Origin of the sequence: Joostella atrarenae (assembly GCF_021764745.1) — a bacterium.
GTDB lineage: Bacteria > Bacteroidota > Bacteroidia > Flavobacteriales > Flavobacteriaceae > Galbibacter > Galbibacter atrarenae.
In genome coordinates this window covers 57,672-115,342 of the sequence record NZ_JAETXX010000010.1, presented here as the reverse complement: position 1 = coordinate 115,342, position 57,671 = coordinate 57,672, and the positions used below count along the sequence as shown (strand labels likewise).

At 33.2% G+C, this 57,671-nt stretch carries 54 protein-coding genes (1 of these 54 only partly in view); 33 read left to right on the top strand and 21 right to left on the bottom strand.

All coding sequences use genetic code 11. The features are described from left to right. The 3 genes from JM658_RS13785 to JM658_RS13775 form a co-directional block, all read right to left on the bottom strand. Window positions 1-376: the start of a SusC/RagA family TonB-linked outer membrane protein gene (locus tag JM658_RS13785; RefSeq protein ID WP_236959860.1), read on the bottom strand. Its footprint begins 2,897 nt before the window's first position; the window shows 376 of its 3,273 coding nt (coding positions 1-376); the start codon lies at window positions 374-376; its stop codon lies beyond the left edge, outside the window. A gap of 277 nt (window positions 377-653) precedes the next feature. After that, window positions 654-2,051, bottom strand: coding sequence for a RagB/SusD family nutrient uptake outer membrane protein (locus tag JM658_RS13780; RefSeq protein WP_236959859.1), 1,398 nt, complete (start codon window positions 2,049-2,051; stop codon window positions 654-656). A 3-nt stretch (window positions 2,052-2,054) separates the two neighbouring features. Next, a complete protein-coding gene (locus JM658_RS13775; protein WP_236959858.1) occupies window positions 2,055-5,108 on the bottom strand; it encodes a SusC/RagA family TonB-linked outer membrane protein in 3,054 nt (1,017 codons plus the stop codon). A 276-nt stretch (window positions 5,109-5,384) separates the two neighbouring features. On the opposite strand from JM658_RS13775, the gene JM658_RS13770 reads away from it, so the two are divergent. Beyond that, window positions 5,385-7,832: a ribonuclease HII gene (locus tag JM658_RS13770; protein ID WP_236959857.1), complete on the top strand. Its 2,448-nt coding sequence runs from the start codon at window positions 5,385-5,387 to the stop codon at window positions 7,830-7,832. Between the two features lie 81 nt (window positions 7,833-7,913). Here the strand turns inward: JM658_RS13770 and lipB are convergent, their stop codons facing one another. From lipB to JM658_RS13745, 5 genes are all read right to left on the bottom strand, one after another. Next, on the bottom strand, window positions 7,914-8,621 hold the full coding sequence (gene lipB, locus JM658_RS13765; RefSeq protein WP_236959856.1) for a lipoyl(octanoyl) transferase LipB: 708 nt from the start codon (window positions 8,619-8,621) through the stop codon (window positions 7,914-7,916). Window positions 8,622-8,624: 3 nt separating this feature from the next. Further along, entirely contained in the window at window positions 8,625-9,392 is a 768-nt protein-coding gene (locus JM658_RS13760; protein ID WP_236959855.1) for a hypothetical protein, read from the bottom strand. A gap of 86 nt (window positions 9,393-9,478) precedes the next feature. Further along, complete coding sequence (locus JM658_RS13755; RefSeq protein WP_236959854.1) at window positions 9,479-9,637, bottom strand: YqaE/Pmp3 family membrane protein; 159 nt, start codon at window positions 9,635-9,637, stop codon at window positions 9,479-9,481. Between the two features lie 265 nt (window positions 9,638-9,902). Beyond that, window positions 9,903-10,541, bottom strand: a complete 639-nt coding sequence (locus tag JM658_RS13750) for an HdeD family acid-resistance protein (protein WP_236959853.1) — start codon at window positions 10,539-10,541, stop codon at window positions 9,903-9,905. Between the two features lie 241 nt (window positions 10,542-10,782). After that, entirely contained in the window at window positions 10,783-11,760 is a 978-nt protein-coding gene (locus JM658_RS13745) for a SphA family protein (protein WP_236959852.1), read from the bottom strand. A 204-nt stretch (window positions 11,761-11,964) separates the two neighbouring features. Between JM658_RS13745 and lysS the strand changes: the two genes are divergently transcribed. Further along, window positions 11,965-13,656: a lysine--tRNA ligase gene (gene lysS, locus JM658_RS13740; RefSeq protein ID WP_236959851.1), complete on the top strand. Its 1,692-nt coding sequence runs from the start codon at window positions 11,965-11,967 to the stop codon at window positions 13,654-13,656. A gap of 96 nt (window positions 13,657-13,752) precedes the next feature. Here the strand turns inward: lysS and JM658_RS13735 are convergent, their stop codons facing one another. After that, a complete protein-coding gene (locus JM658_RS13735) occupies window positions 13,753-14,121 on the bottom strand; it encodes a rhodanese-like domain-containing protein (protein WP_236959850.1) in 369 nt (122 codons plus the stop codon). A gap of 158 nt (window positions 14,122-14,279) precedes the next feature. Between JM658_RS13735 and JM658_RS13730 the strand changes: the two genes are divergently transcribed. Continuing rightward, the gene (locus JM658_RS13730) at window positions 14,280-14,840 is read left to right on the top strand and encodes a sigma-70 family RNA polymerase sigma factor (protein WP_236959849.1); all 561 of its coding nucleotides are present in this window, start codon (window positions 14,280-14,282) and stop codon (window positions 14,838-14,840) included. Then, window positions 14,837-15,103 (top strand): hypothetical protein, encoded by a 267-nt coding sequence (locus tag JM658_RS13725; RefSeq protein ID WP_236959848.1) that lies wholly within the window; start codon window positions 14,837-14,839, stop codon window positions 15,101-15,103. The genes JM658_RS13730 and JM658_RS13725 overlap by 4 nt, the downstream gene beginning before the upstream one ends. Window positions 15,104-15,131: 28 nt before the next feature. Here the strand turns inward: JM658_RS13725 and JM658_RS13720 are convergent, their stop codons facing one another. Further along, window positions 15,132-15,953 (bottom strand): UbiA prenyltransferase family protein, encoded by an 822-nt coding sequence (locus JM658_RS13720; RefSeq protein ID WP_236959847.1) that lies wholly within the window; start codon window positions 15,951-15,953, stop codon window positions 15,132-15,134. Between the two features lie 135 nt (window positions 15,954-16,088). Here JM658_RS13720 and gcvP point away from each other — a divergent pair, with 135 nt between their 5' ends. The 4 genes from gcvP (at window position 16,089) to JM658_RS13700 (ending at window position 21,560) form a co-directional block, all read left to right on the top strand. Continuing rightward, window positions 16,089-18,938 carry an aminomethyl-transferring glycine dehydrogenase gene (gene gcvP / locus JM658_RS13715; RefSeq protein ID WP_236959846.1) on the top strand — a complete coding sequence of 950 codons (2,850 nt, stop codon included), beginning with the start codon at window positions 16,089-16,091 and terminating at the stop codon, window positions 18,936-18,938. Between the two features lie 172 nt (window positions 18,939-19,110). Continuing rightward, window positions 19,111-20,169 (top strand): 3-oxoacyl-ACP synthase III family protein, encoded by a 1,059-nt coding sequence (locus JM658_RS13710; protein ID WP_236959845.1) that lies wholly within the window; start codon window positions 19,111-19,113, stop codon window positions 20,167-20,169. A gap of 1 nt (window position 20,170) precedes the next feature. After that, window positions 20,171-20,695, top strand: a complete 525-nt coding sequence (locus JM658_RS13705) for a class I SAM-dependent methyltransferase (protein ID WP_236959844.1) — start codon at window positions 20,171-20,173, stop codon at window positions 20,693-20,695. A gap of 13 nt (window positions 20,696-20,708) precedes the next feature. After that, entirely contained in the window at window positions 20,709-21,560 is an 852-nt protein-coding gene (locus tag JM658_RS13700; protein WP_236959893.1) for a glycosyltransferase family 2 protein, read from the top strand. A 111-nt stretch (window positions 21,561-21,671) separates the two neighbouring features. Here JM658_RS13700 and pafA read toward each other — a convergent pair whose 3' ends face one another. Then, on the bottom strand, window positions 21,672-23,318 hold the full coding sequence (gene pafA / locus JM658_RS13695; protein ID WP_236959843.1) for an alkaline phosphatase PafA: 1,647 nt from the start codon (window positions 23,316-23,318) through the stop codon (window positions 21,672-21,674). Window positions 23,319-23,429: 111 nt separating this feature from the next. Between pafA and JM658_RS13690 the strand changes: the two genes are divergently transcribed. After that, window positions 23,430-24,167, top strand: a complete 738-nt coding sequence (locus JM658_RS13690; protein WP_236959842.1) for an MlaE family ABC transporter permease — start codon at window positions 23,430-23,432, stop codon at window positions 24,165-24,167. 1 nt (window position 24,168) lies between these two features. Beyond that, window positions 24,169-24,933 (top strand): ABC transporter ATP-binding protein, encoded by a 765-nt coding sequence (locus JM658_RS13685; RefSeq protein ID WP_236959841.1) that lies wholly within the window; start codon window positions 24,169-24,171, stop codon window positions 24,931-24,933. A gap of 8 nt (window positions 24,934-24,941) precedes the next feature. On the opposite strand, the gene JM658_RS13680 is transcribed toward JM658_RS13685, so the two are convergent. From JM658_RS13680 to JM658_RS13665, 4 genes are read right to left on the bottom strand one after another with little or no spacing between them, the layout of a single operon-like run. Beyond that, window positions 24,942-25,139 (bottom strand): hypothetical protein, encoded by a 198-nt coding sequence (locus JM658_RS13680; protein WP_236959840.1) that lies wholly within the window; start codon window positions 25,137-25,139, stop codon window positions 24,942-24,944. Continuing rightward, window positions 25,136-26,530, bottom strand: coding sequence for a radical SAM protein (locus JM658_RS13675; RefSeq protein ID WP_236959839.1), 1,395 nt, complete (start codon window positions 26,528-26,530; stop codon window positions 25,136-25,138). Before JM658_RS13675 ends, JM658_RS13680 begins: the two co-directional genes overlap by 4 nt. Further along, the gene (locus JM658_RS13670; RefSeq protein ID WP_236959838.1) at window positions 26,520-27,266 is read right to left on the bottom strand and encodes a prolipoprotein diacylglyceryl transferase; all 747 of its coding nucleotides are present in this window, start codon (window positions 27,264-27,266) and stop codon (window positions 26,520-26,522) included. Before JM658_RS13670 ends, JM658_RS13675 begins: the two co-directional genes overlap by 11 nt. A gap of 15 nt (window positions 27,267-27,281) precedes the next feature. Then, window positions 27,282-28,013, bottom strand: a complete 732-nt coding sequence (locus tag JM658_RS13665; RefSeq protein ID WP_236959837.1) for a biotin--[acetyl-CoA-carboxylase] ligase — start codon at window positions 28,011-28,013, stop codon at window positions 27,282-27,284. Window positions 28,014-28,104: 91 nt separating this feature from the next. Between JM658_RS13665 and rsfS the strand changes: the two genes are divergently transcribed. The 6 genes from rsfS to JM658_RS13635 all read left to right on the top strand — a co-directional run bounded on the left by rsfS (window position 28,105) and on the right by JM658_RS13635 (window position 33,030). Beyond that, window positions 28,105-28,470, top strand: coding sequence for a ribosome silencing factor (gene rsfS / locus JM658_RS13660; RefSeq protein WP_236959836.1), 366 nt, complete (start codon window positions 28,105-28,107; stop codon window positions 28,468-28,470). 105 nt (window positions 28,471-28,575) lie between these two features. Further along, window positions 28,576-30,543 carry an ATP-dependent zinc metalloprotease FtsH gene (ftsH, locus tag JM658_RS13655; RefSeq protein WP_236959835.1) on the top strand — a complete coding sequence of 656 codons (1,968 nt, stop codon included), beginning with the start codon at window positions 28,576-28,578 and terminating at the stop codon, window positions 30,541-30,543. 120 nt (window positions 30,544-30,663) lie between these two features. Continuing rightward, complete coding sequence (locus tag JM658_RS13650; RefSeq protein WP_236959834.1) at window positions 30,664-31,272, top strand: LUD domain-containing protein; 609 nt, start codon at window positions 30,664-30,666, stop codon at window positions 31,270-31,272. A gap of 42 nt (window positions 31,273-31,314) precedes the next feature. Beyond that, window positions 31,315-32,130: a phosphatidate cytidylyltransferase gene (locus JM658_RS13645; protein WP_236959833.1), complete on the top strand. Its 816-nt coding sequence runs from the start codon at window positions 31,315-31,317 to the stop codon at window positions 32,128-32,130. Continuing rightward, window positions 32,120-32,767 carry a phosphatidylserine decarboxylase family protein gene (locus JM658_RS13640; RefSeq protein WP_236959832.1) on the top strand — a complete coding sequence of 216 codons (648 nt, stop codon included), beginning with the start codon at window positions 32,120-32,122 and terminating at the stop codon, window positions 32,765-32,767. The genes JM658_RS13645 and JM658_RS13640 overlap by 11 nt, the downstream gene beginning before the upstream one ends. 2 nt (window positions 32,768-32,769) lie before the next feature. Continuing rightward, window positions 32,770-33,030 carry an acyl-CoA-binding protein gene (locus JM658_RS13635; RefSeq protein ID WP_236959831.1) on the top strand — a complete coding sequence of 87 codons (261 nt, stop codon included), beginning with the start codon at window positions 32,770-32,772 and terminating at the stop codon, window positions 33,028-33,030. A gap of 55 nt (window positions 33,031-33,085) precedes the next feature. Here JM658_RS13635 and JM658_RS13630 read toward each other — a convergent pair whose 3' ends face one another. Continuing rightward, window positions 33,086-35,716 (bottom strand): valine--tRNA ligase, encoded by a 2,631-nt coding sequence (locus JM658_RS13630; RefSeq protein WP_236959830.1) that lies wholly within the window; start codon window positions 35,714-35,716, stop codon window positions 33,086-33,088. A 129-nt stretch (window positions 35,717-35,845) separates the two neighbouring features. On the opposite strand from JM658_RS13630, the gene JM658_RS13625 reads away from it, so the two are divergent. Beyond that, a complete protein-coding gene (locus JM658_RS13625; RefSeq protein ID WP_236959892.1) occupies window positions 35,846-36,235 on the top strand; it encodes a DUF1573 domain-containing protein in 390 nt (129 codons plus the stop codon). A gap of 76 nt (window positions 36,236-36,311) precedes the next feature. On the opposite strand, the gene JM658_RS13620 is transcribed toward JM658_RS13625, so the two are convergent. Next, the gene (locus JM658_RS13620) at window positions 36,312-37,631 is read right to left on the bottom strand and encodes a PDZ domain-containing protein (protein ID WP_236959829.1); all 1,320 of its coding nucleotides are present in this window, start codon (window positions 37,629-37,631) and stop codon (window positions 36,312-36,314) included. A 149-nt stretch (window positions 37,632-37,780) separates the two neighbouring features. Between JM658_RS13620 and JM658_RS13615 the strand changes: the two genes are divergently transcribed. From JM658_RS13615 to JM658_RS13570, 10 genes are all read left to right on the top strand, one after another. Then, complete coding sequence (locus JM658_RS13615; protein ID WP_236959828.1) at window positions 37,781-38,971, top strand: pyridoxal phosphate-dependent aminotransferase; 1,191 nt, start codon at window positions 37,781-37,783, stop codon at window positions 38,969-38,971. Beyond that, on the top strand, window positions 38,964-39,986 hold the full coding sequence (gene murB / locus JM658_RS13610; protein ID WP_236959827.1) for a UDP-N-acetylmuramate dehydrogenase: 1,023 nt from the start codon (window positions 38,964-38,966) through the stop codon (window positions 39,984-39,986). Before JM658_RS13615 ends, murB begins: the two co-directional genes overlap by 8 nt. A gap of 125 nt (window positions 39,987-40,111) precedes the next feature. Then, on the top strand, window positions 40,112-40,678 hold the full coding sequence (locus JM658_RS13605; protein WP_236959826.1) for an RNA polymerase sigma factor: 567 nt from the start codon (window positions 40,112-40,114) through the stop codon (window positions 40,676-40,678). Window positions 40,679-40,682: 4 nt separating this feature from the next. After that, window positions 40,683-41,471, top strand: coding sequence for an anti-sigma factor (locus tag JM658_RS13600; RefSeq protein ID WP_236959825.1), 789 nt, complete (start codon window positions 40,683-40,685; stop codon window positions 41,469-41,471). Between the two features lie 177 nt (window positions 41,472-41,648). Continuing rightward, a complete protein-coding gene (locus JM658_RS13595; RefSeq protein WP_236959824.1) occupies window positions 41,649-41,852 on the top strand; it encodes a membrane or secreted protein in 204 nt (67 codons plus the stop codon). Window positions 41,853-41,971: 119 nt separating this feature from the next. Beyond that, a complete protein-coding gene (locus JM658_RS13590; protein ID WP_236959823.1) occupies window positions 41,972-42,541 on the top strand; it encodes an RNA polymerase sigma factor in 570 nt (189 codons plus the stop codon). A gap of 51 nt (window positions 42,542-42,592) precedes the next feature. Beyond that, window positions 42,593-43,807: an Nramp family divalent metal transporter gene (locus JM658_RS13585; protein ID WP_236959822.1), complete on the top strand. Its 1,215-nt coding sequence runs from the start codon at window positions 42,593-42,595 to the stop codon at window positions 43,805-43,807. A gap of 83 nt (window positions 43,808-43,890) precedes the next feature. After that, entirely contained in the window at window positions 43,891-44,769 is an 879-nt protein-coding gene (gene lipA / locus JM658_RS13580) for a lipoyl synthase (RefSeq protein ID WP_236959821.1), read from the top strand. A gap of 193 nt (window positions 44,770-44,962) precedes the next feature. Next, window positions 44,963-45,964 carry a type I glyceraldehyde-3-phosphate dehydrogenase gene (gap, locus tag JM658_RS13575; protein WP_236959820.1) on the top strand — a complete coding sequence of 334 codons (1,002 nt, stop codon included), beginning with the start codon at window positions 44,963-44,965 and terminating at the stop codon, window positions 45,962-45,964. Between the two features lie 78 nt (window positions 45,965-46,042). Beyond that, window positions 46,043-48,187: a tetratricopeptide repeat-containing hybrid sensor histidine kinase/response regulator gene (locus tag JM658_RS13570; RefSeq protein WP_236959819.1), complete on the top strand. Its 2,145-nt coding sequence runs from the start codon at window positions 46,043-46,045 to the stop codon at window positions 48,185-48,187. A 2-nt stretch (window positions 48,188-48,189) separates the two neighbouring features. On the opposite strand, the gene lpxK is transcribed toward JM658_RS13570, so the two are convergent. Continuing rightward, entirely contained in the window at window positions 48,190-49,188 is a 999-nt protein-coding gene (lpxK, locus tag JM658_RS13565; RefSeq protein WP_236959818.1) for a tetraacyldisaccharide 4'-kinase, read from the bottom strand. A 44-nt stretch (window positions 49,189-49,232) separates the two neighbouring features. On the opposite strand from lpxK, the gene JM658_RS13560 reads away from it, so the two are divergent. The 3 genes from JM658_RS13560 (at window position 49,233) to JM658_RS13550 (ending at window position 53,099) form a co-directional block, all read left to right on the top strand. Then, window positions 49,233-50,327: a Nif3-like dinuclear metal center hexameric protein gene (locus JM658_RS13560; protein WP_236959891.1), complete on the top strand. Its 1,095-nt coding sequence runs from the start codon at window positions 49,233-49,235 to the stop codon at window positions 50,325-50,327. A 5-nt stretch (window positions 50,328-50,332) separates the two neighbouring features. After that, a complete protein-coding gene (locus JM658_RS13555) occupies window positions 50,333-51,112 on the top strand; it encodes a zinc ribbon domain-containing protein (protein WP_236959817.1) in 780 nt (259 codons plus the stop codon). A gap of 148 nt (window positions 51,113-51,260) precedes the next feature. Then, window positions 51,261-53,099 (top strand): ABC transporter ATP-binding protein, encoded by a 1,839-nt coding sequence (locus JM658_RS13550; protein WP_236959816.1) that lies wholly within the window; start codon window positions 51,261-51,263, stop codon window positions 53,097-53,099. A 1-nt stretch (window position 53,100) separates the two neighbouring features. Here the strand turns inward: JM658_RS13550 and JM658_RS13545 are convergent, their stop codons facing one another. The 3 genes from JM658_RS13545 to JM658_RS13535 form a co-directional block, all read right to left on the bottom strand. Next, window positions 53,101-53,748 carry an NAD(P)-dependent oxidoreductase gene (locus JM658_RS13545; RefSeq protein WP_236959815.1) on the bottom strand — a complete coding sequence of 216 codons (648 nt, stop codon included), beginning with the start codon at window positions 53,746-53,748 and terminating at the stop codon, window positions 53,101-53,103. A 95-nt stretch (window positions 53,749-53,843) separates the two neighbouring features. After that, complete coding sequence (locus JM658_RS13540; RefSeq protein ID WP_236959814.1) at window positions 53,844-54,188, bottom strand: n-acetylglutamate synthase; 345 nt, start codon at window positions 54,186-54,188, stop codon at window positions 53,844-53,846. Then, on the bottom strand, window positions 54,188-55,531 hold the full coding sequence (locus tag JM658_RS13535) for an FAD-dependent oxidoreductase (protein WP_236959813.1): 1,344 nt from the start codon (window positions 55,529-55,531) through the stop codon (window positions 54,188-54,190). The genes JM658_RS13540 and JM658_RS13535 overlap by 1 nt, the downstream gene beginning before the upstream one ends. A gap of 138 nt (window positions 55,532-55,669) precedes the next feature. Here JM658_RS13535 and JM658_RS13530 point away from each other — a divergent pair, with 138 nt between their 5' ends. The 3 genes from JM658_RS13530 (at window position 55,670) to JM658_RS13520 (ending at window position 57,636) form a co-directional block, all read left to right on the top strand. Next, on the top strand, window positions 55,670-56,788 hold the full coding sequence (locus tag JM658_RS13530) for an alkene reductase (RefSeq protein WP_236959812.1): 1,119 nt from the start codon (window positions 55,670-55,672) through the stop codon (window positions 56,786-56,788). Between the two features lie 76 nt (window positions 56,789-56,864). Continuing rightward, window positions 56,865-57,107 (top strand): hypothetical protein, encoded by a 243-nt coding sequence (locus JM658_RS13525; protein WP_236959811.1) that lies wholly within the window; start codon window positions 56,865-56,867, stop codon window positions 57,105-57,107. A 370-nt stretch (window positions 57,108-57,477) separates the two neighbouring features. After that, complete coding sequence (locus JM658_RS13520; RefSeq protein ID WP_236959810.1) at window positions 57,478-57,636, top strand: lmo0937 family membrane protein; 159 nt, start codon at window positions 57,478-57,480, stop codon at window positions 57,634-57,636. The last annotated feature ends 35 nt before the right edge of the window (window positions 57,637-57,671 follow it).

The following is a 57,671-nucleotide window of genomic DNA, read 5'->3' as shown; positions in this document are numbered from 1 at the left end:
TAATAGTAGTTGCAGTACCTGCAAAGGCTTCTTTTGTAGTTGTTCCATAACCTATTACAACAACTTCATCTAAAGCTTGTGCGTCTTGCTTAAGTATTATATTAATGGTACTTGCAGCCCCAACTGTTCTTTTTTCGGTTTGTTGACCTAAGTAAGAAAACACTAAGACTTTCCCCACAGTTGTAGAAATTGAATAATTCCCATCAAAATCTGTTTGGGTACCTGTGGTCGTACCTTTAACAGTCACATTTGCTCCGGGTAGTGGCAAACCATCTTGATCTGTAATGACCCCCGTAATTGTTTTCTCCTGTCCATAGGAGAATTGTAAAACTAACAACATAAAAAGTGTTAGCATCCAAGTAAATTTAGATCTCATATTTTAATTAATTTGAATTTAGCGTATCGCTAATATCATAAATAAATCTTAATATAAGTTATTTTTTCTATAAAATATAGAATATTGTAGTCTTAAACTTACTTGCGAGTATACTTTTCTTTCGAGTTAAATACCTTATTTCATGTTAAATTAATAATGATTCAATATTGTCAATAATTACAGGTAGTATAACAAGGCTATTTCTAAATATTATCATAAAAAAACCCGCCAGATAGCGGGTTTTAAAACTTTTCAATTAATTAAATTTTTTCTATAATTAATATCCAGTATTTTGAACAATATTTGAATTTGCTAAAACTTCAGCAGAAGGTATTGGAAATGCATAATTATAAGAACCATAAGAAGGACCTCCATGTGTTTGTAAAATAGGGTCTACTAGAGGAATATCACTTCCTGTTCTAGCTAAATCATCAAATCTAAATCCTTCAAAAGCTAGTTCCTTTCTACGCTCTAATAATATATTCTCTTTAGTTGCAGCAGTATATGCAGTTGCTCCTCTATTCTCAGGAATCATATTCAAATATGTCAAAGCTTCTGAACTACCATTTTCTAATAATGCTTCCGCATAAATTAGAACAACTTCTTCATAACGGATAATCGAAACATTATCTTCAAAAACACCAATACTAGGATATTTACCCGTATTTCTGTATGCTCCGTCTCCATCTTCAGTAATAATTCCACCAAGACCTCTCACGTCTCCAGTTTCATATATATTAACCAAATCTTCCAATACAGCTATATCTCCATAATTAGTATCTTGATAAATGTTAGCCAAACCATCTATTCCCTGATTATCTACATCTGAATTTGCTATCTCAAAAACTGAATTTGGTGCTGAATCTACATTAAAAGTTCCTATAAAATCATCTTTTGCAGCAACTTCAAATTTTGAAGACATTACAACTCTTCCAGCAGCACTCTCTGCTAAATCCCAGTCTTCAAAATATAACCCAATTCTTGCCATAATACCATCAACAGCATACGTTGTAATATATTGCTTCCCTGGATCATTAAGTGCTACAGACATTAGACTATTAGCGGTTTCAAGATCTGAAACTGCCAAATCCTTTACCTCTTGCACAGAGTTTCTTGGAGGAAAAAGATTTTCACCATCCTTAAAAGTAACTACATAAGGTACTCCTAGAGAACTCATATCACCCCCATCAACATTTTGCTGACCATATAAAGTAAGTAAGTCAAAATGTGCCAATGCTCTAATAGCATAGGCTTGACCAGTAATATGGTTAATCATTTGTTGCTCTGCAGCATCATCTGAAGACACCTCTGCTCCAATAATTATATTAGCAGAAGCAATTGTAGCATATATCTGTTGCCAAGTATCTGAAGCATATGCTGCTTCTATTGTTAAATTCATTTCTGCTACATTCACAAATCTATTTGAATTAGCATTTGAATAGGCGTTATCAGAGCGAACTTCATCAAATATTATAACATCTCTGCCATAATATGTTGAGATAGACATTCTATTGTAAGCGCCTTTGAGTAACGCTTCTAAATCTCCTACAGATGTTATATTAGTCTCTATATCTTTATTTTGAGACAATGTAGGGTCTAGATCTTCTTCTGTACATGAGAATGCCAAGAAACTTAGCATTAAACATAATGTGATTTTATATATATTTCTTTTCATTTTTTAAAATTTTAAAGTTACTCCCAATGTATAAGATTCAGTTGGAGGTGTTGTCAATCTTGTAAATCCATCAGCACGAACTTCAGGATCTAACAGCAAGCCATCATCCTTAACCCATGTACCAACATTAGTCCCTCGTAAAGTAAATGTAAGACCATCTAATCCTACCCTATCTACATATCTTGATGGTAAGTTATACCCTAAAGCTACATTTCTTAAACGGATAAAATCTCCATCAAATAAATGTCTAGAACTAGTTGCTTGGAAATTATCTGACGAACCATATGCTAATTTAGGAACATCTGTAACATCTCCTGGCTGCTGCCATCTATCCATTAACTCAGCCGCTCCATTATAAGTCCCCAACGTAAAACTGTTAGTTCTCATATAAAACTGTGCATACTGCTCATAAATTTTATGTCCACCAGCTGCATACAAATCAACATTAAAAAAGAATCCCTTGTACTCAACTTTAGTTGATAAACCTGCTGTATATTTAGGAATAGCTGAACCTTGATTTACACGTTCTGCCTCATTATAATTTGAAGTAGTTTCTCCATCAACACCATTTATGTACCATTCTGGAGCTCCTGTTTCCGTGTTAACACCTGCCCATGTTCTCATATACCAAGATCGTAAAGGAAGTCCTACCTCTGTAGTTGTATAAGAACTACCTGCTGAAGGGTTAATATCAACTCCATTTGCATCTTGAGCTAACTCCGTTACTTCATTATCTACTGTTCCTACGTTTCCAGATATATTCCATCTGAAGTTATCTGTTCTAATTATGTCTGCACTTAACTGCACCTCAAATCCTTTATTAACCATTTCTCCAACATTCTGTTGCTGTGATGCAAACCCAGTTGTAAAAGATAATGGAACATCTTGAAGTAAATCGTATGTTCTACGGTTATAATATGCAAATGATCCTGATACTCTATTATTAGCAATCCCAAAATCTAAACCTACATCATAAGTTGCTCCTTTTTCCCATGTTAATGCTGGGTTTCCAAATTGAGAAGGAAAACCTGCTCCACTACCTGCATAATCTGCAGAATAAGCAAGTAATGCTTGGTACTGATTCTCATCAATTGAGTTATTACCCGTGATACCATACGAACCTCTTACCTTAAGCTCATTAAACAAACTTCCACTCATAAAAGCCTCTCTATGGATATTCCAAGCAGCTCCAACAGAACCAAAATCACCGTAACGTTCTCCTTCTGCAAACCTACTTGATCCTTCACGTCTGTATGTAGCATCTACAACATACCTACCATCATAATTATAGCTCAATAGACCTAAATAAGAAACATTATACCAGTCTGTAAAGTAAGAATCCGCATCAAAGTTAGAACCTGCTGATTCTAAATTTGTCAATCCATCTACTGGGAAGTTTTCTCCAAAACCTCCTAAATATGAATTTTGATTTTTTTGATACTCAAATAAACCAGTAACATCAAAATTATTCTTCTCCCCTAATTTAAAATTATAATTTAAAGAGTTCTGCAATACAAAATTGTAATTTTTCTCATTTGACACCGTAACATCTCCTCCTGTATCCTCAGCATCTCCTTCCACTCTATTTCTATATGATTTATAATCTAACAAAGCTAAGTCCATCCCAAATCTTGTAGAGAAAGTTAAGTTGTCTGTGAACTTCCAATCTACATTCGTATTGGATATTGCTCTTGTCAATTCATTTCTTGCAATGTTATTATCTAATACATACAGCACATTAGGTAAACTTCCAAATGGTAGATCTGTATTATAACTTCCATCCTCATTATAAGGGTTATTAAAAGGGTTCATCAAAACTCTTGTAATAAAAGGATTAGAAAAGAAAGTCCCTCCCTCTAAAATAGGATTCTGTACAGTATTAGAAACATTCATAGATGTAGAAAAATCAACATTATCAGTGAGTTTTCTATTGTATCTAAAAACCCCACTTACCCTTTCAAAGTCAGCTCCAATAACGGTACCATCAGTTTTATTATAACCCAAGGAAGCATAAAACGTGTTTATCTCATCTCCTCCAGATGCAGAAAAATTATAATTCTGAATTGTAGGGTTTCTTCTACTTAATTCCCCTGGCCAATCATAATCTGTACCATCATAATCTAACGTTGCAGCTGGAAGCAATCCAAAATCTACTCCTAATTGAATAGCATTATCCTCTGTAAATCCAAAATCAGAATATGAATTTACTAAAGACTCATTTAACAACTCTAATCTCTGTGCTCCAGTTAATACATCTCTTTTATTGTAAGCATCGTTTTGGAATCCAACATTTGAAGTAAATGTAAATGAAGTCTTTCCTTTATTAGAACCTGACTTTGTTGTAATTACTATAACCCCATTAGATCCTCTTGCCCCATAGGCTGCTGTAGCTGATGCATCCTTTAAAACAGTCATACTTGCAATATCCTGACTATTAATAGATGCCAAAGGATTAAATGTACTTACATTCTCACTCCCTGATAAATCATCATTAATAACAGGAACTCCATCTATCACAAATAAAGGTTGATTACTTGCATTGATAGAACCAACTCCACGAATTCTTATATCTTGTACTGAACCAGGTGTACCTGATGCATTTGATATTTGAACCCCAGCAACTTTACCTTGTAAAGCTTGCTCTACAGATGGCAATTGTATCTCTGCTATTTCTTCTCCAGAAACCTGAACTGAAGATCCTGTAACCTCATAAGCTTCTTTTTTACTGTACCCTAACACTATTACTTCCTCTAAAGCTTGGGCATCTTGCTCTAGCGATATGTTAATAGTACTTGCAGCCCCAACTGTTCTTTCTTCGGTTTGTTGACCTACATAAGAATATACTAATACTTTCCCCACAGCTGCAGAAATTGAATAATTTCCATCAAAATCTGTTTGGGTACCTGTGGACGTACCTTTAACAGTAATATTTGCTCCGGGTAAAGGCAAACCATCTTGATCTGTAATGACCCCCGTAATTGTTTTCTCCTGTCCATAGGAGAATTGTAAAACTAACGCCATAAAAAGCGTTAGTATCCAAGTAAACTTCGATCTCATATTTTAATTAATTTGAATTAGCGTTTAGCAATATCATAAATATATCTTAATTAAAGAAAGAAAAATAAGAGAAAATACTACGTTTAATGAAGAATATATAATCTCAAAATGTGTGAAAAAAAATATTTATGTAGTAAAAAACTTGTTAAATTATATTTTAACTTAATTTAACACATAATTTTTATAAATTCTTTAACACAACAAATTCTTAAAATTCACTGCTTTTATATTTTTTTAACCCTGTAAACTATACTTTTGTTATAAATTAACAATTCAATGAAGCAACTTATAGGACTCCTTATTATATCATCTTTTTTGCTTTTATCATGCAAGCAAAAAACCGCAATTACTCCAGATGATTTAATTGCATATACCCCAAGAAATGCTACAGCTGTAATAAAAATTAATGATTACCAATCTTTCAGAAGTGAATTGATTAATAACGATTTTATCAAGCTATTGAAAAAGAGTAGTCCATATCAAAATTCAACAACCTTATTAAAAACCTTAAAATATTTAAATCCTAAAAGCCCTTCCATTCTAGCTTTCAATGAGGTTGGAAAAGATGCTTTCGATTATACTTTTATAAGTAAAAATCATAACGATCTATTTAATATAGACTCCACAATAAGCAGAGACATTAAAACTATTTCCTACGAAGGAGCAAATATTAAGGTCCTTACTATTGCTGACAAAAAATTATTTAGCACTTCTCTAGGAGATCACTTTGTGGGTTCTTCCTCAAGATTGATTATTGAGAACCTCATTAGAAATTCTGAAAATTTAGAAGCCAATCCTAAACTAAAAAAACTTTACCAAGTAGCACAGACAAATGTTCCTGCCAATTTATTCATCAATCACAAAAAAGGAAAAAGTTTCTTTAATAATGTGTTATCTGAAGACCTTGCTAATAATCTCACTGAATTTAACGACTGGACTTCTTTCGACTCAAATATTGCTCAAGACTATATAAAATTAAATGGGATTGCTATTGCCAGTGACTCTATAAGCAATACTCTTAATACATTTAAAAATAGTACACCTGCAACTAGTTATGCTGCTGAAATTGTCCCATTAAGCGCATCTTATTATTTGGCTTACCCAGCATTAAAAGGGAATGAATCTAAAATTCCACAAACTAAAGACTCCTTATTTCATAAGACAACAGAAATGATTGAAATGGGATTCCAAGAAGAAAAAGCTTTTGCTTTTACAGTAAGTGACAATATAGATTTTGAAGATCGGTTGCAGAAATTTGTAATTACTGAAGAAAAATACCGAGACTATTCAATATGGAAATTAAACGAAAACAGCCTAATAAAAACCCACTTTTCAAAGATTACTGAAGGAATTCCTACAAATTATGTTGCAAAAATAGCTGATTTCTATGTCTTCACTGAAGATATGAGTTTAATAGAAGACCTCATTTCTAACTATCAGAATAGCGCTACACTTTCGCAGCTGCCTTCTTACAAGAATTTACGGAATGAATTAGCAGACGAATCTTCGATATTAGTTATTGGTAACTTAGAAAAGTTAAAAGAGAATGACGCGATACTTAGTGAAGAATTCAAAGAGACTATTGCTAAAGAATCTTTTAAAGATTATAAATTTATTGCGTTTCAATATATTGCCGAGGGGGATTTTGCTCATTTCCATGCGTTACTTAAAAAAGCAAATACTTCTACAGTTAACTCTAATATCATTACGCAGGTTTACAATACTACTTTAGATGCTGAAATCGCTACAAAACCCCAGTTTGTTTTAAATCACTACACAAAAAAGAAGGAAATTGTAGTTCAAGATGTTGAAAACAATCTTTATTTAATCGCTACAGATGGTAAAGTCCTTTGGAAAAAGGAATTAAATGGTAAAATTTTAGGCGAAATCTCTCAAGTAGATTTGTACAGAAATGGACGTTTACAATTAGCATTTAATACAACCGACAAAATGGTGATCTTAGACAGGAACGGAAACGAAGTATCTCCATTCCCTATCGATTTTAAAAATACGATAACGCAACCTTTAGCTGTTTTTGACTATAGCAACAACAAAGATTATCGTTTTGTTATTGTTATGGGTAAAAAAATAGAAATGCACAACCGTTATGGTAAGGTTGTAACCGGTTTTATTCTAGACGAAACGGAGAACACAATTATTAATAGTCCGAAGCATATACGTATTGGAAACAAAGATTATATTATCCTCCAAGAGAGTGACGGAAAACTAGATATTCTTCACCGCACAGGAGATTTAAGAATCCGAACCCGTGGGTCTATAGATTTTTCAGGAAATGAAGTTTATTTATATGACAAGAAATTTACTACTACAAACACTTCAGGGGATTTAATTCAAGTAGATCAAAAAGGTGGGTTAAATAAAATTGAATTAGGATTGAAAGAAAATCATCTAATCGATGCTACATCGAATACCTTGGCTACTATTTCTGATAACATATTAACCATTAAAGACAATAAAGCAACATTAGATTTTGGAATCTACACAAAGCCTAAGATTTTTTATATCAATGACAAGATTTACGTTACTGTAACCGATAAGCAGACACATAAAGTTTATTTATTTGACAGCAATGCTGCGCTTGTAAAAAACTTCCCTGTTTATGGAGATTCAGCAATTGATTTGGCAGATATAGATAATGACAAAAGACTAGAAATGGTTACTGTAGGTGATAAAAACTCTATAATATGTTATAAGATAAATTAAATATTAAAATCTAAAATTGATTAAAAAAAGGAAGGATTAGCTTATTGAGCCAATCCTTCCTTTTTTATGTAAGTTTTCAACTTATAATTTATCTATAAAAGTAGCTTCAAAAAGCTCCTGAAAATGTTTCTGAATTTTTAATTTCACCTCAGCTTCATTAACAGTGGTTTTTCCTAATTCTACATTGAGAGAAGTTACTCCCTTTCCACGAATCCCACATGGAATAATATTATCGAAATAACCCAAATTTGCATTTACATTCAACGCAAATCCATGCATAGTAACCCAACGAGAAGCACGAACTCCCATGGCGCAAATTTTTCTTGCAAACGGAGTCCCTACATCAATCCACACTCCTGTTTCTCCTTCACTTCGTGTTGCAACGACTCCATATTCATCCAAAGTAAGAATGATAACTTCCTCTAAGAAACGTAAGTACTTATGAATATCAGTAAAAAAATTATCCAAATCTAAAATAGGATATCCTACAATCTGCCCTGGCCCATGGTAGGTAATATCTCCTCCTCTATTTATCTTATAGAACGTGGCTCCTTTTTCTTTCAACTGACTTTCATTAAGAAGTAAATTAGAAAGATCTCCACTTTTCCCTAATGTATATACATGCGGATGCTCTACAAACAAAAAATAGTTTGGAGTCTGTAAGTTTAATTCTTCGCGGCGATTTCTAATTTTAATATCTAATATCTCCTTAAAAATCGATTCTTGATAATCCCAAGTTTCCTTATAGTCTTTGAGACCTAAATCCTGCAATACTACTTTCTTATTCAAACCTTATTTTTCTAAAACAATTTCTAAATTTAACAGATAGGGATCTGTTGCATAATCATACAAATCTACAACAATTGTAACAGTTTTTTTATCATCACTATATGTAGGGTTATAAAATGAGACAGATTCTATTTTCTTCGAAAAATGATACTTTAACACGTAGGAAGATTCCCTAAGATCCGCCCTTCCTTTGTATATCTCCCTTAAATCATTTCTTATTGAAACATATTTTTCTTCATCCAAAACCACTGTTTTTCTAGTAAATACATTTTCTTTATAAGAATAGATAACATGAGATAAAGATTTATTTGTAAGGGTAGGTATTAATACAGCATTATCTCTATAAGAAGCTAAATATCCTGCTACCATAAGAGTATAGATGTTACCAAAAACGTCTCCTAAATTCTTTATTGAATAAAAATCTTGATACAAATTTACTTTTAGCTCTGAATCCTTAAGATTAGTATAGTTATGAATTTTTATCCCAGCAACCGACTCCATTTTTTTTTGTAAATTTTTTGGTAAAAATTGCTCTATACTATCTTTTTGAATTCTTAAATAATCCTTTACCAAAATAGTTGTATCCAATACCCTAGGAGTAGTATCTAATTGCTGACTTCCAGAAATAGCATATTCCATGAATTTTTTACCATCGAATTCTAAATTAACCTTCCCGTGCTCCTCTCCTTTGAAATAAATTTCTTCAGTAAAAACACAACTAGATAATAAAAAAACGCACAAAAGCGCAACAAAGCATAGTAACTTAAACATTTACATATTTTAAAAAACCTTGTTGATAAAGGTACTATTTTACAATTTAGTAATTGTGCTATTTTTTTATTCGCTTTACCTAAATATTATCTATTAGGATTATTTAAAATAACTAAAGCTGCTATCACTCCCGGAATCCATCCGCAGAGAGTTAATAAGAAGACAATTATAATAGATCCGCACCCTTTGTCTAATACAGCTAAAGGCGGGAAAAAGATTGAAAGTAATACTCTCCAAATACTCATTTTTTGATTTTTTTTGATTGATGTTTAATTCTATAAAATTCAGATTGATGATTTCTGAACATAAAAAACAAAGATAAAAAGTTAACCTTAACTAATAAGCAACTACTAAATATCTTTTCTTATATGACGAGTAAATCTGGGTTTTGTTACAACCATTTTTGATTTATTTAATTTTTAAGGACCCCTATTATCAAAATATAGAATATAAAAAAAACGGCTTTATCATCTTTAATTGATTAAGCCGTTTTATGTTTTTTCAATAAACTTATTTATTCATTTCTTTCTGAATAGAAGTTTTGACTTCTTGGAATTTATCTTTTAAATCTTGTGGTATTTTATTAGGAAAGTCTTTAACTTTTTTCAGTTTGAAAGAGAAGTAAATACTATAAATTCCTAAAGTTAAGAATGCTATTCCTGTCCAGATAACAACATTTAAACCTGCAAATAAAGGGTTCCATAATAATATAAATGAAAATAATAACCCTAAAACACCTACCAACATAAGGTTACCCCAATCTAAAACACCATAATTTTTTAAATCCATAGCATGTCCGATTGCTCCAATAGATTGAAACATAACCCAAAAACCAACATAAAAAGGCAAAGTTGCCATTGAAAGCTGTGGATTAGCTAATAATAAAATACCAAATATTAAGGATACAATACCAAAGAAAAGCAACCAACCCCAATTATCTATTTCCTTTCTATTAGCAATCGAAAGTATAACATTACTTATTCCTGAAAACAAAAAAGCTAAACTAAAAACTACAGATAGCGCTACGTATGAAGAAAGCGGAGATAGGAAAGTGTAAATAGCTACAATAATGAAGATAATGCCGATAATAAGTGGAATATACCAGTGTTTTATCGTGTTGTTAATGGTTTTAAAAAAATGTCTAGTCATGACTTTGTTTATTTATGTGTTAAACTTATTTTACATATTTATCTTTTAAAATGCACCTATTATTAACACATACATTTACTCTGCATGTTCAGTACATTTAAAAGTTAAGTTTTCACAATTAACCATAACTAACGTTCTGTACAAAATTACGAAAACAATCTCAACAGAAACCATAAAATATTGTTAATCAATTATTAATAAAAATTGCAAAAAAACAATACCCTATAAAACAAATGCAGCATTAATTAAAAACTTTAGGTATATATAAGAATTCTAATTGCAAAACATTCACACCAAAGTGTTCTCTGTTTGCATAGGAAGTAGACCATTTAAAATTTGCATAAAACTCGTTTTTTGCAAACCAATATCCAGCCCCTACACCAAAAGTGCTTAGCCTATCTTTTACTGAATTATCCCAAGTAACATCCATTCCTGTATCTCTAGATACTTGCCAAGCATGTCCGCCTTGCACTACTAACTCTAAGCGTTCATTTAAAAAATGACTAACTCCATACTCTAATATAAGTCTACTTCCTGGCCTCACATCTGTATCTTTTATATCACTATGAAATTCATATGTTGGCATCGCAAAAAAAGCGGTCTGCTTTTCATTCAAATAATAATATCCAGCAAACTGAAACATATGCGACCAATACCCAACTCCTACATTATCTTCAGCTCCTGTTTTAAATCTTCCGGTAGGCGCTGTAAATAAATAACCTGTAGTAAGATCAAAATTCTTAAAAGCTTTAGACAGCAATAACGGAGAAACAGTTACATCCCCCATTCCGCTAGCACCACCATCAACCTTATATTCATTGTTATTTAACTGTCCAGTAAACAATCTAACATTTACAGAACTGTAGACTGGAGCTATCATAAAGAGATATTGCATTCCTCCTAGAAAAGATAACTCTGGAGACGCATAATTAATCATCAAACTGTTTAAGTAGCCTGAAATATCAACATTTAAAGGAATCTCTCCTACGCCAGGAATATTAACCTGACTAACTTCATTTCCTTTAGCATCTAAAAATTTATTAGAGGTTAAAAAAACATTACTATCAAATATTAAAATTCCTGAAAATTCTGGTGCGGTGTAATCTCTAACTCCCATAATGCCGGGAATATAAGAGCCCGATTGTATTGAAGAAGCTGTTTGCTGCGCATAAAGCATAGCGTTAAAAAACAGAAACGTTATAAAAATTGTTTTTCTCATTATCATATTTAAAAATATGGCTTGAGGGAAAAACCAATTACTACACTAATATAAGTTAAAAAAATTTAATTTATCATAAGAACTAGAACACATGAATCGCTATTAAATGATTAATTACAGATAAATCCATCAACTGTTATTAAATAGATTGATAGATTGTTAAATACTCCCTATCTTTGCAGGCTTAAAATGACAAAATAAATTATGCAACTTTCAGAACAGGAAATTATCCGAAGAGAAAAGCTTGGAAAGCTACGCGAATTAGGCATTAATCCTTATCCTGCCGATTTATATCCGGTAGATCATACCTCTAAAAAGGTCAAACAGAACTTTGAAGAAGATAAGAAAGTGGTACTTGCAGGACGCTTAATGAGTAGACGTATCCAAGGAAAAGCTTCTTTTGCTGAATTACAAGATTCTGAAGGTCGTATTCAGTTGTATTTTAATAGAGACGAAATTTGTCCAGGTGAAGACAAAACAGCCTATAACGAAGTTTATAAAAAACTTCTCGATATAGGAGATATTATCGGTATTGAAGGAACACTTTTTACAACAAAGGTTGGAGAAAAAACTGTTTCAGTTAAAAACTTTACTGTATTAAATAAATCTTTACGCCCATTACCGTTACCAAAAGTAGATAGTGAAGGGAAAGTATTTGATGAATTTAATGACCCTGAGCTACGTTATCGTCAGCGCTATGTGGATCTTATTGTAAATCCACACGTTAAGGAAACTTTTCTTAAGCGTACAAAAATAACTACAAGTATGCGTGAGTTTTTTAATTCGCGAGACTATATAGAGGTAGAAACACCTATATTACAATCTATTCCTGGAGGTGCCACTGCACGTCCATTTGTTACGCATCACAATGCATTAAACATTCCATTGTATTTACGTGTTGCCAATGAGTTGTACTTAAAAAGACTTATAGTTGGTGGTTTTGATGGTGTTTACGAGTTTGCTAAAGATTTCCGTAATGAAGGGATGGACAAAACTCACAATCCAGAGTTTACTGTAATGGAACTTTATGTTTCATACAAAGATTACAATTGGATGATGAATATGACTGAGGAGCTCCTAGAAAAAGTTGCTACAGATGCCAATGGTACTGCAGTTGCTAAAGTTGGTAAAAACGAAATTAGCTTTAAAGCGCCTTATCCTCGTGTACCAATTTTACAAGCTATTAAAGATCATACTGGTTTTGATGTTGCTGGAATGAATGAAGAGGAACTCCGTGAAGTTTGTACAAAACTTGATATTCCTGTAGATGAAACAATGGGAGTTGGGAAATTGATTGATGAGATTTTTGGAGAAAAATGTGAACACAACTACATCCAACCAACTTTTATCACCGATTACCCTAAAGAAATGAGTCCGCTTACCAAAGAACACAGAACAAATCCTGCGTTAACAGAGCGTTTTGAGTTGATGGTAAACGGAAAAGAATTGGCAAATGCATATTCTGAGCTTAATGATCCGATAGACCAAAGAGAACGTTTTGAAGAGCAACTTAAACTTTCTGAAAAAGGAGACGATGAAGCGATGTTTATCGATCAAGATTTCTTAAGAGCTTTAGAATACGGTATGCCTCCTACTTCTGGAATCGGAATTGGAATAGACCGTTTGGTGATGCTACTTACAAATAATGCTTCTATCCAAGAGGTGTTATTCTTCCCACAGATGCGTCCAGAGAAAAAAGCGGAAGTAGCTTTAAGTGATGATGAAAAATTAGTTTTTGAATTACTAAAAAAAGAAACTAAAATGGCATTGAATGACCTTAAAGAGCAATCTGGATTAAGTAATAAGAAATGGGATAAAACCATAAAAGGACTTACAAAACACAAAGTTGTAAAAGTTTCAAAAACTGATGACGGGTTATTTTGTGAAGTATTGTAATATTTATATTTAGCTCTCAAGAGCGTTCTATAAAATAAAAAGAGGAGTTACTGTTTAAGCAATAACTCCTCTTTTTTTATTTGAATAAAAGAACTCTTATTCCTCAAAAGGCTTTCCTGCTTTTTTCCAAGCATCAAAGCCTCCATCTAGATTTACTATATTTTTATATCCTAATGAGTCTAAAATTTTAGCTGCGGCTGCACTTCTTCCTCCTGCCTTACAATACAAATACACACTCTTAGATTTATCTACTTTTTTTACTTCAGCAATAAAAGCATCATCTTTTACATTTATATTCTTGGCTTCTTTTAAATGCCCAGCTTTAAATTCATATGGAGTTCTTACATCAATCAAAACCAATTCATCTGAAGATTCCGTGTTAAAAGTAGTAATATCCATTTCCTTAACTTGAGAAAATGCTAATTGAGCGGTCACTAGAAAAAGTAGTATTATATATTTTTTCATCAATAATGTATTTGTAAGTATTTAGAACTAATTTGTAATAATTATAAGCAAATATAATTACAGAATAATAGATTATGTAGAATTTCTTCTGAAATTGTAAAATGACAAAAGCTATTATTAAACTTTTTATCATACTTTTGATATAAATTAATTTTAGAGTGCCTAAAAACAAATTAGATCCTTCAAAGTGGGTAGATCAGTACGCCGATTACCTTTTTAACTACACCATTACTCGAGTTAACGATGCTATCGTAGCTGAAGATTTGGTGCAGGAAACTTTTTTAGCAGGACTTAAATCTGCTAAAAACTTTAAAGGAGAGGCAGCTGAGCGTACATGGCTAATTTCTATTCTGAAAAGAAAAATCATTGATCATTATCGAAAAATAAATTCTAATAAAGGTAAAGCTGAAGTTAGAATGGGATTTTCTAATCGAGAAGAACAAGAAGGAGATTGGCTAGAAGATAATGTAGCAGATCCCTTTGATATCAATGCTGAAGACGCTTTGCAGAATGAAGAGTTAGGAATGGCTATTCAAGAATGCTTAATGAAACTTCCTAAAAAACAAGCAGATGTTTTTATAAAAAAAACAATTCAAGGAATGGACACTGAAGATATTTGTAAAGAATTAAATATCTCTGCGTCTAATCTATGGGTTATAGTCCATAGAGCTCGAACTGCATTAATGGATTGCCTAGAAAATAATTGGTTTAAAAAATGAATAATAAGAAGAATTTCTTTTTTGTCTCTTGTGAAGAGGCTCAACATATTTGTGATAAAATGCAATATGGAGAGGCTACTTTATTAGATAAGATTAAGTTAAGTTGCCGCCTAATATGGTGTAATGCTACAAAATCATATAGCAAACGTAACGCTACCCTAACACAACTTTGCAAAGAGGCAGAGATTAAAACAATGGATCCTAAGAAGAAACAGGAGTTGAAAAAAAAATTGAATGCAGATCAATCTGAAGCATCCAAATAATTATTTATACGCTACTAATTAATAGGCATTAACTACATAATAACAAAAGCAACCACCAGATTACAGGAATACTTTCCACAAAAAAACTTGAAAAATATACTGCTTGCTTCTTTTTAGAAAATAAAATTGCCGTCAAAAGTATCAATCCTACAAATACTTCTACATACATCACCTTATGATTAATATACAATTCGCTTTTAAAGAATGTAAGCACTAAAAAAACACCTACCAATAGAACACCTACTCTTTTCACCCCTCTCACACCTAACACTTGAGGAAGCGTATGTAACCAAGATTCATCGGTTTTTAAATCACGAATTTCAAAAGGAATCATCAATATTATAATAAATACAAAACGCTGTATCATTTCTAAAACAGCTGTTGTAGTTATAGGTAAATCGTTATTTAAAAGTGGCAATATCACTGTAGAAACAGACCATGTAATCCCAACAATATAAATTTTCACTCCTTTTAAGCTTCTAAAATTTCGTTTTGTAGATAGCGCAGGAACTACATACAAAAAAGCCAAAATTACAAGTCCAGCCGCCGAAACCAACGTTTTTAAATTCAACTTAAAAATATAATAAGCTGCAAATAAGAAGCATAACATACTAAATAGCTGAATACTCTTTATATATTTTTGAGTGATAAAAACATAGTGTTTTGCTAGCGGACTATACTTTATAAAACTATACTCTACTATGGTCCCAAAAAAGAGCGCATTAGCAATTACTGCATCATATGTTATATCAAAATTCAACATTGTAACCCTTGCCAATGCATAAACTGCAAAAGCAACGTGAATACTAGCGTCTAAATAAAAATTAAAAGCCCTCTTAAACAACTTCATTTCAACGATATAGATATCTAATATAAATTAATCAACACACTGTTTAAAACTTTAGTTAAAGCCTTTTAAAAGTACTTTTTTAACCAAATATAATATGTATTTTTGCGCAAATTAAAACATTTTTAGACGGTTATAATGAAAACAGACTCTTTTGTTACCCGCCATATTGGCCCCCAAAAAGATGATTTAAGCACCATGTTCTCTACAGTAGGTGTTAATAATATGGATCAGCTTCTCTACGAAACGTTTCCTGATGGGATCCGACTAAAATCGGATCTTGATCTTCCAGAAGCAATGACTGAGTATGAGTATCTAGCTCATTTAAAGCAGGTCGCTACTAAAAATAAAGTATTTAAAACCTATATTGGTCTTGGTTACCACGAATCTATAGTTCCATCTGTTATCAAGAGAAATATTCTTGAAAACCCAGGTTGGTATACTGCATACACGCCTTATCAAGCAGAAATTGCACAAGGTAGATTGGAGGCTTTATTAAACTTCCAAACAATGGTTTGCGATCTTACTGGAATGGAACTTGCAAATGCATCTTTATTAGATGAAGGTTCTGCAGCAGCAGAAGCTATGTCTATGCTATTTGGTGTAAGAAGCAGAGAGCAGAAAAAGAACGGAGTGAATAAATTTTTCGTTTCTGAAGAAGTTTTACCACAAACGCTTTCTGTTTTAAAATCGCACGCTAGTCCACTAGAAATTGAACTTGTAATTGGTGATCACACTACTTTTGATTTTTCTACTGAATTTTTTGGAGCCTTTTTACAGTATCCAGGAAAATACGGTTCTGTATTTAACTATTCAGAGTTTGTATCGAATGCTAATGATAATGGAATCAAAGTAGCTGTGGCTGCAGATATATTAAGCTTAGTAAACTTAACTCCTCCAGGAGAATTTGGAGCCGAAGTTGTTGTAGGAACTACACAACGTTTTGGAATTCCATTAGGTTACGGAGGTCCACACGCTGCATTTTTTGCAACAAAAGAAGCCTATAAACGTAACATTCCAGGGAGAATCATCGGGGTTACTAAAGACACCGATGGCAACCGTGCATTACGTATGGCGCTACAAACAAGAGAGCAACATATAAAAAGAGACAAAGCTACTTCCAACATTTGTACAGCTCAAGTTCTTTTAGCTGTTATGGCTGGAATGTACGCAGTTTACCATGGCCCAAAAGGATTAAAATATATAGCTGATAAAGTTCATAATTCGGCAATTGCACTTTCTAAAGCATTAACAGATTTAGGATACGATCAATTAAACGAATCTTACTTCGACACTATCTTAGTAAAAGCAGATGCGCAACATGTTAAAAGTATTGCTGAATTAGAAAATGTAAACTTTTTATATGCTGAAAGTGACAAAGTTGCTATTTCTATAAATGAAGCCACTACACTAAAAGACTTAAATAAAATAGTACAGATCTTTGCTGATGCAGCAGGGAAAAACACTATAACCATAAATCAATTAATCGAGAATACCGCTGTATTAAATGGTAGCTCTCGTGTTTCTCCTTTCTTAGAGAATGAGGTATTTAACTCATATCACTCAGAAACGGCATTAATGCGCTACATTAAGAAATTAGAGCGTAAAGATCTTGCACTAAATCACTCTATGATTTCTTTAGGATCTTGTACCATGAAGCTTAATGCTGCATCAGAAATGCTACCACTAAGTTGGGACGAATGGGGAAATATACACCCTTTTGTACCTGTAGATCAAGCGGAAGGTTACCAAGAAGTTCTTAAAACTTTAGAAGAGCAATTAAATGTTATTACAGGTTTTGCTGGAACTTCGCTACAACCAAACTCTGGTGCTCAAGGAGAATACGCTGGACTTCTAGTAATCCGTGCTTACCATAAATCTCGTAACGAACAACATAGAAACATCTGTTTAATACCAGCTTCTGCTCACGGAACTAATCCTGCTTCTGCTGTTCTTGCTGGAATGAAAGTTGTAGTAACAAAAACAGACGAAAAAGGAAATATAGATATTGAAGACCTTCGTGAAAAAGCAGAGAAGCATAAAGATAATCTTGCTGCTTTGATGGTTACTTATCCATCTACACACGGAGTATTTGAATCTTCTATTAAAGAAATCACGCAGCTTATCCATGACAATGGCGGACAAGTTTATATGGACGGTGCAAATATGAACGCACAAGTAGGACTTACAAATCCTGCTACTATTGGCGCAGACGTTTGTCATTTAAACCTACATAAAACTTTTGCTATTCCTCACGGTGGTGGTGGCCCTGGAGTTGGTCCTATTTGTGTTGCAGAACATTTAGTATCGTTTTTACCTTCTAATCCTGTTATTAAAACAGGTGGAGAAAATGGAATCGACGCAATATCTGCAGCTCCATGGGGAAGCTCATTAGTTTGCTTAATTTCCTACGGATATATTAAAATGTTAGGTGCAGGAGGCTTAAAACAGTCTACAAGCATGGCAATTTTAAATGCAAACTATATTAAAAATAGACTGAGTGGATCTTTTGATGTTCTTTATACAGGAGAAAAAGGAAGAGCAGCACACGAAATGATTATTGACTGTCGTCCATTTAAAGCTAAAGGAATTGAAGTAACTGATATTGCAAAAAGACTTATCGATTACGGTTTCCACGCTCCTACAGTATCATTTCCAGTTGCTGGAACAATGATGATTGAGCCTACAGAAAGTGAAAATTTAGCTGAATTAGATCGTTTCTGTGATTCTCTTATAGCAATTACTAAAGAAATTGAAGAGCTAGAAGAAGGAGATACAAATAATGTTTTAAAGAACGCTCCTCATACTTTAAAAATGCTGACTGCTACAGATTGGAACTTCCCTTACTCTAGAGAGAAAGCAGCATATCCTATGGAACATATTGCAGATAATAAGTTTTGGCCAACGGTAAGACGTGTGGACGAAGCTTATGGAGATCGTAATTTAATGTGTACTTGTGCACCTATTGAAGATTACATCGATGCATAAAAAAAGTGTATAAACACTATGAATATTTAAAAGCCTTTCATTAACTTGAAGGGCTTTTTATTTTAAAACCAGCTAGTAAGCTTAAAAAAACTTACGTTGGGCATCGTAAAATAAATTATGCATGCATAACATATTATGTATATAATCGTACCTTTGGCAAAATTGACTCTCAATGAATATAAAGATTACGGGAACAGGAAGCTATATTCCATCTCAAGTGACTGCTAACAGCTCATTCTCGAAGCATGAATTTTTAAATGCCGACGGGAGTCCCTTTAAGCACGCTAATGAAGTTATCATACAAAAGTTCAAAGCCATAACCGGAATTGAACAAAGGAGGTATGTTAACGACCAATACACAACTTCAGATATTGCATTTTTTGCTGCTGAAAAGGCTATTGAAGACGCTAAAATAGATAAAGAAACTATAGATTATATCATTGTTGCTCACAATTTTGGCGATATCAAAAAAGGAACTATCCAATCGGATATGGTTCCGAGTATTGCTTCTAGAGTGAAGCATTCGCTTAAAATAAAAAATCCAAGATGTGTTGGTTATGATGTTCTTTTTGGATGTCCTGGTTGGATTGAAGGCGTTGTACAAGCACATGCTTTTATAAAAGCTGGAATAGCAAAAAGATGCCTTGTTATCGGAGCAGAAACACTTTCTAGAGTTGTAGATGATCACGATAGAGATTCTATGATTTATTCTGATGGTGCTGGCGCTACAATCATTGAAGCTACCGAAGAGGAAGGCGGAATAAAATCTCATCTTTCTGCTACTCATGCGCATGATGAGGCTTACTATCTTTTTAACGGATGTTCTTATAACAAAGATGCAGATCAAGACACGAAATACATAAAAATGTATGGTCGCAAGATCTACGAATTTGCTGTAACCCACGTTCCAAAAGCAATGAAGGAGTGTCTGGATAAAAGTGGATATGGTATTGATGATATGAAAAAAGTTTTTATCCATCAGGCGAACGAAAAAATGGATGAAGCTATCTTACAGCGTTTTTATAAATTATATGATAAAACAATTCCTGAAGGCATCATGCCTATGACTATTCAAGAACTAGGAAACAGCTCTGTAGCTACGATTCCTACGTTATTTGATTCTGTAAAAAAAGGAATGGTGAAAAATCAGGAAGTACATAAAGGAGATGTTGTTATATTTGCAAGCGTTGGCGCTGGTATGAATATAAATGCGCTCGTTTATAAAATATAATATGTACGAAAATAGCTTTCCAAACAAACGCTATAAAAAAACAATAGAATTTCTAGAATCTTCTATTAACAAACCTGCAAATATCTTAGACTTAGGGGTTAAAAACCCCTTTAGTGAGATTATGCAATCTCGTGGCTATGAAGTAGAAAATACAGGAGGTGAAGATTTAGATAATGATTTCAATACTGTTTTAAATTCTGACGCTTCTGTAGTTACTGCCTTCGAAATTTTCGAACACCTTATTGCTCCTTATAATGTGCTTAAAAACATAAAGGCTGATAAATTAGTTGCTTCTGTTCCGTTAAAATTGTGGTTTTCTCCTGCTTATAGAAGTAAAACTGATATGTGGGACAGACATTATCATGAGTTTGAAGATTGGCAATTCGATTGGCTTTTAGAAAAAGCTGGTTGGGAAATTAAAAGTCGTGATAAATGGACAAATCCTGTTAAGAAAATAGGACTTAGACCTTTACTACGCACTTTTACTCCGAGGTATTATATTGTCTATGCGGAAAGAAAGCAATAATATATTTGGCGCTATGGAATATTATGTTGTTATCCCAGCACACAACGAAGAGGCCTTTATAGCGCTAACTTTAAATAGCTTAACCCAGCAAACATTACTCCCAAAAAAGGTGATTGTAGTAAATGACAATTCATCTGATACTACAGAAAACATTATAGATTCTTTTACTGCTGAATACAATTTTATAGAAAAGCTAAATTTAGTTTCTTCCTCAGAACACATGCCTGGAAGTAAAGTTGTGAACGCCTTCAACAAAGGACTTGAAAAGCTAGACGATAATTATGACTTCATTGTAAAATTAGACGCCGACCTTATTCTTCCTGAAAATTATTTCAAAACGATTGCTGCTATCTTCCAAGAAGATAATAAGATAGGTATTGCTGGAGGTTTTGTTTATGAAAAAAATGAAACTGAAGAATGGACACTTAATCATCCGATGGACAAAAATCATGTTCGCGGTGCTTTTAAAGCCTATACCAAAACTTGTTTTAAAGCTATTGGCGGTCTAAAAATAGCAATGGGATGGGATACGGTAGATGAACTCCTTTGTAAATATCATGGCTTTTCTACACAAACAAGTGACGGTCTTAAAGTAAAACATTTACGCCCTACAGGAAAATCATACAATAAAAAAGCGAAGCTCCTACAAGGGAAAGCAATGTACACTATGCGATACGGTTTCTTAATTACCGCTATCGCTTCTGCAAAAATGGCTTTAAAGCAAAATAAACTTCAGACTTTTATAGATAATATGAAAGGCTTTATGAATGCTAAAAAGAATAACACCCCTTTTTTAGTTTCTGAAGAAGAAGGTGATTTTATTAGAGCATATCGGATAAAAAACATTAAAAGAAAACTTTTTTAGCCCTGATTGAAGCGGCATCCTTTTAAAAAAAACAGCCTTCTTTTGTTTCGCAAAAGAAGGCTGTTTTTTTTAAAAGATATAGCGTAAAGCAGGATATCGCTCCTAAAGAAATTATTGTATAACCTCTGGAATTGGCTCTCCACTTTTACCGCTAGGAAATGTAATTCCCAATAACGAACAAATGGTATTTGCTATATCTGGAATCTCAGTGCGTTTAACCGTTTGCCCATGATTTATTCCCTGACCAAAAAATAACAATGGCGCATGTGTATCGTAAGCGTAACCAGTTCCGTGAGTGGTTCCTTTACGCGAAGTAGAATTAATATATCCTGGACTCAAAGCTAGGAGCACATCTCCAGATCTATTGAAGTTATACCCCATTTGAAGCCTACTTGCCTGCCCTTTTGTGAACTCTTGATTTCTCATTGAAGTCCCTGTATAAGCTTCAGCTACGTTCTTGTAATTTTTTACTTCCCCTACAATAGCATTCTCAACCTCTTCTGAAGTAAGACCTAATTTTTTTATAAGCTCTTGATCTAGGAAAAGCTGCTCATTAGAGAAATTCTTTATCAACTTATCACTTCCAAACTTAGTGTTTAAAAATGCATTTAATGGGGTGTAAAACTCTTTCTTGCTGAAATTCCCACCTGGAATATTTTCAGCTTCTAAATAACTCGGCACTTCTACAGCAGCATGGTCGGAAGTTAAGAAAACAGTGTATGTTCCCTTTCCTACTTCTTTATCTAAAAAAGTAAAAAGTCTCCCTAAATCCTTATCTAATCTTAAGTAAGTATCTTCTGTTTCTTTTGCACTCACTCCAAAACGATGCCCAACATAATCGGTAGCCGAAAAGCTAACTGCTATGAAATCTGTAATCTTATCTGCCCCAAGGTTTTCACCTTTTATAGCAGCTTCAGCAAAATCTACAGTTAGAGAATTACCAAAAGGCACTCCTTTTAACAAGTCGAATTTCCCGTTATCATCCCATAATTTTGGAAGGTCATGAGGAAAAACTGGAGCTTCTTCTCCTTTAAAATACTGTTCGAAATCATTGTTGTCTGCAATACTTTCTGTGTAAGTATCTATATCGTAAAGTGGATTCCATACTTTTTTATATTTTTCTGCAGCATCAGATTTATTGAATTTCTCTACCCAATTAGGAAGCGCATCCATATAATAAGTACTGGTTACCCAATGTCCTTCATCTTTACCTTGAAACCAATATGCACCATCTGCTGCATGACCTGCTGGCAAAATAGAACCTCTATCTTTTAGAGAAACACCAATCACTTTTCCTTGAGAAGCAGTAGCTAATTTTAACTGGTCTGTCATTGTACTAGAAACCATTCTTCGAGGAGACATTTTTCCAGCATCTGTAACCGTTCCTAATGAATTTACAGTTTCATCTTCGGTACAATAAACAGATCTATCTTCATTTTTATCATACCAATCATTCCCAATTATACCGTGTGTTTTTGGCGTAGTTCCCGTGTAAACAGAAGCATGACCAGCGGCAGTTTTAGTAGGGATATAATTGAAATGATTATTCTTACAATTAAAACCTTCGTTTATCATTCTCTTAAAACCATCATCTCCGTATTTATCATAGAAGCGCACTAAATAATCGTATCGCATCTGATCCACAACAATACCTACAACTAATTTTGGTCTTGTAAAGGGTTCTTTTTCGGATTTCTGTTGAGCTTTAAGTCCAACAACACTAAAAAATAGCAAACCTGCTATAAGGACGTTTTTCATTTTAAAATACATTTTCCACAAAATTACAGATTTAAAATATTTAGAACTTTAAATCTAGGTTAAAAGAGATGTAATTTTATTTTTTTACTTTAGCTGTTCTATTTTTGATACATGATATACATAGAAAATATTGGTCGGTACTTTTTAATGTTAAAAGAAGTTTTTAGTAGGGCTACAAAATGGTCTATGCTGAAAAAGCTTATTTTTAAAGAAATTGATGACCTTATTTATGGCTCGTTAGGAATCATTATTTTTATTTCTTTCTTTATTGGAGGTGTTGTTGCTATACAAACAGCATTAAATATTGACAACCCTTTAATTCCTAAATATTTAATAGGATTTACAACTAGGCAATCGGTAATATTAGAATTTGCACCTACGTTTACATCCATTATTATGGCTGGAAAAGTAGGTTCTTACATTACGTCTAGTATCGGAACCATGCGAGTAACAGAGCAAATAGATGCGCTAGAAGTTATGGGTGTTAATTCTTTAAACTACTTGGTTTTTCCAAAGATAATCGCCCTTATGCTTTATCCTTTTGTAATCGCTATTGCTATGTACATGGGGATTCTAGGTGGTTGGTCTGCAGTTGTATTTGGAGGTTATAGCACGAGTGCAGAATTTATTAGAGGACTACAAGATGACTTTAATACGTACCATGTAGTTTATGCATTTGTAAAAACTTCGGTTTTTGCATTTATTCTTGCAACCATACCATCTTTTTATGGTTTTTATATGAAAGGCGGAGCTTTAGAAGTAGGAAAGGCAAGTACATCTTCTTTTGTTTGGACGAGTGTTGCCATTATTGTTGCCAATTATTTATTAACCCAAATGTTATTAGGATAAAATGATTGTAGTTGAAAATATACATAAATCGTTTGGTGATACTGAAATATTAAAAGGTATCTCTACTTGTTTTGACAAAGGAAAAACAAACCTAATTATTGGGCAAAGTGGTTCTGGAAAAACTGTTTTTCTAAAATGCTTATTAGGATTACATCACCCAGAAGAAGGGAATATCATATACAACGAAAGGATTTACGCTAATTTAGATGAAGACCAACGTACTAGCTTACGCCAAGAAATGGGAATGGTTTTTCAAGGAAGTGCCTTATTCGATTCTATGACCGTACAAGAGAATGTAATGTTTCCGCTTCGGATGTTCTCAAAATTTCCTAAAAATGAAATGAGCGATCGTGTAGACGAGGTATTAGCCAGAGTAAATTTAGTCGACGCACACAACAAATTGCCTTCAGAAATTTCTGGGGGTATGCAAAAAAGGGTTGCTATTGCACGTGCTATTGTAAACCGCCCGAAATATCTCTTTTGCGATGAGCCTAATTCTGGTCTTGATCCAAAAACGGCTATTGTTATAGATCAATTAATCCAAGAGATCACTCAGGAATTTGGAATTACAACCGTTATAAATACCCACGATATGAACTCCGTTATGGAGATTGGTGAGAAAATCGTTTTCTTAAAAAATGGATTAAAAGAATGGGAAGGCACTAATAAAGAGATCTTTAAGACAGATAATGAAGCGGTTACCGATTTTGTATATTCTTCAGATTTATTTAAAAAAGTAAGAGAGATTTATATCAAAGAAAATTAAAGCTTTTATTAAGATACTAAAAATCCACAAGTCCCCAAAGAAACAATTAGGTATAAAACGGCAAGTATAAAAAATACTTTTGCTGGTTTATTCTTCTTTTTATACAGAAGGCCCCCCCCTATTAAGGAAAAAAGGATCGCAGGCCCAAACATTATTATTGCAATGAATGTTACTATTCCATCATAACTTCCTTCTAAAAATATCATATCATTTCTTTTTTAAGTTCATTTAAATAAGCAACTTTATCATCTCGATAAAAAAGATTCATTGTCTCAAAAGGAATGATCTTGTAATCTTTGTTTACAATATGAACACAGGATTTTTTTACCGCACGGACATCAAAATTATAAGCATCGATAAATTGCATGATTATAACTCTAAATAGATTATCGTAGCCTAAATTTGGAGCATCTATATTTGGCAAACAACACATAATCGATTTTAAATTCTCTTCAGCCACTTCCACAGAATTCCCTGTACTAAAAAGTTCGATCATTTTACCTTGTAGGCTTTCATCTTGCTCATAAACAATAGTATTTTTACTGTTGTTCAGTAGATCTTCAGGATTTATATAGCGCGTTAAAGGAAAAACCTCTCCATCTAGCTTTAACGCATACCCCATTGCCAAAGCATCTGGATTGCATGGAACAGGAAGAATATCATCTTCATTAAAAACATCTGTTTGCTCTAAAATTTTTCTACGCACTTCCGTAAGTGTAATTCTATCTTTTTCTAAGTTAAAGTTCTCCAACCTTCCTGCGATCTGCGTAGGTTGAAAGGTAACTCCTCTTACACATTTTTGTTTCAAAGCATAATCTATAATATCTCCAACTTCTCCATCATTTAATCCCTTCTGAAGTGTTACAACTAATGTTGTAGAAAGATTCAGCTCATTAAGGTTTTCAATAGCTTGCTTGCGTATACTACTTAGCGTTGCTCCTCGCATTTCCTTTAGCACTTCGTCATCGAAAGAATCGAATTGAAGGTAAATTTCAAAGTCTGGAGTGTATTCTTTTAAGCGCTTAGCGAATTCTTTTTCCTTAGCAATCCTCAATCCATTTGTATTCAGCATTAAATGACGGATAGGTAAAGATTTTGCATAATCCATAATTTCAAAAAAATCTGGATGGATAGTAGGTTCGCCTCCACTTATTTGAACTACATCTGGATTTTTCTCATTAGCTACAACAGCATCCAACATTTTTTTTACTTCATCCAGTGTTCTGTGTCTTCCATAAGTGGGTGAAGAGCCTGCATAACACGTTGGACAAGTTAAGTTACACCGATCTGTAACTTCTACAATAGTTAAGCAAGAATGCTGTTCATGATCTGGACATAAGCCACAGTCATAAGGACACCCGTAATCTGTTTTTGTATTGAATTTATAAGGTGTTTCTGAAGGTTTATTATAATTCCGTAAGTTTTTATAATATGGAATATCATCAGCTATTAGCACTTTTGAAGAACCGTGTTCTCTACATCGCTTGAGCATGTATACATTTTCGTCTTCAAATACAATTTTAGCATCCACACGTTTTAAACACTCTGGACAAAGGCTTAATGTAAAATCGTAATATGTATATTTTCTAGTTGGCATAAAAAACTTTTTTTAAGGTGCTCCCATAATAAATAAAACACACAATACATAGGAGTTGAATACTGCTTAAACTTAAAACAAAAAATGTGTTTGGCTTTAGAAACTCTATAAAAAAACGAAAACCAAAATAAAGGAGCATAAAGTACTTAAATAACAATCCATTTTCGAGCTCATTCTTTTTTCTTGCTCTATAGAAAAAAACAAAGATTACTATCAGAAAAACAAGTTCATATAACGCAATAGGATGACGCATAATACCATCTCCTAAATTCATCCCCAAAAATGAAGTAGTTTGTTTTCCATAAGTAAACTCATTTACTCCACTTAAAAAACACCCTATTCTCCCTATAAATATTCCTAAAATTATAGGCAACACAAATAAATCTCCCGATGATTCTTTTTCGCCTATTATTTTCTTTGTTATCTCCACTCCTAACAAACCACCAAAGAGTCCTCCCATTATAGTTTTAATATTCATAAGAGATAAAATTTCTTTGAGGGAGTTTATTGCTACAGGATTTTCAAGATAGCCTATTAAACGAGAGCCTAAAAAAGCTCCAATAGCTGCTCCTAAAACAATTGAAAACCTATTGGAAGTATTAATTGAATCTTTTGTATTTCGTCTTAAATAAAGGTAATAACGAAAAGCTACAAAAAAAGCAATATACTCTAATAGCAAATGTATATTTATTTGTGTATTTAAAACTTCAAGTTCAAAAGGTAAGGATATCGGCATTTTTTAAAAATTCAACTAGTACAAAAGTTTCAACTCTTTTAAGTCAAATTCTTTAATGATGTTATCTTCCATAAGTACAATTAAACAACCATTTACTGCAACTCCTTTTATAAAGCCCATGATAAGTTCTCCATTGGCTAATTTAAATGTAGAGGGCTTATCTTTTCTGAATAAATGATTCTCAAAAGTCTCCTTTATTTTTAAAAGCGCTCTATCTACAACCCATGTTTCGTATTTTTTTATCATTTCTACGATTTTAGACATCACCTCTTCTTTATTATAATGGATTCCTGTAATACTTTTTAAAGAAGATGCATTGGTGACTCCATCAAAAGTAGTTTGGTTTAAATTAAGCCCTATTCCAATTATAGAAGCACTCATTTCACCATTTTTTATAATACTTTCAATTAAAATTCCACAAATCTTACTATTCACTGACAAAATGTCGTTAGGCCATTTTATCTTTAAATATGGAATTGCAAAATATGTTAACGCATCATATATAGCTAAAGAAACGGCCATACTCAGGTAAAATTGTTCATTCTTATCTAAGCACGTAATCTTTTTAAAAACGCTAAAAGTAAGGTTCTTTCCCGCTTCAGAAACCCATTGGGTCCCCATTTGGCCTCTTCCTTCCATCTGTTTTTCAGCCATTACTACGGTATAATCTTGCAGTTCTTTATGAGCTGCTAGTCTCCTTAAAAAGGAATTTGTCGAATCGGTGGCATCAAGTTTGATTAAATTCATAGAAATAACTACATTTATTATGTAATGTTATGTTAATTAGAATAGCACAAATTCTAAAAAAATAATAACTTTGTGAAAATAAAAATTTTTAATGGCAAAAACGAATAGTAGCACAGATCAATTAATAACATTTATCTTAAAAGGAATTGAAGAGGTTAAGGGTAATGATGTAAATATTTTAGACTTAAGGGATATTGAGAATACGGTTTGTGATTACTTTATAATCTGCAATGGTACTTCAAACACACAAGTAAATGCCATCGTAAGCTCCATACAAAAAGTTGTAAGCCGCGAGTTAAAAGATAAGCCATGGCACATTGAAGGTACAGACAATGCCGAATGGGTGCTAATGGACTATGTTAATGTTGTGGTTCATGTTTTCCAGAAGCATGTTAGAGAGTATTACGATATTGAAGGACTATGGGGAGATGCAAAAGTAACTGCAATCTCAAACTAGAAGTTACAATTTCAAGAGATTTTCAAAGCTTGAGAGTTACAAACACAATTTGAACACTCAATAGCAAAGAGATATAATGCCCAAAAGGGTTGAATAAAAAAATTAATGGCAAAAGAAAACAAGAACAATACAAGCCCAAAAAAACCTAAATTTAGTTCATACTGGATTTACGGAGCTATTTTAGTTATAATTATTGGTATGCAACTTTTCTCCGGAGGTAGCGGATGGCAAACTCCTCCTGATATTACTCCTGCAAAATTACAGCAGTACTTAAAGGATGGAGACGTTAGCAAAATCCAGATTGTAACTAACACAAGAGAAGCTGAAGTATTTTTAACTAAAGAAGCTCAAGACAAGGACATTCATAAAAGTGCACTTAGCAAAACATTGATTCCTTCTTCTGAGCAGATCCCTCAGTACCAATTAGAGTATGGGGATTTACAGAACTTTGAAAACGATATTAAAAACACAATCAAAGAAAACGATCTTTCTGCTTCTTTGGAATATAAAAAAGAGTCTAATCTCTTCGGAGAGTTGTTATTTTCTATCCTTCCATTTGTAGTAATCATCGGAATTTGGATTTTCTTAATGAAAAGAATGTCAGGTGGTGGCGCTGGAGGTGCTGGAGGTCAAATCTTCAATATCGGAAAATCTAAAGCTCGTTTATTTGACGAAAAAACAGATATCAAAGTAACTTTTAAAGATGTTGCTGGATTAGAAGGTGCGAAAGAAGAAGTTCAAGAAATTGTAGACTTCCTTAAAAACCCTGAGAAATATACATCTCTAGGAGGTAAGATTCCTAAAGGAGCTCTTTTAGTAGGTTCGCCAGGAACTGGTAAAACTTTATTAGCAAAAGCAGTTGCTGGAGAAGCTAAAGTACCTTTCTTTTCTCTTTCTGGTTCTGATTTCGTAGAAATGTTTGTTGGAGTTGGAGCATCTAGAGTTCGTGACTTATTTAAACAAGCTAAAGACAAATCTCCTGCTATCATATTCATTGATGAGATTGATGCCATTGGTAGAGCCAGAGGTAAAAATAATATGACAGGAAGTAATGATGAGCGTGAAAACACACTTAATCAATTACTAACAGAAATGGATGGTTTTGGTACCAATACAAATGTAATTGTATTAGCCGCTACCAACAGAGCAGATATTTTAGACAAAGCGTTAATGCGTGCTGGTCGTTTTGACCGTCAGATATATGTAGACTTACCAGATGTTAGAGAACGTAAAGAAATTTTTGAAGTTCATTTACGTCCTATAAAAACTGCTGAAGCTTTAGATGCTGATTTCTTAGCGAAACAAACACCAGGTTTTTCTGGAGCAGATATTGCCAATGTTTGTAATGAAGCTGCATTAATTGCTGCTAGAAATGGTAAGAAAGCAGTTGATAAACAATCTTTCTTAGATGCTGTAGATAGAATTGTAGGAGGATTAGAGAAAAAGAATAAGATTATAACTCCTAATGAAAAGAAAACTATTGCATTCCATGAAGCTGGACATGCTACAGTTAGTTGGATGCTAGAGCATGCAGCTCCTCTTGTAAAGGTTACTATTGTTCCTAGAGGACAAAGTTTAGGAGCAGCTTGGTATTTACCTGAAGAACGTTTAATTGTTCACCCTGAGCAAATGGCAGACGAGATGTGTGCTGCTTTAGGAGGTAGAGCTGCAGAAAAAGTTATGTTCGATAGAATTTCTACTGGAGCACTTAGTGATCTTGAAAAAGTAACCAAACAAGCTAGAGCAATGGTTACTATATATGGATTGAATGAGAAAATCGGAAACTTGACATACTATGATTCAAGCGGACAAACAGACTATAATTTCTCGAAACCATATAGTGAGGAAACAGCTCAACTTATAGATAAAGAGATTTCTAAAATCATAGAAGCCCAATATATAAGAGCTATCAAACTATTAGAAGACAACAAAGATAAACTTACAGAGCTTGCGGAACACCTTCTTGAAAAAGAGGTTATCTTTAAAGATGATCTAGAAAGAATTTTCGGCAAGAGACCTTTTGCTAAAGATGTTGAGGCAGCAGCGGCAGAAGAAAAATTATTAGATAAATAATAAACAACGGGGGTAATTATAAAATTTACCCCCGTTTTCTACGTTATACTTAATAATTTCATACTTTTATATTAAGGTATTGCATTAATTAAAATATTAACTGCCCCCATTAAATTAATAATGAGCTTATTTAAAAAACTTTTCGGATCTAAACAAAAAAAGGAAGTTTCTGGTAAAGGAACTGGTCAAAGGGGAGAGTTCATGCCCGAGATCAAACTTCCTACAGATGAGAAATTTACTATCAATTTCAAGAAAAATGGAGGTAAATTTCTGTATTGTGATTCCCTTGAAGAAATACATAATAGCTTTAAAAATATTCTTGCTGAAAATAACTGGTCTCCAGAAGAAGTATGTTGCATCGATTCTAAAGTTAGCAATGTCTTCAATCAATTTAATTTCAGTAATAACAGTAATTGTCAGGGTGCCACATTACTATTATCTCCATGTGAAAATCTAGTAGCAGATAACGGTGCTATTCTTATCTCTTCCAATCAGATAAAAGAAAGTAAGCTAAACGAGTTGCCAGATAATTTTATAATATTCGCAACTACTAGTCAGCTTGTTGACACTATTGGAGAAGGGTTGAGAGGAATTAAAAATAATAATAAGAATCAGATTCCAACCAATATCACTACCATAAAACACTTCAGCATTAAAGAAGAAAATGATTTTCTTACCTACGGAAGTAGTTCAAAAAACTTATATTTGCTCCTTCTGGAGGATCTATAAGATCTACATAACAGAAAACAGTATAAATTTAAACCCATCTATGTGAAAGAACTTTTAAAACGTGTCTTAACAGGTATTCTTTATGTTTTTTTACTTCTGTCAGCGGTATTTCTAAGTCATGATGCTTTTGACTTCCTCTTTCTTATTTTTGGATTAACATGCATATATGAATTCAAAAAAATAATAAGACTAAGAGGCTATGCTATATTCTTAGTTTTCTTAGGTGTTTGGTGGGTCTTCATATACCTTCTAGGCGTGTTAGAGCAACAAAATATACTTAGAATAATATTTTTAATTCTATGTATCACTGTGAATCTATCATTAGTTGCTAGATTATATTCAAAAGAAAAGCTTAACTACACAAATACTCAGAAATTTATAATTACACTATTCTATATTGGTGGAGGTTGTATCTTTTTAACGATGATTCCTTATCGTGCTGAACATTTTGTAGAATCCTTAATAGTTGGTATTTTTATACTGATCTGGGTGAACGATTCTTTTGCCTACCTCGTAGGAAAAAGTATTGGAAAACATAAACTTTTTCCAAGCGTGTCACCAAAGAAAACAGTTGAAGGTTTTATTGGTGGGCTTATATTTGCTTTAGGCGCAGCATATATATTATTTATATACAGCGGAGAACTCAATCTAGTACAATGGATGGTTTTAGCGCTTGTAGTAGTCGTTACTGGCTCTGTTGGTGACTTAGTAGAATCTAAATTTAAACGTTTAGCAGGAGTAAAAGATAGCGGTGCAATTTTACCAGGTCATGGTGGACTTCTAGACAGACTTGACAGCTTAATCTTTGCTGCTCCATTTGCATATTTAACACTTCAAATTTTTAATTATGTTTCATAAAGAGGGTCATAAAATAATAGCTATCACCTTTATTCTTATAGCTGCGGGAATCATAATATCCCAATTTTATATCGACATCTATTGGTTAAAAACAATAATCCAAGTAGCATTACTCCTTGTTCTTGTTTTAATACTACAATTTTTCAGAAACCCTACACGTCTTACAGAAATTAGCGATGAGAATATCATAGCTCCTGTAGATGGTAAAGTTGTTGTTATCGAAGAAGTATTCGAAAAAGAATATTTTAAAGATAAACGTATTCAGGTTTCTATATTTATGTCTCCAATTAATGTACACGTTACGCGCTACGCATTAAGCGGAAAGATTAAATTTAGTAAATATCATCCTGGTAAATTCTTAGTTGCTTGGCATCCTAAAGCCTCTGAAGAGAACGAAAGAACCACTGTTGTAATCAACAATCCTTCTTATGGTGAAATTCTATACAGACAGATTGCTGGAGCCTTAGCAAAACGTATTGTTAATTATGCCAAAGAAGGTGACGAAGTTATTCAGGGAACTGATGCTGGGTTTATAAAATTTGGCTCTAGAGTAGATTTATTTCTACCGTTAGGTACAGATATCAAAGTGGCGCTCAATGATAAAGTTAAAGGAGGCATTGATATAATTGCAAAATAAAAATGAATTCTGAAGAACTAAATAAAGAATTTGAAGAAGCTGTTAACCGAGTAAACAACTATGAGAGTTTATTTCCGGCTGACTTTCTCTTACGTCTTTATGCCTACTATAAAAAAGCAACCCAGAATAGTGAGCCGCCAAGCAGCAAACGATCTATTATAAATGCTTTTAAAGCTAATGCTCTATTCCAAGCAAGAGGGATGACTGAAGATGAAGCAAAAGAAAAATATGTAAAACTCGTTAAAGAATATTTTAACTATTAAATATAAAAAAGCCGCAAATTGCGGCTTTTTTATTGAATTTATGCCTGTTAGTTTATTATTTCAAACTAGTCAAGCTCTCTTTTAAGGTTTCTATTTTAGAAAGTGCATCTGCTTCTTTCTGCTTTTCTATTGCAACCACTTTTTCTGGAGCACCAGCAACAAAACGCTCATTAGATAACTTCTTCTGAACAGATTTAAGGAAACCTTCTGTATATTTTAACTCCTCCTCTATTTTCTTAATCTCCTCTTCAACATCTATCGCCCCACTTACCGGAATAAAATACTCATTAGATTTTACACGGAAAGATAAAGCACCATCCACTTTTGAAGAAACATAAGAAAGCTCATCTATATTTCCTAACTTACTTATAATAGTATCAAAAGTATTAGAGACCTCATCGTTATTAATTACAGAAAGAGAAATTTCGTTTTTAAAAGCTATATTCTTTTCCTTTCTAATAGTTCTAACTCCCGATATTACCTCAGCAGCAAAATCAAACTCTGCAATAATCTTTTCATCAGCTGTAGTTTGCTCAGGCCATTTTGCAACTATTAAAGCTTCTTCTGGCGTGCGCTCTGCCATTAATTGCCATATTTCTTCTGATAAGAATGGCATAAAAGGATGTAAAAGCTTTAAATTCTCTTCAAACAATACAATTACATCATTAAACGTCTTAGCATCAATAGGCTGTTGGTATGCTGGTTTCACCATTTCTAAAAACCAAGAACAAAAATCATCCCACACCAATTTATAAGTCGCCATTAAAGCATCAGAAATTCTATATTTAGAAAATTGCTCTTCTATATTTTTTAAGCTATCCTGAAACTTGTTTTTATACCAAGTAATAGCTGTAGCCGCATATTCTGGCTGCTCTATGTCTGCTACCTCCCATCCTTTTACTAAACGGAAAGCATTCCACACCTTATTGGCAAAGTTTTTTCCTTGCTGACATAGACTTTCATCAAATAATAAGTCGTTTCCAGCAGCAGAGCTCAATAATAATCCTACACGAACACCATCTGCTCCAAACTCTTCAATAAGCTTTAACGCATCAGGAGAATTTCCTAGCGACTTCGACATCTTTCTACGTTGCTTGTCTCGAACCAATCCTGTTAGATACACATTATTAAATGGTTTCTGATCACGGAATTCATACCCTGCAAAAATCATTCTTGCCACCCAAAAGAATAAAATATCTGGCCCCGTTACCAAATCGTTGGTTGGGTAGTAATATTCTATCTCTTTATTCTCTGGCTCCATAATACCATTAAAGACACTTATTGGCCATAACCATGAAGAAAACCACGTATCTAAAGAATCTTCATCTTGTTTTAAATCGGAAACCGAAAGACTAGCATTTCCAGATTTTTCTTTTGCTCTTTCTAGCGCTTCTTCTATACTTTCTCCAACTACAAAATCATTTTCTCCATCTCCATAATAGTAAGCTGGGATTTGATGTCCCCACCATAATTGACGAGAGATATTCCAATCACGGATATTCTCCAACCAATGACGGTATGTATTTTCAAACTTAGAAGGGAATAATTTAATTTCCTTATCAGTTAACACAGCATCAATTGCTGGCTTAACTAAATCTTCCATTTTTAAGAACCACTGATCAGAAAGTCTAGGCTCAATAACAGCCTTTGTTCTTTCAGAAGTTCCTACTTTATTGATATGAGTTTCTTTTTTTACTAAAAACCCTTTTTCCTCTAATTCTTTAGAGATTTCTTTTCTTACAACAAATCGATCTTTGCCTTGGTAATGTAGTCCATTACTATTTAAAGTAGCGTCGTCATTAAAAATATCGATTACTTCAAGCTTATGCTTATCTCCAAGATTTTTATCATTCTCATCGTGTGCAGGCGTCACTTTTAAACAACCTGTACCGAACTCAACATCTACATATTCATCTTGAATAATAGGAATTGTACGATCTGTTAATGGAACGATTGCCTTCTTACCTTTTAAATGCTGATAACGTTCATCATTAGGATTAATACAAATAGCAGTATCCCCAAGAATAGTCTCTGGTCTTGTAGTTGCAATGGTTACTTTCTCATCACTTCCTTCAATTGCATATTCTAAATAATAAAGTAATCCTTGGCGTTCTTCATAAATTACTTCCTCATCAGAAAGTGTTGTTTTAGCCTCAGGATCCCAATTTACCATTCTATAACCACGGTAAATCATTCCTTTATCATGTAAATCAACAAAAGTTTTAATTACAGACGCTGACATATCGTCATCCATAGTAAACTTAGTACGATCCCAATCACAAGAACATCCTAATTTTTTTAATTGATCTAGAATTACACCACCATACTCATCTGTCCAATCCCAAGCGTGTTTTAAAAACTCATCTCTCGTAAGATCCTCTTTACTAATCCCCTGCTCCTTTAGTTTCGCAACTACTTTTGCTTCAGTAGCGATAGACGCATGATCTGTTCCAGGCACCCAACAAGCGTTTAAGCCTTTTAAACGGGCTTTTCTAATTAACACATCCTGAATAGTATTATTCAACATATGCCCCATATGTAATATTCCTGTGACGTTTGGTGGCGGAATTACAATGGTATATGGTTCTCTTTCATCTGGCACAGAACGAAAATAACCGTTCTCAGACCAGTAGTCATACCACTTGTTCTCAACCGATTTGGCATCATATTTAGATGGAATATTCATATTTTGGAACACTTTTTGGATTAAGACTGCAAAAGTAACTATATCCGCAAGATTATAAAAGACAATCGATAAATTTTGCTGGTTACTTAAAAGTAGTTAAATTTGATGTTCACTTAAATCTGAAAAATGATGAAAAAATTAATTATGCTTTTATTTGTTGGAGTTATAAGCTTTGCAGCTACAGCTCAAGACAAAACGGCTAAAATAGAATTTAAACAAGATGTGATCGACTACGGTGAGATCGCTAAAGGGAGTGATGGTGTACGTGTATTTGAATTCACTAATACTGGAGCTGTGCCTTTAGTTGTTACTAATGTTAGGTCTAGTTGTGGATGTACAATCCCTAAAAAACCTAAAGGACCTGTAGCTCCTGGAGAAACTGGAGTAATTGAGGTTAAATATGACACAAACCGTGTTGGACCAATTAGAAAAACTATTACAGTAGAATCTAATGCTGCAACACCTACTGTAGCTGTTAAGATTAAAGGAACTGTACTTGCTAATAGCTCGGGAAAATAATTTAAACTTTTAGTTTAACTATTACAAAAGCGATTTCAGAAATTGAAATCGCTTTTTTTTATGCCTACTTCAATAATTACAACACCTTCATTAACTGAAAAGCAAACTTCAACTCTGACCCGTTTCTATCTACCGTTACAATTACTTTTTTCCCTACTTTTTCATTTATCATCTCACTCACCTCTTGTAAAGAATACTCATGCACTTCTCTATTATTAACCTTCATAATCACATCCCCTGGGCGTAAACCTACAATCTCAGCTGGACTTCCCGCTCGTAATTCTGCAATCTCTAAAGCTGGATGAAGTTTAAAATCATACTCCCCATGTAAATAGATTTTCTTTCCATTGTCAGCAAGGTTGTTAGCTTCATTAACCATAGCTTTCACCATTCTTAGTCCGTTATGCTGCAACTCAATTCCACTCATATTATATTTAAAAGGATCTTTAAAATTTCCGTTTTTCTTAAAAGTTATCTTTCCTCCGGGATAATCTAATACTAAATCAAACCGCCTTAGTATTTCGGAACCTATAGATCCATTTCTATCTCTCAATGAAGTGAGATATTTCAATGCTGTAGCATCAGGATAAGCGACTTTAGCTTCTTTTAGCTGAAAATCGCCCAAAGAAAATCGTTGAATTCTAGCTCGCTTGCCATGTATTTTTCCACTGAGACCAAACCCTAAGAAATCATCGAAAAATTTAAGAGGTCCTGAAATTTCTTTTTCCGTATTTTGAAAGAGCCAAATAGCATCGCAACTACCGGTATCTAAAAGTAATTTTACTTTCTTTTTATCCAAAGAAGTAAATTGTTTTATATCTGCATACACATAAGCCTTACTATCTTCAAGCTCTAAAGGTAGAGTTTCACACTTTCTACAGTTTTTATAATTATAAGAATCGACATTACTAAACTTAATTTTTTCTGAAGAATAGTCAATTTCAACAATAAAATTTTTCAGTAAGTCGTAACCAATAATCCCATGCACCTTATAACCTATCCGAGGCGAAAAATTTATATTACTATCAGATATAAGATAAAAGTCCTGACTATAATTAAATACATTCCCTAGCTTAAAAGTATTGCCTTCAGAATGGAGTGCATTTATAGGATCACCGCCTCCTAACCCACGAATGTGGATTTCCTTGGTGTTTTTAATCTGTATAGAATCTTCTGGAGTAATATTGAAGAGAATTGGCTTGTTAACTCCAGTATCTAGAATAAATGAGAGTTCCACACCATTTACTTCTATGGGCAATATGATAAGATTATTTACAAAGTCAAATCTTATTTTTTCGAACTTCTCATTATCTTTCAAAGAGAAGTTACCTTGACCATAAGATATAAAGCAAACGATGAATATTGATAAAACAAAACTATGCTTTAACCTTTTCATCTCCCTAAATTTGTTGTATTCTTATAAATTTAATAAAAAAAACGTTTCCCTTCATTAAATTTAACATGTAACACTCTTAAGAAGAACCTTCTGTTTATAAGGAATTATAAAATATATTTCGCAAATTTGCAGCACATAAAATTTGAGATATGCCAACAATTTCTGAGAAAGGTATTAAAATGCCTGAGTCCCCAATAAGAAAGCTAGTTCCCTTTGCAGAAGATGCTAAGAAAAGAGGAGTAAATGTATTTCACTTAAATATTGGACAACCCGATATTAAAACCCCACAAGTAGCTCTTGATGCTGTTAAAAATAACACGCTAGAAATACTTGAATATAGTAGAAGTGAAGGTTCTGAAGAATATAGAACAAAATTAGCTAATTATTACGGCGGAAGAGATATCGATGTAAATCCGAACGAGATAATTATTACTACCGGAGGCTCGGAAGCACTTATGTTTACCATGGGTACGATTACCGATATTGATGATGAAATTATTATTCCTGAACCATTTTATGCCAATTATAATGGTTTTGCAACTGCTTCTGGCGTGAAAGTTGTTCCTGTGGAGTCTAAAATTGACAATAACTTTGCTTTGCCTCCAATCGAGGATTTCGAAAAGCTTATCACTCCAAAAACAAAAGCTATTTTAATTTGCAACCCAGGGAATCCAACTGGATATCTTTATACCAAAGAAGAGATTCAAAAATTAGCAGTAATTGTAAAAAAACACGATTTGTTTTTAATTGCTGATGAAGTATATCGTGAGTTTGCATATGACGGCGCAGAGCATTACTCTATATTACAAGTAGAAGGATTAGAAAAAAATGCAATCGTAGTCGATTCTGTTTCTAAACGCTACAGTATGTGTGGCGCACGTATTGGCTGTATGATTTCTAGAAATAAAGAAGTTATGACTACAGCTCTAAAATTTGCACAAGCAAGGCTGTCACCTCCTTCTTTTGCTTTAATTGCTAGTGAGGCTGCTTTAGACACACCTCAAAGTTATTTTGATGAAGTAATTGAAGAATATGTAGAGAGAAGAGATCTTTTGATTTCTGAACTTAATAAGATCGAAGGTGTTACTGTAGCAAAACCACAAGGAGCTTTTTACTGTATCGCTCAGTTACCTGTGGAAAATTCTGATGACTTTGCACAGTGGCTTTTAGAAGATTTCCAATTGGAGGGAGAAACTGTAATGGTAGCTCCTGCAGCTGGCTTCTACTCTACTCCTGGAATTGGAAAAGATCAGGTTCGTATTGCTTATGTATTAAAGAAAGAGAATCTAATTAAAGCAGTTTCTATCCTTAAAGAAGCTTTAAAGCAATACAATGCATAAAGAAAATACCATTGCTCACAACATTTCATTAAAACCATACAATACGTTTGGAATAGATGTAGATGCAAAAAATTTTATTACTGTTTCCTCTGTTAGTAAGCTTAAGGAAGTACTCTCTTTAGAAGAGTATCCTGAGAAATTTATTTTAGGAGGAGGCAGTAATATGCTTTTAACTAAAAGTGTTGAAGCATTGGTAATACAGCTTAATCTTAGAGGAAAAGAAATTCTTGAAAAAGATGAGGATTACACTTATATAAAAGTACAAGCAGGCGAAAATTGGCATGAATTTGTTTTATGGGCAATAGATAATAATCTAGGAGGGATTGAAAATCTATCTTTGATTCCTGGGAATGTTGGCACTGCTCCAATACAAAATATTGGCGCGTATGGAGTAGAACTTAAAGACGTTTTTTATTCATGCGAAGCGTTAAACACAAAAACGTTAGAAACCAAAGTTTTCTCTAAAGAAGCATGTGAATTTGGCTATCGAGATTCTTACTTCAAAAACAACAAAGGATTATATATTATTACGTCTGTTACTTTTAAATTGAAATCGGAACCTAAAAATATAAATATCTCTTATGGAGCGATTGAAAGTGAGCTTGAGAAGCAAAATATTACAACTCCCTCTATTAAAGATGTTTCTGATGCTGTTATTAGCATTCGTAAAAGTAAACTCCCAGACCCTAAAGAGTTAGGAAATAGCGGTAGTTTTTTTAAAAACCCGATTATTAGTGATGCAGATTTCAAGGAACTTCAACAGAAAAATCCCGCTGTTCCGCATTATATAGTTTCTTCTTCTGAAATAAAAATTCCTGCAGGTTGGTTAATTGAGCAATGTGGCTTTAAAGGAAAAAGATTTGGAGATGCTGGAGTTCATAAAAACCAAGCACTTGTTCTTGTTAATTACGGAAATGCAACAGGAGAGGAAATATGGAATCTAGCTCTTAAAATACAAAAAAGCGTTAAAGAGAAATTCGGTATCACTATCGAACCCGAAGTTAATATTTATTAATTGCCATCTATAAAATATACGTACATGTGTATTTTATCGTTTTAATTAATAAATTTGAGCCCCATAGATTTTTAAGATATAACTTCTGTGGAAATCTTTATTATATGTTACAAGCATAAATTTACATGAGTCAACTTCTTGAAAAAAATATAATTACACTTCTAAATGAAGGAGATGAAAAAGGCATGTCTCTTTTATATGAGTATTATGGTGATACTCTTTTTGGAGTTGCGCTTAAGATCACTAAAGACGAGGATTTAGCCAAAGATGTTCTTCAGATAAGCTTGATGAAAATCTGGAAAAAAATTGACACTTACGACGCTAAAAAGTCAAAACTTTTTACGTGGATGTTTCGAATTACTCGAAATACAGCAATCGATAAAATAAGAAGTGTAAATTTAAAAGGCAATCAGGAAATCCAAATCGAAGTTTCAGACGTATATAATTTAGGAGTTGAAAGTGTAAACCCAGACCATATTGATATTAAAAAGCATTTAAGTACGCTCGACGATAAATATCAAATAGTAATGGAAGCCTTATTCTTCCAAGGCATGACTCAGCAAGAAGCCAGCGAAGCATTAGACATCCCTCTAGGAACTATCAAATCCCGACTCAAAATTGGACTTAGAGAGTTAAGACGAATCTATGATCCTGCTATAATAGCTATTTTGTTTTATTTGATAATTCAGTAAAGCCATGAAAGACGAGATAAAAATATTTTTAGAAAGTGATTTGTTAGAACGCTACATGATAGGCGAAACAACTCATGAAGAAGAAGTTCGTGTTGAACATTATCTTGACACGTACCCAGAAGTACAACAAGAATATGAAGTACTCCAAGAAAATTTGGAACTCTACGCTAAGGCACATGCTAAACAAGCTCCTATCAGCGTAAAAGAGGATGTACTGGCTCAATTAAAATCTGAGACAAAAGAACTCAACGCACCAAAGAAAGGAATTCCTTGGTATTTTGTAGCTGCTTGTATTACTACTTTCCTCTTTGGAGCCACTACAATTACTCTTTGGAAGCAAAACAAATTATTATCAAACGAGAAGAGCACAATTGCAACTCAAATTGATAACCTTAAAAGCGATATCATAAATACCAACTCTAAGTTGGAAAATATGAAAAGTAAATATGCTGTTCTTAATGATCCTGAAACACGTAAATATGTGATTTATGGTAATGAACGTGCAAAGAACTTAAGATCTGTAGCATATATAAATCCTAAAGAAAAAATTTCGGCCATCAATGTATTATCAATGCCAAAACTCCCAGAAGATAAAGAGTTTAAAATGTGGGCAGAGGTAAATGGAGAAATGGTAAGCTTGGGTGTTTTAGAAAAGGCTGACAGAAAATTAATGTCGTTACCATTTCAAGACAATGCATCTAACTATAAAATAACTATAGAATCTAAAGGAAATAATGATTTTGCCTCTATAGATAGTGAGGTTGCTAATATTAAAATTGAAGAAGACGAATAGCATAAAGCACATATAAAAATTGATAAACCCCTTAACTAAAACTTAAGGGGTTTTATTTTTAAGATAGCTTTATACCTATTTATACTGATGTTTTGTACCTTTGTAGTGACTTTTTCGAGGTGAAATGAAATGTTCGCAAACCTCATACGTCTAACTACATAAAGAAAGTAACAAGAAATGAAACTTTTATTAATTAGTATTGTATTATTAGGTTTAGCTTTTGCTGGAATTGCAATTAAAATCTGGGGTAAAAAAGATGGTAAATTTGCTGGAACATGCGCTAGTCAATCGCCATTTTTAAACACAGAAGGAGAAGCGTGTAGCTTTTGCGGAAAAATGCCAGATGAGCAAGATTGTAAAGCTGAAAACAAGCAAAAGTAAATTCTAGCTCCCATTATATTTAGATCTTTTGATTGATTCTTCTTAAGAATTTTGTTGTATCCTTCTTATTACCATTATCAATTTATTATCTTTATTAGGAACGAAAAAATAAAATTGTATTGCAAGAAACAACCAAACACATCCAAGAATATATTAATCATGCGAAAGAAGGTGATCAAAAATCATTTAGCTTTCTCTTAAATAAATTCTGGGTAGATGTTTATAGCTTTCAATTATTGCGTACAAGAAATGAAAATGAAGCTGAGGATATTACTATCAGAACTTTCTCTAAAGCCTTCGATAAAATAAATACGTATAATGAGGACTATGAATTTAAAACATGGCTCATTACAATCTCCAAGAATGTACATATAGATTTAGTTCGAAAGAAAAAATCTGAACTGTCGCATAAAGCTTTTCAACAAGAAGAAAACAATATTTATAATCTTGCTGATGATACTCCTACTGCAGAAGACAATTTAATTACAGAACAAAATCTTGCCACCCTACTTCAGCACATAAAAAAACTAAAACCTCATTATCAACAAGTAATAAACTTAAGATATTTTCAAGAATTGTCTTATGCTGAAATTGCTAAAGAATTAAATGAGCCACTCAATAATGTAAAAGTAAAACTCTTAAGAGCTAAAAAATTACTTGCTGAAATAATACATCAGAAAAAGAAATAATATTTTATTATTTTCACCCCGAAATAATCAGTAAGCAACCAAATTACCAACTTGAAAGACTTTCTTAAAAAACTAGGTCCAGGACTATTATTTGCTGGAGCCGCTATTGGTGTATCACATTTAGTACAATCCACACGCGCCGGAGCTGATTACGGCTACGGATTATTATGGGCACTTCTATTAGCTCATCTTTTCAAATATCCATTCTTTCAATACGGACCTCGTTATGCAATGGCTACTGGAGAAAGCCTTTTAGATGGCTATAAAAAACTTGGCAAAGGTGTATTGTATATCTATTTTATACTGAATCTAGCCACTATGTTTACTATCCAAACAGCAGTAACCATTGTAACAGCTGGATTAGCTTCTAACTTATTTGGTATTTCTGCCGACCCGATACTATGGAGTATCGTCATTACAATTATCTGTATTACCATTTTAATTTTAGGGAAGTACAAGCTCCTAGACAACCTTATGAAGGTTATAATTACGATGCTCACAATTTGTACACTAACTGCGATAATTTTAGCAGTAACAAGAACTACAGAAACTATAGATTTCACTCAAATATTACCTACAGAAGCTACAGGCTTGGCATTTGTAATTGCCTTTATGGGATGGATGCCCGCTCCTTTAGATATTTCTGTTTGGCATTCTTTATGGGCTATCGAGAAAAAGAAAACTTTAAAATCTTATAAAACAAAGCGATCCATAACCGATTTTAATATTGGGTATTTAAGCACTATAATTCTAGGTGTATTCTTTCTTAGTCTTGGGGCTTTAGTAATGCATCAAACGGAAGAGCAGTTTAGTAGCGGAGCAACGCAATTCGCTTTTCAGTTTATAAATATGTACACCGAAACTTTAGGGCCTTCAACCTATTATATTATTGCAATTGCTGCTTTTACTGCCATGTTTAGCACTACACTAACTACATTAGATGCTTCTCCACGAGCTATGACAAAAAGTACAGCGCTTTTATTTAATATTAAAGGGAAGCATGTTTCTATAAGCTGGATTATTATTCTTGCTATCGGGACAATTTGCATATTGCTTTTTTTAATGTCTGAAATGAAAACACTAATAGATATTGCCACTATTTTATCTTTTGTCACTGCTCCATTTTACGCAATTATAAACTACAAATTAGTAACCTCTAAACATATGCCTAAAAAATGGAGACCAAGCAAAGGCATGCACTTTTTAAGCTGGGCTGGAATTGCTTTTTTAGTAGGTTTTTCTATTTGGTATCTTACCACACTCTAAAAACAAATCCCCTATTCATAATTAAATTATGATCACTTAATTTTCAAACTTAACTTCGTATCTTTGTCATCTAAAATTTCGATATGAGTGTAGATACTGAAAGTAGCATTGCTCCTCCTAAAAAAGGAAAACCAAAATGGTTACGAGTAAAGTTACCGACTGGAAAGAAATATACAGAGTTAAGAGGTTTAGTTGATAAATATAACCTTCATACTATTTGTACCTCTGGTAGTTGCCCTAATATGGGAGAATGCTGGGGTGAAGGAACTGCAACTTTTATGATCCTAGGTAATGTTTGTACAAGGTCATGTGGTTTCTGTGGTGTGAAAACAGGGAGACCAGATACTATTGACTGGGAAGAGCCTGAAAAAGTAGCTCGTTCCATCAAGATAATGAGCATAAAGCATGCTGTTATAACTTCTGTAGACCGTGACGATTTAAAAGACATGGGATCTATTATATGGGCAGAAACTGTTAAATCTATCCGTAGAATGAATCCTACTACCACTCTAGAAACGCTAATTCCAGACTTTCAAGGAGTAGAACGTAATATAGATCGAATTGTAGAAGTAGCTCCAGAAGTTGTTTCTCATAACATGGAAACTGTTAGAAGATTAACTCGTGAGGTTCGTATACAAGCTAAATACGACCGTAGTCTTGCTGTTTTAAAATACTTAAAAGATCAAGGAATTAATAGAACTAAGTCGGGAATAATGCTTGGTCTTGGTGAAAAAGAAGATGAAGTCATCGAAACATTACACGATCTAAGAAATGCTAATGTAGATGTAGTAACTATAGGTCAGTATTTACAGCCTTCAAAAAAGCATTTACCTGTAAAACAGTTTATTACTCCAGATCAATTTAAAAAATACGAAGAGATTGGTTTAGACTTAGGATTCAGACACGTAGAGAGTGGAGCTTTGGTAAGATCTTCTTATAAAGCGCATAAACACCTTGAATAAATAATTCTTAAAGACAATATTGTCAAAGAATTTATCTGAAACATTTTCAATCTAAAATAAGATGTAAGATTAGATTTAAAAGATCAATCCTTACATGATTATATCGGTAATAACATATTTTATAAAATAATTAAAATTCACTAGATTATATAAATCTTGGAATTTACCCTTTGCAGGGATAGAATAAACAATTTTGGGAAAAACAAGAATTGCCATTAATGGCTTTGGAAGAATAGGACGTACAGTTTTTAGATTACTTTTAGATCATCCAGAATTAGAAGTAGTTGCTATAAACGACCTTGCGGACGCAAGAACTTTAAGCCATTTAATAAAATACGACAGTATTCATGGCGTTTTACACGAAGACGTTCAATACGATAGAGATCATATTATTGTAAACAACACTTCTTTTCCTTTACTGAATTGTAAAACTTTAAATTCTATCAATTGGCAACCATTTAATGTTGATATTGTAATTGAAGCCACTGGAAAATTTAAAACTAGAGATCAGTTACAGCATCATATTATTGGCGGAGCAAAAAAAGTAATCTTATCTGTTCCTCCTGATGATGAGTCTATAAAAATGGTTGTTTTAGGAGTAAATGAAGGCATTCTGGACGGAAGTGAAGACATTATTTCTAATGCTTCTTGCACTACCAATAACGCAGCTCCGATGATAAAGGTTATAAAAGAGCTATGCGGAATTGAGCAGGCTTATATAACCACGGTACACTCCTACACTTCAGACCAAAGTCTTCACGATCAGCCTCACCGCGATTTACGAAGAGCTCGCGCCGCAGGACAATCAATCGTTCCTACAACAACGGGTGCTGCAAAAGCTTTAACAGGTATTTTTCCTGAGCTTAGTAAAACCATTGGAGGATGTGGAATTCGTGTTCCCGTTCCAGATGGATCTTTAACAGACATTACATTTAATGTAAGTAAAGAAACTTCTATTGAAGAAGTTAACGAAGCATTTAAAAAAGCTTCAGAAGGTTCATTAAAAAATATCTTGGCATACACAGAAGATCCAATTGTATCTGTAGATATTATCAACAACCCTTATTCTTGTACGTTTGATTCCCAAATGACCTCGGTTATTGGTAAAATGATCAAAATAATTGGTTGGTATGATAACGAATACGGATATAGCAGTCGGATTATCGATTTAATTCAACTTATTAAACAGAAATAATTATATTTACTGCATAGCACTTATGTAATTATGCGCTTTGTAGCCCTCTTAATCTTTATACTTACGCTGCCCTATACTATGGCAGCACAAGACAGCATTGTCTTTAAAGACAGTATTGAATCTATAACTAAGCGCGTATACAAACATAAAAATAATGGTGATTATGAGATCGCTTTATCAGAAATTGAAAAAGGCCTTCAGATTGCCGCAAGTACTGATAACATTGAATCTATTGTAGATTTCTACAACCTTTCTGCCCGACTAAATATTCAATATGAGAAGCCTATAAATCCTGATATTTATTTAAAAGAAGCTCGAGAAGTTCTAAATTTATATAAGTACAATAATGGGAGAGCTCTTACAGCAATTTTAGAAGGTTACTTACACGCTAAGAATAAAGAATCTGATAAAGCATATGCCTCTATAAGTGAATCTTTAGAAGTTTTAGATTACAAAAACACAAGTCTTTTAAATACTGTTCTCTTTTATCAAGGACTTATCTACACCGAATTAGGAGAAACAGGTAAAGCCAAGACTATTTTCCAAAAAATGATCCCTCCAGATCATAAATATGAAAAAGAATACTTATCTGCTGCTACACAACTTACACTAGCAAAAATTTATGCCGATGGTGACAATATTCAAAGTGCAGAAATACTTTTAGATAATGTTTTAAGAACAGCTGCACGACATAATTTCCCAGAAATATTACTCGGCACCAATTTATTAAAGAACCGAATAGCAAGTAACAAAGGAGATTATTACGCCGCTTTACTTTATTACAAAAAAGCGGATAGTATTCGTTTAAAATATTTTGGACCTGATATTGTAAGAAAACAAAATGAGGCAGCATACACAAATGAGGCGAAGTTCTTAAACAATGTAATTGCAAGAATGAGCCAGGATGAGATTGAGCAACAGCAAAAAGTAAATATCTCTAAGTTAACTTCTGTTCTTAGCTCTGCACTTTTGATAATAATCTCATTATTGACCATTTCATTATATAGAAATAATCAAATAAAATTTAAAACAAACGACCTTCTTTTAAAGAAGAATAAAGAATTACAACTAGCAAAAGAAGAAGCTGAAAGAGCGATGCGCGCTAAAGGTCAGTTTTTATCTACTGTTAGCCATGAATTGAGAACACCATTATATGCTGTTACTGGGTTAACACATTTATTGTTAGAAGAAAATCCAAAAGACAGTCAGAAAGAACACCTAAAATCTTTAAAGTTTTCTGGTGAATACCTTTTAGACTTTATAAATGACATCCTTCAAATCAATAAAATTGATGCTAATAAATTAATTGCTGAAAAACTGATTTTCGACATCAATAAAACTCTTGAAGATGTTGTTTATTCACTCAAGCAAACAGCAAAAGAGAATAAGAATACCATCATTTTAAATATTGATGAAAACGTTCCTCGAAAATTAATTGGGGACCCATTAAAACTATCTCAAATATTAATTAACCTTGTTGGAAACGCCCTTAAGTTTACTGAAAATGGAAAAGTAATCGTTAATGTAAAACTCATCAGTTCACAACAAGACATCTATAAAGTTCATTTTGAAGTTAATGATGAAGGAATAGGAATTTCTGAGGAGATGCAGAAAAACATATTTGAAAGTTTCTCGCAAGGTTCCATCCAAATAAATAGAAAATATGGAGGAACGGGACTTGGACTAACAATTGTAAGGAGCTTACTAAGCATGTTTGATAGTGATATTAATGTGAAAAGTGAAATCGGAATGGGAAGCTCTTTCTATTTCGATCTAGATTTCTTATTACCTGAGCCTTCAGAAATTATTGAAGAAGAAACCGAAGAACTAGAAGAAGCTATTCTGAAAGATTTATATTTCTTAGTAGTTGAAGACAATAAAATCAACCAGGTTATCACTAAGAAAATGTTAGCCAAAAAAGGAATCACCTGTGATGTTGCCGACAATGGTTATGACGCAGTTAAACTCGCTAAAGAGAACAACTACGACCTCATCTTAATGGATATCCATATGCCTGGAATTAGCGGCTTGAAAGCTACAGAAGAAATTCGAACTTTTGATCGCGCCATTCCTATAATAGCATTAACCGCACTTACGATAGACGAAAGTACAGACGATTTCTTTGCAGCTGGTTGCAATGATGTAATTACAAAGCCATTTAAACCTGATTTATTCTATAAAATAATAGGGAACTCAATTTTAAAATCTAGTAGCAGAGTTTAATTTTACTCACCAGAAAATGCTAAGATAGAAGCATCAAAGCCTTCCTTATTGTTTATAAATTTAGTTTCAATTGGAAGACAATATACATTTGAAAGATGCTTTTCTAGCCTCACAAAATCCTTTTCAGTAGTAAGAATAAAGTCTTTCGTTTTAAACATTTCAATTTCTGAAGTAGAAAAATTATGGTGATCAGGGAATTTATGGTGGTCAAAATTAATTCCTTGTTCCTTTAAATGAATTAAAAGCGGTTCTGGATTTGCAATTCCAGTTACCAGCGTCACATTCTTGTTCTTTAATTCCTCTAAAAGAATAGACTCCTTATTAGATAACACTTTTTCTTTGTATGAAATTGTTGCAAAAAACACTTTTTGACTTGCCGCTACCTTCAACTTATTAATAATTTCTACTTGCCTATTCTTCGATAAATCACTTGGGCATTTTGTTACCACAATGATTTCTGCTCGCTTGGCCTGTCCTTTTAAATCGCGTAAATTACCTGCTGGAAGAAGCAGATCATCAGGATAAAGGTCGCCGTACATTGTTAAAAGGATATTTAATCCAGCTTTAACTTTACGATGCTGAAAGGCATCATCCAATATAATTACCTCGGGATTTATAGCTTCCTTCAAACTCAAAATACCATGTTGCCTATCTTCATCTACAGCTACAGTAACATCTTTTAATTTATTATGATATTGAAAAGGTTCATCTCCAATGCTTTCTACGGTAGCCTTATCTGTTGCTAAAACAAAACCCTTGGTTGCTCTTTTATATCCCCTACTTAATATTGCTGTTTTAAATGTATCTTTAAGAAGTTGCGAAACATATTCTGTCATCGGAGTTTTTCCAGTTCCTCCTACACTAAGATTCCCGATGCAAATAACAGGGAACTGATATTCCGCTGATTTGAAAAACTGAATATCAAATAAGTAATTCCGTACAAATATTATAGCTCCATAGATCCATGAGAATGGTAAGAGCAATTTTCTCCATCTTCGCATATAAGCGAAATTAGAATATTTTATCTTTGAAAAAAAATGATCGTATGCTTATTAAAGATGTAATTAATATCATTGAAGAAATAGCACCACTTTCCTATGCGGAAGATTTTGACAATGTTGGCCTATTAGTTGGTGATAAAAATGAAAATCTAACTGGCGTTTTGGTATGTTTAGACACCTTAGAGGCTGTTGTAGATGAAGCTATCGAGAAAAAATGTAATCTTATTGTAAGCTTTCATCCTATTATATTTGGTGGACTAAAAAAGATTACTGGTAAAAGTTATGTAGAGCGTGTCGTTCTAAAAGCCATAAAAAACAATATTGCTATTTACTCGCCTCATACCGCTTTAGACAATAGTTTTGTAGGTGTAAATGCTAAAATATGTGATGTTTTAGGGTTAAAAAACAAAAAAGTTCTTATTCCGCAGAAAGACACCATAAAAAAACTAGTCACTTTTGTTCCTAACAAAAATGCAGAAGCGTTACGAAAAGCATTATTCGAAGCAGGCGGAGGTACTATTGGTAATTATGAAGAATGTAGTTTTAATATTAAAGGTACAGGAAGTTTTAAAGGAAACGAAGCCTCTAACCCTGTTGTTGGCACAAAAGGAACTACTCATTATGAGGAAGAGACTCAAATAGGAATCACTTTTCCGAAGCATAAAGAAGGAGCTTTATTAAAAGTGCTATTCAATAATCATCCCTATGAAGAAGTTGCTTATGAAGTAACAAGTCTCGAAAATACCAACCAACATATTGGTATTGGGATGATTGCAGAACTAGAAACTGCTCAAAATCCAATAGAATTTCTTAAATTCGTAAAAGAACGTATGCAAACTGGATGTGTAAGACACTCAGAGTTATTAAATAAAAAAATAAAAAAAGTGGCTGTTCTAGGTGGTAGCGGCGCGTTTGCAATACCTAATGCTATTGCTGCTGGTGCTGATATTTATATTACTGGAGACGTGAAATACCACGACTTTTATAAGGCTGAAAATAAGATAATTATAGCAGATATTGGCCATTATGAAACAGAACAATACACAAAAGATCTTTTAGTTGAGTATCTTACGAAAAAAATCACTAATTTTGCAATCGTTTTATCAGTTTGTAATACAAATCCCGTCAAGTATTTATAAGTAATATGGCAAAAAAAATAGAAGCAACAGTAGAAGAAAAGTTAAGAACCTTATACGACTTGCAGCTTATCGATTCTAGAATCGATGAAATTAGAAATGTTCGTGGTGAATTACCTTTAGAGGTAGAAGACCTAGAAGATGAAGTAGAAGGCTTAAGAACACGTATGGATAAACTCAACGGGAGCCTTGAAGAAATAACTCAAGAGATTTCTGCTAAGAAGAATCTAATCGAGGAATCTAAAAGTTCTATTAAGAAATACAACGAGCAACAAAAAAATGTTCGTAATAACAGAGAGTTCAACTCTTTATCTAAAGAGATTGAGTTCCAAGAATTAGAAATTGAATTAGCTGAAAAGCACATTAGAGAATTCAAAGTTCAAATTGAGCAAAAGAAAGAGGTTATCAATCAATCTAAAGAACGTTTAGCTGAAAGAGAAAGCCACTTAAAGCACAAAAAAGGAGAACTTGATGATATTCTTAAAGAAACTGAAAAAGAAGAAAAAACTTTAATGGACAAGAGTCTTTCTTATGAAGACCTTATCGAGCCAAGACTTCTTTCAGCTTATAAAAGAATTCGCGAGAATGTTAAGAATGGTTTAGCAGTAGTTGCTATCGAGCGTGGAGCTTCTGGAGGATCTTTCTTCACAATCCCACCTCAAGTACAGATGGAAATTGCTTCTCGTAAAAAAATTATTACTGATGAGCACAGTGGTAGAATTTTAGTTGATCCTACACTTGCTGAAGAAGAAAAGCAAAAAATGGAAGCTCTTTTCGCTTCAATTTAAGCTCATAATATTTTCATTAAAAAGCCTCGCATGTGCGAGGCTTTTTTTATGGGATCATTTAAAAATACATTTCCTATTTTTAATATTAGATATAAAGTATAATTATTACCACGCTAGAGGTAAACTCATAAAGTATAAAAAATAAAAATTGGTTAGAAAACTACAATCCTTAAAAGAAAAGAAAAAGGAAAAAACCTCTCTTAGAGATTCTTTTGCTGCCTTTAAATATATCCCTAGATTTCTATCAGAAATATGGAAAACGCATAGGTCGATGTATGTCATAAATACCTCCGCAAGACTTTTAAATGCATTTTCTCCAGTAATCTTATTATGGGTTGGAAAACTTATTATAGATGAAATTATTCTCCAAATAAACACTCCAGACAAAGACTACACCCTATTATGGAAATATGTAGCTTTAGAATTAACGGTGGCTATCCTTTCTGACTTAATAAGTAGATTAATTACATTAACAGACAGTTTGCTAGGCGACTTATATGCTAATAAATCTTCGGTTACTATTATAAAAAAAACAAACGAAATTGAAATTAGTCAACTCGAAGACCCAGAATTCTATGACAAATTAGAAAGAGCAAGAACGCAGACAACGAGTCGAGTAAACCTCATGTCTAATATCCTGACTCAAGTCCAAAGTATAATCAGCATGATTTCTTTAATTGCTGGTCTTATCTACTTTGAACCCATTCTTATTGTTATTTTAGTGCTTAGTATCATACCTTCTTTTATAAATGAAATTAAATTTAGTTCCCAAAGTTATTCGCTAGCTAGAAGTTGGACTTCCGAACGCAGGGAATTAGATTATTTAAGATATGTTGGAGCGAATGATAAAACAGCCAAAGAAATTAAACTTTTTGGATTAACAGATTATGTGGCCAAAAGATTTAAAGTCCTTTCTGACGAGTATTACCTTTTAAATAAAAACATTGCTTTAAAAAGAAGTACATACGGCGCACTTTTTAATCTCCTTGGTGTATTATCTTACTATGCTGCATTTGTACTTATTATTTATCGTGTTTTAACTGGGGTAATTACTATTGGAGAGCTCACTTTCTTAAGTGGATCCTTTAATAGACTAAGAACTAATCTACAAGGTTTCTTCACAAGATTTACTAGAATCTCACAAAGTGCATTGTATTTAAAAGACTATTTCGACTTCATTGATTTAAAGATTAAAAAAAGTACAGAGGCAGAAATTCCTTTTCCTAAGGAAATTAAAGACGGTTTTACTGTTGAAAATGTAACTTTTAAATATCCAGGAAATACAGAGTATACGCTAAAAGGAATTTCTTTTAAGCTTAAAGCGGGAGAAAAAATGGCTTTTGTTGGTCAGAATGGTGCTGGAAAAACAACCCTAATAAAATTATTCTTACGCTTTTATGAACCTACATCTGGAACTATTTATTTGGATGGGATTGATATCAAAAAATTCAATAAAGATGAATATCAGAAGATATTTGGTGTGATTTTTCAAGATTTCTTTAAATATGAATTTACAGTAAAAGAAAATATTGCTGTTGGTAAAATCGATGAGATTGAAAACATTGATCGGATAAAGAAAGCTGCGGAACAGAGTTTAGCTTCTGAAGTGGTTAGTGAATTAAAAAAAGGGTTTGATCAGCAGTTAGGAAAACGCTTCAATAAAGGTCAGGAGTTATCTGGTGGACAGTGGCAAAAAATTGCACTAGCAAGAGCATATATGAAAGATGCCGCTGTTTTAATCTTAGATGAGCCAACCTCAGCCCTTGATGCTAAGGCAGAATTTAATGTCTTTGAACGATTTATAGGACTTACTAAAGGAAAGACAAGTATAATTATCTCTCATAGATTTAGCACCGTGAGAATGGCAGACACTATTTTGGTTTTGAAAGACGGAAATGTGTTGGAAATTGGAACGCATGAAGCGCTTATGGAAAACAATAAACTTTATTCAGAATTATTCGACTTACAGGCTTCTGGCTACAAATAGATTAAGCCTTTTTTGGAACAGTACATAAAGTAAATGCTTTTCCTATATATTCAGGATTCTCAATATTATCTATAATAAAATGAGCTACGTCTGATCTATAAATACGATCTGTAGGAACACGTCCTTTTTCTAAAGCAACATAACTTACTTCTCTTGAGGTTTCTTCTTTCAAACCTACAGGACGAACAATTGTATATGGTAATGAGCTGTTTCTAACAATATTCTCTTGATTAGTATGATCTTCTATATGCCCTTTTAGGATTGTTTTTACAAATGTTTTACTTAAAAAACCTAACTGATCAATACTTTCATTCGTTCCTGCAGAACTAACAACCCAAAGGCGGGCTTTACTATTACTAGCCTCTAAAGCAGAAACAATATTTTTAGTGCTTTCGGCACGCACAGAAGAGCATTTTAAACCTGCTGCTCCTACAGCTATTACTACAACATCAAATTTATTATTATTAATAAGGTTCTTCACCGTAATTTCATCCAAAGCATCACCCTTAACCACCTTAACTCCTGTTTCGGGTCGGTTTAATTTCTCTGGAGACCTTACAAAAGCAGTAACATGATGCCCTCCATTCAATGCTAATTTTACTACGTGCTTACCAGTTTTACCAGTAGCGCCAATTACTAGAATTTCCATAGTTATAAAGTTAAGAGAACTTATTGAAAATAAATATTTTGTAATAATTTATTTTAATTCTAAAAGCGTTTAATTTATTTCAGTTGAAACAAAATCTACACCTCTTCAATCATAGAAGTCCCGCTAGAAAAATCTCCTGAAGTCCATTCCCAAACTTCATGAAGTCTTATTTTTTCATTTTTCAATACTTTAGGTGTGGATATACAGCTTCCTGTCCTTATTATATTATTTTCATCCACTTGATGGTAACGCATATCTATCTTATTCTCCGCATCTACGATTCCTATCAAATGTCCTTTTATTATACATCCACCATTATATTCAGCAGTAATAATGTTTCCTTCTTGTTTATAGTAAAACAATGTTTCTTGTGAGGTTTGTCCGTTCTCAGAATTAGCGACTGCTCGAAACACTTTATTATTATAACTCAACCTTTTCATTAACTTGACAATGCTTTTAGAATTGTATTCTCAACCTCAAGGCTATCCCACTTAGACTCGATATCCTTAATTTTCATTACTCCGTCCATTATATTTCTTTGAAAATCTCCTACGCGTAATGCTTCAGAATAAGGAGCTTCAGAAAAAGTAACTCTACTGTATAAAGGCATCCATTTATCAGGATGCTTATCAGAAAAATGCTTCTCAATTTTCTTACGAAGTAAAAAATTTGCGTCTGCAGTTTTCGAACTCATTTCAATAAAATTCCTATAACTTAATTCTGCAATCGCATCGGTATTTGGTTTTCTAGATGCTCCATATTCAGAAAAAATTGTTTTCCAATCATCTCCATATTCGTCCATAAGTTCATTTAATACAGAAATGTCTTCAAATCCAGCATTCATCCCTTGTCCGTAGAATGGAACAATTGCATGGGCGGCATCTCCTATCAAGGCCACTTTATCTTCAGAAGACCAAGGCTCACACTTAATCGTTACTAATGCGCTTGTTGGATTCTTAAAAAAATCTTTCATAAGATCTGGAATCACTTCCATAGTATCTTCAAAATGATTTCTAAAAAAAGAATCCAATTTACTCTTTGTATCTAATCCTTCAAAAGAATTCTCTCCTTCTAAAGGCATAAACAATGTACAAGTAAAACTACCATCCAAATTAGGCAAAGCAATAAGCATAAACTCCCCTCTAGGCCAAATGTGCAGCGAATTACTATTTAATTTATGAAAGCCATCTTTATTAGCAGGAATACTAAGCTCTTTATAGCCTGTTTTTAAGAAATCCTGACTATAATTAAACATGCTACGACGTTGCATTTTATGGCGGATTCTAGAGAAAGCGCCATCTGCTCCAAAAACAATATCATATTGATGCGGTGTCCACTCCCCTTTTTCAGAATCTCCAGTATATATTATTGCTTCCTCCAACGAGACATCCCATACTTTAGATTCAAAAATAAAATTCACGCCAGCTTCTTCTGCTAAATCGATCATTTTCTTATTTAAAACCCCTCTAGAAATCGAATAAATAGCCTCCCCTTCTTTACCATAATGCTGAAAATAAACCGGTTTTCCTGGGGTGTGAATTGCTCTTTTATCCATAGGAATAGAGATCTCTTTTATCGGCTGATCGATTCCTATATTTTCCAAGGCTTTCCAACCTCTCGTAGACATCGCCAAATTTATAGACCTTCCAGAGAACTCCATGGTCCTAATATCTGGACGTCTATCGAAAACATCTACATGATGACCTCTTTTTCTTAAATAAATTGCTAATAAACTTCCTACGAGTCCGCTACCGGTAATCGCGATTTTTTTTGGCGTTTGCATGAGGATATAAATATAAAAGTCCCGCTTATGCGGGATTCTTTACAAAGTTAACAAATTATCCTGTTTTATTAACCTATGTCAACCTTATCAATACCTTTCTATCACTATATTTGAGTAAGAACATGAAAATTAGAACATATGAAATCGAATCAACCGCTATTAGCGTCTTATAATTTAGGAAATATAACATTAAAGAATAGTATTGTGATGGCTCCTATGACTCGCTCTAGAGCAGATAATGAAGAGAATGCTCCTACAGATATGATTGCAGAATATTATGAACAAAGAGCTAGTGCTGGTTTAATTATTTCTGAAGGAACACAAGTGTCTAAAGAAGCTGTGGGATATATAAATACTCCAGGGATATATTCTAAGGCACAAGTTGAAGGCTGGAAAAAAGTAACCAAAGCTGTTCATAATAAAGAAGGAAAAATATTTGCTCAACTCTGGCATGTAGGGAGAATATCGCATCCTTATTTTCATAATGGAGAACTCCCACTTGCTCCTAGCCCAATAAACCCTAATGAAAAAGTATTTACGCCAAATGGTTTTGAAGAGACTGTTACTCCCAAAGAAATGACAGTTGAGGATATTAAAAGAACTATTAGCGATTTTAAAAAGGCAGCAATAAATGCTAAAGAGGCTGGTTTTGATGGGGTAGAAATACACTCCTCAAACGGATATCTTTTCCATCAATTCTTTAACAACAGTTCTAATAAAAGAACTGATGATTACGGAGGAACAATTGTAAACAAAACGAGGTTCTTTTTTGAGGTATTAGATGAAATAAAACAAGTATTTCCAGAAAATAAAATTGGAGTTCGACTAAATCCTTCTTTACATGGTGTTTTTGGAATGACAGCAGACGAAGAAACTATTCCAACTTTTGATTATATCGTTGAAAGGCTTAACGATTATAATTTGGCTTACTTACACCTTTCTGAACCCTTTACAGATGTATCTGAAGTTCCATTTTTAGTGAAAGAAATTGCAAAGCATTATAGACCACTTTATAGCGGAACACTAATGATTAATACCAATTTTAATCAAGAAAGAGGAAATGAAGTTTTAGAAGAAGGGGATGCAGATCTTGTAGCGTTTGGAAAACCTTTTATTTCCAATCCAGATCTTCCTGAGCGTTTTGCTCTAAATGCTCCAATAGCAGAATGGGATCAAGATACATTTTATGTTCCTGGAGCTAAAGGATACATAGATTACCCTACTTACAGAGAGTCTCAAGAGTCTAAAAATAGCTAATGTTATAAAAATTTCGTATCTTATAATGGAATAATTATTTAACCCCCAGCTTTTTGGGCAAAAAAAATTAAAAATTATGAGTGAAAACAAATTGGAGAGAATGCAAAAAATACTTTCGAAATTAGAGGATATTAAAAATACTCAAGAAAGTAGCATTGATAAAATCAACCATGTCATTACAGATCTATTTCAGCATCCAGATGCTAAACTAGAAAAAGTAATGGAAGATGCGCATCAAAAAGCATCCGATAACGTAGACATGGTTAGAGAAGCTATTAACGATTACCAAGAACGTGTTAATAAGCTCACTCCACAATAATATTACAGATTTATCTTTAAGAAAGGGCTGCCAATTGGCAGCCCTTTCTTTTTAGTTTTATTTAACAAAACCATAAAATCCAGACCTTCTTTTGTGCCGTATATATTAAAAGCACACATAAAATAACGCTTAACGCGCCCATATATATTTCAATGAACCCTTACTAATTAGTAAGGGTTTTATCTTTTTACCTCTTCATTAAACTTCAAGATTTATAAATTAACAGCACAAAACTATGTTTCACAATAACAGTAATTTACGCGTTAAAATTCGTTAAATAACCTTACAAAAAGAAATCAAATGATTAATTTAATGATATAAACCAACTTTTCATCTGCTATCAGTTAGATGAAAAATAAAAAAGAAAATTATGAGAGATATTATTTGGTTAATCGTTGTTATTTTAATTATTGGGTGGCTAGTAGGCTATTTTGGGTTTGGAGAAGCCGTAGGAAGTCTTATCCATATCTTACTGATATTAGCCATTATAGGAATACTTTATAGACTCGCAACAGGTAGAAGACCATAAAAAATTAAAAAAAATCAATTTTAAAAGATCCAAAC

What these genes read in the sequence shown, in the direction of transcription:
- JM658_RS13520 (WP_236959810.1), top strand. Translation starts at nt 57,478, where the DNA reads ATGAGAGATATTATTTGGTTAATCGTTGTTATTTTAATTATTGGGTGG.
- JM658_RS13750 (WP_236959853.1), bottom strand. Translation starts at nt 10,541, where the DNA reads ATGACTAGACATTTTTTTAAAACCATTAACAACACGATAAAACACTGG.
- lpxK (WP_236959818.1), bottom strand. Translation starts at nt 49,188, where the DNA reads ATGCGAAGATGGAGAAAATTGCTCTTACCATTCTCATGGATCTATGGA.
- JM658_RS13525 (WP_236959811.1), top strand. Translation starts at nt 56,865, where the DNA reads ATGAGTGAAAACAAATTGGAGAGAATGCAAAAAATACTTTCGAAATTA.
- JM658_RS13760 (WP_236959855.1), bottom strand. Translation starts at nt 9,392, where the DNA reads ATGTTTAAGTTACTATGCTTTGTTGCGCTTTTGTGCGTTTTTTTATTA.
- JM658_RS13630 (WP_236959830.1), bottom strand. Translation starts at nt 35,716, where the DNA reads ATGAATATTCCATCTAAATATGATGCCAAATCGGTTGAGAACAAGTGG.
- JM658_RS13605 (WP_236959826.1), top strand. Translation starts at nt 40,112, where the DNA reads ATGAGTCAACTTCTTGAAAAAAATATAATTACACTTCTAAATGAAGGA.
- JM658_RS13685 (WP_236959841.1), top strand. Translation starts at nt 24,169, where the DNA reads ATGATTGTAGTTGAAAATATACATAAATCGTTTGGTGATACTGAAATA.
- lysS (WP_236959851.1), top strand. Translation starts at nt 11,965, where the DNA reads ATGCAACTTTCAGAACAGGAAATTATCCGAAGAGAAAAGCTTGGAAAG.
- JM658_RS13705 (WP_236959844.1), top strand. Translation starts at nt 20,171, where the DNA reads ATGTACGAAAATAGCTTTCCAAACAAACGCTATAAAAAAACAATAGAA.
- JM658_RS13545 (WP_236959815.1), bottom strand. Translation starts at nt 53,748, where the DNA reads ATGGAAATTCTAGTAATTGGCGCTACTGGTAAAACTGGTAAGCACGTA.
- JM658_RS13720 (WP_236959847.1), bottom strand. Translation starts at nt 15,953, where the DNA reads ATGAAGTTGTTTAAGAGGGCTTTTAATTTTTATTTAGACGCTAGTATT.
- JM658_RS13670 (WP_236959838.1), bottom strand. Translation starts at nt 27,266, where the DNA reads ATGCCGATATCCTTACCTTTTGAACTTGAAGTTTTAAATACACAAATA.
- JM658_RS13615 (WP_236959828.1), top strand. Translation starts at nt 37,781, where the DNA reads ATGCCAACAATTTCTGAGAAAGGTATTAAAATGCCTGAGTCCCCAATA.
- JM658_RS13700 (WP_236959893.1), top strand. Translation starts at nt 20,709, where the DNA reads ATGGAATATTATGTTGTTATCCCAGCACACAACGAAGAGGCCTTTATA.
- JM658_RS13710 (WP_236959845.1), top strand. Translation starts at nt 19,111, where the DNA reads ATGAATATAAAGATTACGGGAACAGGAAGCTATATTCCATCTCAAGTG.
- gcvP (WP_236959846.1), top strand. Translation starts at nt 16,089, where the DNA reads ATGAAAACAGACTCTTTTGTTACCCGCCATATTGGCCCCCAAAAAGAT.
- JM658_RS13635 (WP_236959831.1), top strand. Translation starts at nt 32,770, where the DNA reads ATGAATTCTGAAGAACTAAATAAAGAATTTGAAGAAGCTGTTAACCGA.
- JM658_RS13600 (WP_236959825.1), top strand. Translation starts at nt 40,683, where the DNA reads ATGAAAGACGAGATAAAAATATTTTTAGAAAGTGATTTGTTAGAACGC.
- JM658_RS13735 (WP_236959850.1), bottom strand. Translation starts at nt 14,121, where the DNA reads ATGAAAAAATATATAATACTACTTTTTCTAGTGACCGCTCAATTAGCA.
- JM658_RS13640 (WP_236959832.1), top strand. Translation starts at nt 32,120, where the DNA reads ATGTTTCATAAAGAGGGTCATAAAATAATAGCTATCACCTTTATTCTT.
- JM658_RS13555 (WP_236959817.1), top strand. Translation starts at nt 50,333, where the DNA reads ATGGCAAAAAAAATAGAAGCAACAGTAGAAGAAAAGTTAAGAACCTTA.
- JM658_RS13680 (WP_236959840.1), bottom strand. Translation starts at nt 25,139, where the DNA reads ATGATATTTTTAGAAGGAAGTTATGATGGAATAGTAACATTCATTGCA.
- JM658_RS13650 (WP_236959834.1), top strand. Translation starts at nt 30,664, where the DNA reads ATGAGCTTATTTAAAAAACTTTTCGGATCTAAACAAAAAAAGGAAGTT.
- JM658_RS13690 (WP_236959842.1), top strand. Translation starts at nt 23,430, where the DNA reads ATGATATACATAGAAAATATTGGTCGGTACTTTTTAATGTTAAAAGAA.
- JM658_RS13620 (WP_236959829.1), bottom strand. Translation starts at nt 37,631, where the DNA reads ATGAAAAGGTTAAAGCATAGTTTTGTTTTATCAATATTCATCGTTTGC.
- JM658_RS13745 (WP_236959852.1), bottom strand. Translation starts at nt 11,760, where the DNA reads ATGAGAAAAACAATTTTTATAACGTTTCTGTTTTTTAACGCTATGCTT.
- JM658_RS13775 (WP_236959858.1), bottom strand. Translation starts at nt 5,108, where the DNA reads ATGAGATCGAAGTTTACTTGGATACTAACGCTTTTTATGGCGTTAGTT.
- pafA (WP_236959843.1), bottom strand. Translation starts at nt 23,318, where the DNA reads ATGAAAAACGTCCTTATAGCAGGTTTGCTATTTTTTAGTGTTGTTGGA.
- rsfS (WP_236959836.1), top strand. Translation starts at nt 28,105, where the DNA reads ATGGCAAAAACGAATAGTAGCACAGATCAATTAATAACATTTATCTTA.
- JM658_RS13625 (WP_236959892.1), top strand. Translation starts at nt 35,846, where the DNA reads ATGAAAAAATTAATTATGCTTTTATTTGTTGGAGTTATAAGCTTTGCA.
- murB (WP_236959827.1), top strand. Translation starts at nt 38,964, where the DNA reads ATGCATAAAGAAAATACCATTGCTCACAACATTTCATTAAAACCATAC.
- JM658_RS13570 (WP_236959819.1), top strand. Translation starts at nt 46,043, where the DNA reads ATGGCAGCACAAGACAGCATTGTCTTTAAAGACAGTATTGAATCTATA.
- ftsH (WP_236959835.1), top strand. Translation starts at nt 28,576, where the DNA reads ATGGCAAAAGAAAACAAGAACAATACAAGCCCAAAAAAACCTAAATTT.
- JM658_RS13665 (WP_236959837.1), bottom strand. Translation starts at nt 28,013, where the DNA reads ATGAATTTAATCAAACTTGATGCCACCGATTCGACAAATTCCTTTTTA.
- JM658_RS13560 (WP_236959891.1), top strand. Translation starts at nt 49,233, where the DNA reads ATGCTTATTAAAGATGTAATTAATATCATTGAAGAAATAGCACCACTT.
- JM658_RS13780 (WP_236959859.1), bottom strand. Translation starts at nt 2,051, where the DNA reads ATGAAAAGAAATATATATAAAATCACATTATGTTTAATGCTAAGTTTC.
- JM658_RS13755 (WP_236959854.1), bottom strand. Translation starts at nt 9,637, where the DNA reads ATGAGTATTTGGAGAGTATTACTTTCAATCTTTTTCCCGCCTTTAGCT.
- JM658_RS13535 (WP_236959813.1), bottom strand. Translation starts at nt 55,531, where the DNA reads ATGCAAACGCCAAAAAAAATCGCGATTACCGGTAGCGGACTCGTAGGA.
- JM658_RS13770 (WP_236959857.1), top strand. Translation starts at nt 5,385, where the DNA reads ATGAAGCAACTTATAGGACTCCTTATTATATCATCTTTTTTGCTTTTA.
- lipA (WP_236959821.1), top strand. Translation starts at nt 43,891, where the DNA reads ATGAGTGTAGATACTGAAAGTAGCATTGCTCCTCCTAAAAAAGGAAAA.
- JM658_RS13540 (WP_236959814.1), bottom strand. Translation starts at nt 54,188, where the DNA reads ATGAAAAGGTTGAGTTATAATAATAAAGTGTTTCGAGCAGTCGCTAAT.
- JM658_RS13595 (WP_236959824.1), top strand. Translation starts at nt 41,649, where the DNA reads ATGAAACTTTTATTAATTAGTATTGTATTATTAGGTTTAGCTTTTGCT.
- JM658_RS13725 (WP_236959848.1), top strand. Translation starts at nt 14,837, where the DNA reads ATGAATAATAAGAAGAATTTCTTTTTTGTCTCTTGTGAAGAGGCTCAA.
- JM658_RS13675 (WP_236959839.1), bottom strand. Translation starts at nt 26,530, where the DNA reads ATGCCAACTAGAAAATATACATATTACGATTTTACATTAAGCCTTTGT.
- JM658_RS13530 (WP_236959812.1), top strand. Translation starts at nt 55,670, where the DNA reads ATGAAATCGAATCAACCGCTATTAGCGTCTTATAATTTAGGAAATATA.